The sequence below is a fragment of the Pseudomonas sp. genome, from assembly GCF_033723075.1.
GTDB lineage: Bacteria > Pseudomonadota > Gammaproteobacteria > Pseudomonadales > Pseudomonadaceae > Aquipseudomonas.
The window spans coordinates 172,405-227,613 of record NZ_JAWVXU010000008.1 but is presented as its reverse complement, the minus strand read 5'-3'; the positions used below and the strand labels follow the sequence as shown (position 1 = coordinate 227,613).

Annotated in this window: 45 protein-coding genes (1 of these 45 only partly in view); 23 read left to right on the top strand and 22 right to left on the bottom strand. The window is 63.1% G+C overall.

Going from position 1 to position 55,209, the window contains the following annotated elements; all coding sequences use genetic code 11:
* Nucleotides 1–2,785, top strand: a 2,785-nt coding sequence (locus tag R3355_RS12135; protein ID WP_318961407.1) for a choice-of-anchor K domain-containing protein, incomplete at its 5' end; no start/stop codon positions are given.
* A gap of 73 nt (nucleotides 2,786–2,858) precedes the next feature.
* Nucleotides 2,859–3,197: a tryptophan synthase subunit beta gene (locus R3355_RS12130; RefSeq protein ID WP_318961406.1), complete on the top strand. Its 339-nt coding sequence runs from the start codon at nucleotides 2,859–2,861 to the stop codon at nucleotides 3,195–3,197.
* Between the two features lie 279 nt (nucleotides 3,198–3,476).
* Here the strand turns inward: R3355_RS12130 and lapD are convergent, their stop codons facing one another.
* From lapD to R3355_RS12105, 5 genes are all read right to left on the bottom strand, one after another.
* Nucleotides 3,477–5,411, bottom strand: coding sequence for a cyclic di-GMP receptor LapD (gene lapD, locus R3355_RS12125; protein ID WP_318961405.1), 1,935 nt, complete (start codon nucleotides 5,409–5,411; stop codon nucleotides 3,477–3,479).
* A 22-nt stretch (nucleotides 5,412–5,433) separates the two neighbouring features.
* Nucleotides 5,434–6,141 carry a cysteine protease LapG gene (gene lapG, locus R3355_RS12120; RefSeq protein ID WP_413243504.1) on the bottom strand — a complete coding sequence of 236 codons (708 nt, stop codon included), beginning with the start codon at nucleotides 6,139–6,141 and terminating at the stop codon, nucleotides 5,434–5,436.
* A 150-nt stretch (nucleotides 6,142–6,291) separates the two neighbouring features.
* Entirely contained in the window at nucleotides 6,292–7,425 is a 1,134-nt protein-coding gene (locus R3355_RS12115; RefSeq protein ID WP_318961404.1) for an aminotransferase class V-fold PLP-dependent enzyme, read from the bottom strand.
* A 343-nt stretch (nucleotides 7,426–7,768) separates the two neighbouring features.
* A complete protein-coding gene (locus tag R3355_RS12110; protein ID WP_318961403.1) occupies nucleotides 7,769–8,248 on the bottom strand; it encodes a VOC family protein in 480 nt (159 codons plus the stop codon).
* A 148-nt stretch (nucleotides 8,249–8,396) separates the two neighbouring features.
* Nucleotides 8,397–9,323 carry a LysR family transcriptional regulator gene (locus R3355_RS12105; protein ID WP_318961402.1) on the bottom strand — a complete coding sequence of 309 codons (927 nt, stop codon included), beginning with the start codon at nucleotides 9,321–9,323 and terminating at the stop codon, nucleotides 8,397–8,399.
* A gap of 117 nt (nucleotides 9,324–9,440) precedes the next feature.
* On the opposite strand from R3355_RS12105, the gene R3355_RS12100 reads away from it, so the two are divergent.
* Both R3355_RS12100 and R3355_RS12095 read left to right on the top strand, forming a co-directional pair.
* Nucleotides 9,441–9,770 carry a nuclear transport factor 2 family protein gene (locus R3355_RS12100; protein WP_318961401.1) on the top strand — a complete coding sequence of 110 codons (330 nt, stop codon included), beginning with the start codon at nucleotides 9,441–9,443 and terminating at the stop codon, nucleotides 9,768–9,770.
* Nucleotides 9,767–10,540 (top strand): SDR family oxidoreductase, encoded by a 774-nt coding sequence (locus tag R3355_RS12095; RefSeq protein ID WP_318961400.1) that lies wholly within the window; start codon nucleotides 9,767–9,769, stop codon nucleotides 10,538–10,540. The genes R3355_RS12100 and R3355_RS12095 overlap by 4 nt, the downstream gene beginning before the upstream one ends.
* A gap of 28 nt (nucleotides 10,541–10,568) precedes the next feature.
* Here the strand turns inward: R3355_RS12095 and R3355_RS12090 are convergent, their stop codons facing one another.
* Nucleotides 10,569–11,264, bottom strand: coding sequence for a tRNA (adenine(22)-N(1))-methyltransferase (locus R3355_RS12090; RefSeq protein WP_318961399.1), 696 nt, complete (start codon nucleotides 11,262–11,264; stop codon nucleotides 10,569–10,571).
* Nucleotides 11,265–11,567: 303 nt separating this feature from the next.
* A complete protein-coding gene (gene tnpA / locus R3355_RS24350; RefSeq protein ID WP_413243503.1) occupies nucleotides 11,568–11,900 on the bottom strand; it encodes an IS66 family insertion sequence element accessory protein TnpA in 333 nt (110 codons plus the stop codon).
* Nucleotides 11,901–12,255: 355 nt separating this feature from the next.
* Between tnpA and R3355_RS12085 the strand changes: the two genes are divergently transcribed.
* The 14 genes from R3355_RS12085 (at nucleotide 12,256) to R3355_RS12020 (ending at nucleotide 31,133) form a co-directional block, all read left to right on the top strand.
* Nucleotides 12,256–13,230: a tripartite tricarboxylate transporter substrate binding protein gene (locus tag R3355_RS12085; protein ID WP_318961398.1), complete on the top strand. Its 975-nt coding sequence runs from the start codon at nucleotides 12,256–12,258 to the stop codon at nucleotides 13,228–13,230.
* A gap of 282 nt (nucleotides 13,231–13,512) precedes the next feature.
* Nucleotides 13,513–14,454, top strand: coding sequence for a LysR substrate-binding domain-containing protein (locus tag R3355_RS12080; protein ID WP_318961397.1), 942 nt, complete (start codon nucleotides 13,513–13,515; stop codon nucleotides 14,452–14,454).
* A 122-nt stretch (nucleotides 14,455–14,576) separates the two neighbouring features.
* On the top strand, nucleotides 14,577–16,031 hold the full coding sequence (gene tcuA, locus R3355_RS12075) for an FAD-dependent tricarballylate dehydrogenase TcuA (protein ID WP_318961396.1): 1,455 nt from the start codon (nucleotides 14,577–14,579) through the stop codon (nucleotides 16,029–16,031).
* Complete coding sequence (gene tcuB, locus R3355_RS12070; protein ID WP_318961395.1) at nucleotides 16,018–17,199, top strand: tricarballylate utilization 4Fe-4S protein TcuB; 1,182 nt, start codon at nucleotides 16,018–16,020, stop codon at nucleotides 17,197–17,199. The genes tcuA and tcuB overlap by 14 nt, the downstream gene beginning before the upstream one ends.
* Nucleotides 17,200–17,454: 255 nt before the next feature.
* Nucleotides 17,455–18,330, top strand: coding sequence for an AraC family transcriptional regulator (locus R3355_RS12065; RefSeq protein WP_318961394.1), 876 nt, complete (start codon nucleotides 17,455–17,457; stop codon nucleotides 18,328–18,330).
* Nucleotides 18,331–18,530: 200 nt separating this feature from the next.
* Nucleotides 18,531–21,164, top strand: a complete 2,634-nt coding sequence (locus tag R3355_RS12060) for a DEAD/DEAH box helicase (RefSeq protein ID WP_318961393.1) — start codon at nucleotides 18,531–18,533, stop codon at nucleotides 21,162–21,164.
* Nucleotides 21,165–21,504: 340 nt separating this feature from the next.
* Complete coding sequence (locus R3355_RS12055; RefSeq protein WP_318961392.1) at nucleotides 21,505–22,533, top strand: DUF4105 domain-containing protein; 1,029 nt, start codon at nucleotides 21,505–21,507, stop codon at nucleotides 22,531–22,533.
* Between the two features lie 65 nt (nucleotides 22,534–22,598).
* Nucleotides 22,599–24,848: a patatin-like phospholipase family protein gene (locus R3355_RS12050; RefSeq protein WP_318961391.1), complete on the top strand. Its 2,250-nt coding sequence runs from the start codon at nucleotides 22,599–22,601 to the stop codon at nucleotides 24,846–24,848.
* Nucleotides 24,849–25,220: 372 nt separating this feature from the next.
* The gene (locus R3355_RS12045; protein ID WP_318961390.1) at nucleotides 25,221–26,324 is read left to right on the top strand and encodes an AI-2E family transporter; all 1,104 of its coding nucleotides are present in this window, start codon (nucleotides 25,221–25,223) and stop codon (nucleotides 26,322–26,324) included.
* Nucleotides 26,325–26,331: 7 nt separating this feature from the next.
* Complete coding sequence (locus R3355_RS12040) at nucleotides 26,332–27,870, top strand: TolC family protein (protein WP_318961389.1); 1,539 nt, start codon at nucleotides 26,332–26,334, stop codon at nucleotides 27,868–27,870.
* Nucleotides 27,863–29,002 carry an HlyD family secretion protein gene (locus tag R3355_RS12035; RefSeq protein WP_318961388.1) on the top strand — a complete coding sequence of 380 codons (1,140 nt, stop codon included), beginning with the start codon at nucleotides 27,863–27,865 and terminating at the stop codon, nucleotides 29,000–29,002. Before R3355_RS12040 ends, R3355_RS12035 begins: the two co-directional genes overlap by 8 nt.
* An 8-nt stretch (nucleotides 29,003–29,010) precedes the next feature.
* Nucleotides 29,011–30,045: a DUF2955 domain-containing protein gene (locus R3355_RS12030; RefSeq protein WP_318961387.1), complete on the top strand. Its 1,035-nt coding sequence runs from the start codon at nucleotides 29,011–29,013 to the stop codon at nucleotides 30,043–30,045.
* Nucleotides 30,046–30,057: 12 nt separating this feature from the next.
* Entirely contained in the window at nucleotides 30,058–30,519 is a 462-nt protein-coding gene (locus R3355_RS12025; RefSeq protein WP_318961386.1) for a potassium channel family protein, read from the top strand.
* A 140-nt stretch (nucleotides 30,520–30,659) separates the two neighbouring features.
* Nucleotides 30,660–31,133, top strand: coding sequence for a hypothetical protein (locus tag R3355_RS12020; RefSeq protein ID WP_318961385.1), 474 nt, complete (start codon nucleotides 30,660–30,662; stop codon nucleotides 31,131–31,133).
* Nucleotides 31,134–31,265: 132 nt separating this feature from the next.
* On the opposite strand, the gene R3355_RS12015 is transcribed toward R3355_RS12020, so the two are convergent.
* The 7 genes from R3355_RS12015 to R3355_RS11985 all read right to left on the bottom strand — a co-directional run bounded on the left by R3355_RS12015 (nucleotide 31,266) and on the right by R3355_RS11985 (nucleotide 39,190).
* Entirely contained in the window at nucleotides 31,266–33,224 is a 1,959-nt protein-coding gene (locus tag R3355_RS12015) for a DUF3604 domain-containing protein (RefSeq protein ID WP_318961384.1), read from the bottom strand.
* 17 nt (nucleotides 33,225–33,241) lie between these two features.
* Nucleotides 33,242–34,285, bottom strand: coding sequence for a HupE/UreJ family protein (locus tag R3355_RS12010; protein ID WP_318961383.1), 1,044 nt, complete (start codon nucleotides 34,283–34,285; stop codon nucleotides 33,242–33,244).
* The gene (locus R3355_RS12005) at nucleotides 34,282–35,148 is read right to left on the bottom strand and encodes a peptidylprolyl isomerase (RefSeq protein WP_318961382.1); all 867 of its coding nucleotides are present in this window, start codon (nucleotides 35,146–35,148) and stop codon (nucleotides 34,282–34,284) included. Before R3355_RS12005 ends, R3355_RS12010 begins: the two co-directional genes overlap by 4 nt.
* Before the next feature lie 115 nt (nucleotides 35,149–35,263).
* A complete protein-coding gene (locus R3355_RS12000) occupies nucleotides 35,264–35,926 on the bottom strand; it encodes a DUF3313 domain-containing protein (protein ID WP_318961381.1) in 663 nt (220 codons plus the stop codon).
* A 17-nt stretch (nucleotides 35,927–35,943) separates the two neighbouring features.
* Nucleotides 35,944–37,167, bottom strand: a complete 1,224-nt coding sequence (locus R3355_RS11995) for an OmpP1/FadL family transporter (protein ID WP_318961380.1) — start codon at nucleotides 37,165–37,167, stop codon at nucleotides 35,944–35,946.
* A gap of 670 nt (nucleotides 37,168–37,837) precedes the next feature.
* Entirely contained in the window at nucleotides 37,838–38,341 is a 504-nt protein-coding gene (locus R3355_RS11990; protein WP_318948976.1) for a phosphate-starvation-inducible protein PsiE, read from the bottom strand.
* Nucleotides 38,342–38,722: 381 nt separating this feature from the next.
* Complete coding sequence (locus R3355_RS11985; protein WP_318961379.1) at nucleotides 38,723–39,190, bottom strand: YbaK/EbsC family protein; 468 nt, start codon at nucleotides 39,188–39,190, stop codon at nucleotides 38,723–38,725.
* Nucleotides 39,191–39,478: 288 nt separating this feature from the next.
* Between R3355_RS11985 and R3355_RS11980 the strand changes: the two genes are divergently transcribed.
* A complete protein-coding gene (locus R3355_RS11980; RefSeq protein WP_318948974.1) occupies nucleotides 39,479–39,742 on the top strand; it encodes a YebG family protein in 264 nt (87 codons plus the stop codon).
* A gap of 66 nt (nucleotides 39,743–39,808) precedes the next feature.
* On the opposite strand, the gene R3355_RS11975 is transcribed toward R3355_RS11980, so the two are convergent.
* The 5 genes from R3355_RS11975 to R3355_RS11955 form a co-directional block, all read right to left on the bottom strand.
* A complete protein-coding gene (locus tag R3355_RS11975; protein ID WP_318961378.1) occupies nucleotides 39,809–40,063 on the bottom strand; it encodes a hypothetical protein in 255 nt (84 codons plus the stop codon).
* A 19-nt stretch (nucleotides 40,064–40,082) separates the two neighbouring features.
* On the bottom strand, nucleotides 40,083–41,189 hold the full coding sequence (locus R3355_RS11970; RefSeq protein ID WP_318948972.1) for a dihydrolipoamide acetyltransferase family protein: 1,107 nt from the start codon (nucleotides 41,187–41,189) through the stop codon (nucleotides 40,083–40,085).
* Nucleotides 41,190–41,325: 136 nt separating this feature from the next.
* On the bottom strand, nucleotides 41,326–42,312 hold the full coding sequence (locus tag R3355_RS11965; RefSeq protein WP_318961377.1) for an alpha-ketoacid dehydrogenase subunit beta: 987 nt from the start codon (nucleotides 42,310–42,312) through the stop codon (nucleotides 41,326–41,328).
* Nucleotides 42,305–43,399: a pyruvate dehydrogenase (acetyl-transferring) E1 component subunit alpha gene (gene pdhA / locus R3355_RS11960; protein WP_318961376.1), complete on the bottom strand. Its 1,095-nt coding sequence runs from the start codon at nucleotides 43,397–43,399 to the stop codon at nucleotides 42,305–42,307. Before pdhA ends, R3355_RS11965 begins: the two co-directional genes overlap by 8 nt.
* A gap of 100 nt (nucleotides 43,400–43,499) precedes the next feature.
* Nucleotides 43,500–44,519: a Leu/Phe/Val dehydrogenase gene (locus R3355_RS11955; RefSeq protein ID WP_318961375.1), complete on the bottom strand. Its 1,020-nt coding sequence runs from the start codon at nucleotides 44,517–44,519 to the stop codon at nucleotides 43,500–43,502.
* 176 nt (nucleotides 44,520–44,695) lie between these two features.
* On the opposite strand from R3355_RS11955, the gene R3355_RS11950 reads away from it, so the two are divergent.
* Nucleotides 44,696–45,496: a SirB1 family protein gene (locus R3355_RS11950; RefSeq protein WP_318961374.1), complete on the top strand. Its 801-nt coding sequence runs from the start codon at nucleotides 44,696–44,698 to the stop codon at nucleotides 45,494–45,496.
* 120 nt (nucleotides 45,497–45,616) lie between these two features.
* Here R3355_RS11950 and R3355_RS11945 read toward each other — a convergent pair whose 3' ends face one another.
* The 3 genes from R3355_RS11945 to R3355_RS11935 all read right to left on the bottom strand — a co-directional run bounded on the left by R3355_RS11945 (nucleotide 45,617) and on the right by R3355_RS11935 (nucleotide 51,478).
* Entirely contained in the window at nucleotides 45,617–48,148 is a 2,532-nt protein-coding gene (locus R3355_RS11945; protein ID WP_318961373.1) for a LuxR C-terminal-related transcriptional regulator, read from the bottom strand.
* 164 nt (nucleotides 48,149–48,312) lie between these two features.
* The gene (locus tag R3355_RS11940) at nucleotides 48,313–49,683 is read right to left on the bottom strand and encodes a DUF1329 domain-containing protein (protein WP_318961372.1); all 1,371 of its coding nucleotides are present in this window, start codon (nucleotides 49,681–49,683) and stop codon (nucleotides 48,313–48,315) included.
* Between the two features lie 28 nt (nucleotides 49,684–49,711).
* Nucleotides 49,712–51,478: a DUF1302 domain-containing protein gene (locus tag R3355_RS11935; protein ID WP_318961371.1), complete on the bottom strand. Its 1,767-nt coding sequence runs from the start codon at nucleotides 51,476–51,478 to the stop codon at nucleotides 49,712–49,714.
* A gap of 378 nt (nucleotides 51,479–51,856) precedes the next feature.
* Here R3355_RS11935 and R3355_RS11930 point away from each other — a divergent pair, with 378 nt between their 5' ends.
* The 3 genes from R3355_RS11930 to gcvP all read left to right on the top strand — a co-directional run.
* Complete coding sequence (locus R3355_RS11930; RefSeq protein WP_318961370.1) at nucleotides 51,857–53,263, top strand: FAD-dependent oxidoreductase; 1,407 nt, start codon at nucleotides 51,857–51,859, stop codon at nucleotides 53,261–53,263.
* Nucleotides 53,264–53,626: 363 nt separating this feature from the next.
* Complete coding sequence (gcvH, locus tag R3355_RS11925) at nucleotides 53,627–54,010, top strand: glycine cleavage system protein GcvH (protein WP_318948711.1); 384 nt, start codon at nucleotides 53,627–53,629, stop codon at nucleotides 54,008–54,010.
* Between the two features lie 9 nt (nucleotides 54,011–54,019).
* Nucleotides 54,020–55,209, top strand: the start of a protein-coding gene (gcvP, locus tag R3355_RS11920; protein ID WP_318961369.1) for an aminomethyl-transferring glycine dehydrogenase. 1,666 nt of this gene lie beyond the right edge of the window; 1,190 of the gene's 2,856 nt are visible here — the first part of the coding sequence; it begins with the start codon at nucleotides 54,020–54,022; its stop codon lies beyond the right edge, outside the window.

Sequence of the window (55,209 nt, the reverse complement as noted above, 5' to 3'; positions counted from 1 at the left end):
CGCCAACGGCGGCTACAGCTACGTCACCAATGCCGCAGCGCAGGCGCTTGTCGCCGGCGCTAGCGAAACCGACACCTTCAGCTACACCCTTAAAGACAGCGATGGCAGCTTCTCCACCACCACCGTGACCTTCACCGTCAATGGCAACAACGATGCCCCAATCGTTTTGGCGAGCAATGCACGCGTATCCGAAGAAGGTCTTGCAGGTGGACGCCCTGACTCGAGTGGCACTTCTGATCAGACCAATGAGAAGACCTTCACGGGTCAAGTGATGATCCAAGACGCTGAAAACGACTTGCTTAGTGTCACCCTGAACGGACCAACGACGGCACTGACCTCAGGTGGTCAGCCTATTACATGGGTCGGTACTGGTACGGGGTTACTGATTGGCTATGCCGGCTCGGCAATCCCAGCCAATGAAGCCATTCGCGTCAGCATCGATAACAGTGGCAACTATACGGTCACGCTGTCCAAACCACTCGACCATGGCACTGCAAACGTCGAGGACGTACTGCAAATTGGCGTAGGCGTAATCGTTAGCGACGGCGCTCTTTCCACCTCAACCACGCTGACTGTGGTGGTAGAAGACGATATGCCGAGCAGTGCCATCGTCCGCACCCTGGAAGTGCCGGTCGACACCATAATCATCCAAAACCTGCAAGGTGGGTGGACGAATGCCGTGCTCGAATCTGGCAGCAGCCCAAGTTCAGGCCAGTTGATCAATACCGATACGGACAGCCTGGTAGATGCCATCTATTGGGGAGAGAACAACAACAGTGCCAGTTCTGCTTACACATTGAACGATAACTCTGCATTGATCAGCGGCCAGCAAATCAATGCAGGATCGCTGTTCAAGCTTGCAGACTTTTCGCACGTCAACAAACCGGTCAACGGCTCGCCGCTGGACAAAGTCACCATGACCATGTCCATGGATGTTTCTATCAACGGTACTGTAGTTAATGTACCGTTCACAGTACTGCTCGATCACACCGAGACCCCTAACAGCAGCGACGAAACCGCCTCGCGCGACATCATCACCCTGCCGAGCCAGAACGTGACTGTTATGCTGAATGGTCAGACTTACTCCTTCAGTCTTGAAGGCTTCAAGGATGGCAGCGGCAATATTGTCAACACCATTTATACCCATGAAAATGCGACCAGCACCTTTGAAATCTACGGAAGCCTAAACACCACGTTAACGATGCCAAATTTGGAAGGCAGCGTTGCCGGAACCGCTGGCGCCGACGGTTTCGGCAGCGTGACTTGGGGCAATTTGAGCAACGCCCACGGCACGCTCACCACCAGCGCCGATGGCGGTTATCGTTTTGTCCTGAACGAGGCAGGCTATGCCCTTATCCAGGCCGGCGGCTCGGTGCCAGCACCGACCTTTAACTACACGGTCACAGACAAAGATGGCGATGCATTCAACAGTACGCTGACCATCAACCTGCTGGCTGATAGAGACTCGACGCCGGTAGCGAACGACAACTTTGCACAAGCAGTTTTGACACAAATAAATAGTCAGCGAACCGATTTCGCAAGCTTCTCTGTGGCTGACAGCCGAAGCCGTGGTGGCGATAACGACCCAAACGAAGAGTCTTCTGTAGTATCCAGCGCAGTAATGACGGTCTCCGGAGGTACCGGTACGATTACCTTCAACGCTGCCTTTACAGGCAACAACAGTGACACCTTCCGATATGCCCTGGATCAACAGAACATTAATGGCTCTTGGAACCTAGGAAGTTATACGGACCTAATCAGTAGTAATAGCATCAGCAATCTGACCGACGGTTCATATAGAGTCCGTTTATATGTACTGGATGGTAGTAGTCGTAACGGTAATGCCTCCGTCACACTGACTAACATTGCGTTAGTCACCACATTGCTGACGCCAACCATCGAGGCTGCTGCGGCTAGCGGCAACGTACTAACAGATACCAATAACTATGTTGGCAGTTCCAACGCATGGGACTCGATAGACAGCCTTGGCCAGGAAGGTTCAGTAATCAGTGAGGTCAATGGTTACAACGTGTCGAGCAGCGGCAGCACCAGCGTCACTGGTCTGTATGGCACCCTGTCCGTTGCAGCAAATGGGTCGTATACCTACACACCGTTCACAAACGTCAGCAACGTTGGCAAGAGCGAGACCTTCACCTACACACTGAGCCAGCCTGACGGTGACAGCGATACAGCTAACCTGATCATCAATATTGGCAACACTGCCTACACAGCGCCGACGCCAATTACCGGCAGTGGCACGCTAAATGGCACCAGTGGCGACGACGTGATTCTCGGCAGCAGCGGTATCGATACACTGAATGGTGGCACCGGCAACGATCACCTTGAAGGCAAAGCAGGTAACGACACGCTTTATGGCAATGCCGGCAATGACATTCTTATCGGCGGCGAAGGTGACGACATCCTTTACGGTGGCGCAGGTGCTGACACCTTTGTCTGGCATGTCGGTCATACCGATAACGATACGATCAAGGACTTCAGCATCAGCGATACAGGTCACGACACCATTGACCTGCGCGACCTGCTGCAAGGCGAGAATGACGCCAATATTGACGACTTCATGCGAGTCGTGGCCACCGACAGCGTCACCACGCTGGAGATCAGCAGCAAAGGCGAGTTCGCCCACGGTGCAGCGGCGGATGTCACCATCAAGCTGGAAAACGGCGGTAACCCCGTGGACCTCTCCAGCTACGGCTCGACATCCTCGCAGATCGTCAGCTCGTTGATCGCCGGTGCCGATCCGACCATCAAGATCGACCACACCTGACAGCCAAAACCCCGCTAACATCGGTTAGCGGGGTTTTCGTTCAAAGGAAGCCGTTGGCGCTAAGGAGTGCTCGATGTTGTATGTGAAACGCGATACCTGGGGCAATCTGCAACAGGTTCAGGCATCACCGTTCGAAGGCATGGATGGTGAGCTTGCTGCTGATGATCAGGAGGCGCTGGCCTGGTTTGCCAATCAGACTGTGGAAAGCAGTCTGCTCCAGCTCCAGCAGAGCGACCTGGATATGATCCGGGTACTGGAAGATCTGATCACCGTGCTGATCCAGAAAGGGGTTGTGCGCATCACCGACTTGCCCGAAGCGGCGCAGAGCAAACTGGTCGGCCGCAGCAAGGCACGGGACGCCCTTGGCGGGTTGAATCGGCTGATCAATGACGATGAATCCGGGTTGATCTGAGCGTCTCCCCGGGTTACCGCCAGTATTCCTGAAGGATGGGGCGGATCCTTTCACGGACAAGTCCGCTCCTGCACGGCGGCAGTCCCGTAGCCCGGTTGAAATCCGGGAATATTTGTCGGCATCCCCATCGCCCCCGAATAGCACCCGGGTTACGGCGCTGCGCTCATGCCTTGTCGCCCAGCCTGGATTAGCCTTGGCGTAATCTGGTAAACGCTCCCCGGATTACGCTGGAACAGATCCAGGCTACGGTCTTGCGAGCAATCCCTGACGGGAGTCACCTCAAACCCAGGGCCCCGGCTCGCCGAACAAGCGGCCCTGTACGCCCTCGATCCCCATGTCGCGCAGCGCCTGCCACTCGCCGTCGGTTTCGACCCGCTCGGCTATCAGCGGCAGGTCGATGCTGTTGGCTGCCCGCTGCATGGCCTCGATGAACAGGCGCTTGTCGTTCTCGGCGTCGATGGCGCGGATATAACTGCCATCCACCTTGAGGTAGCTGAGGCCGAGCTTGGCCAGGTTGCCGATCATGCTGAAGCGTCCGCCGAAGTGCTGCAGCCCCAGGCTGAAGCCAAGGCTGCGCAGACGCACGGTCAGCGCCTCCAGGGCTGCGGCATCGGGCAGCTGATCTTCGTCCAGTTCAAGGGTCAGGCGCGGGCCGAGGTGCGCGTGCTGACGCAACCGCTCATAGAGTTGCTGCAGCGCCTGCGGGTCGCGAATGGTGCTGCCGGAGAGACTCAGGGCGACGCAACTGCTGTTGCTCTGCAGCTGGGCCAAGACCCAGTCGAGCATGGCCAGGTCGAGACGGGTGGCCCAACCGAAACGCTCGAGCCAGGGCAGAAAACGCCCCGCCGGCACCGGGTTGTTCTGCTCATCGAGCAGGCGCGCCAGCACCTTGAGGTGCAAGACCCGAGCGGGGTCAGCCGCACTCACAACCGGCTGTACATACAGCTGGAAACGCCCCTGATTGAGCGCCTGATCCAGCAGGCCGTGCCAGCTCTGCCGCTCATCGGCGGCAGGCCGCTGCGTGTCGTGATCGCTACAGGCCCAGTTCTGCAGGCTCTGACTGCTGGCCTGGGCCAACGCCGCATCCAGCGCTGCATATAGCGCAGTGAGCTGATCGCCCGGCGCGAAGGCCGTCATGCCGATATGCGCGACCGGCAAGCAGTCGCTGGCACCGGTCTGCTGCAGGCTGATCAGGGCACTGTCCAGGCTCTCTGCCAACTGCTCCGCTTCACTGCGATCGAGACCGGCGGCCAGCACGGCAAACTCGCCGCCCCGGTTGCGTGCCAGCAGGTAGCGGCCCTGGCTGATTTGTTGCAACTGCACGGCGATGGCCTTGAGCAACTGGTCGGTACGCTGGCCACCCAGACGCTGGTTGAGCCCGGCCAGATCATTGACCCGCAGCAGCAGCATGAAGCCGCTGCCGGCGTGTTCATCGACACCCACGCGCGCCTGCAGCTGCAGATCGAAGTAGCGTCGGTTGGCTAGCCCGGTGAGGCTGTCCTGATAGGCCTCGGCACGCAGTTTCTCGCTGCGCGCGGCTTCCTCGGCGAACAACGCCTTGAGCTTCTCGACCATCTGGTTCATGGCATTGACCACCCGACGAAACTCGGGAGTCTTGGGCAGCTCGGGCAGGCTGAGAAACTCACGTCGGGCAATGGCGTTGGACTGCTCGACCATGTAATCCAGCGGCCGCAACTGGCGTTTGAGCAGCAGTACGCCCAGACCGATGCAGAGCACGCCACTGAGCGCCAGCCACAGCAGGATCCCGAGGGCGCTTTGCCAGAGTTTGCCAACGGCGAACAGCGGATGGCTGACCACCTGCACCCGCGCCGCCTGGCGCCAGCCGTCGCTGACGATGGCATCACCGCTGGCGGGCGCCAGATCCACCAGGCTGGCGAACCATTGCGGCGCCTCCCCGCTGACCGGCACACCCGTGCGCTCGACTATCACCTGCCCATTCGCCGGGTCGAGCACCCTGATGCTCTCGAAGTAGCCACTGTCGAAAACCGAACTGACCATCAGCTCGATCATCGCCACATCCTTGACATGCGGGCTCAGCGACAACCCCAAAGCGGTCGCCGTATCCTGGGCATGGGCACGCAATTGGTTGACCTGCTGCTCCCGCGAACTCTCCACACTGATCAGAAAACTGCCGGTGAAACTCACCAGCATCAGCACACAGATGGCGATAAACAATTGCTTGAACAGTGACATCAACCACTCCTTCGGGTCGCTCTCAAGGAAAGCCTTCGGCCCGCATTTTTCTCAACAGATCCTGCCAGCGCGAGAGGCGCTTGCTGTCTCCGACTTGTTTGCCGCCGCCAGCACCGGGCAGCCACAGCCCCTCGGCGTTGAAGGCATAGACAGGCACCAGGTCTTTACGCTGGCTGGCAGGTTCGATGGCATCGATCAGGTTATCCAGCACCAGCGGTATGGCCTGGGGGTGCTGGTAATAGGTGAGCACCATGTGCGCCTGGTTCAACCGCACCGCCTTGACGTAGGTGATACGCAGCTTTTCACTCGGCACACCCAGCTGGCGCAGGCTGAAGTACTTGGCGAGGGCATAGTCCTCACAATCGGCGGCACCGCGAAACAGCGCCTCGACGGGCGTGGCCCAGTAATCGTTGACCTTCCATATCTGGATATCGTCACGAAAGCGCAGGCGCAGGTTGAAGAAGCGGTTGACCGCTTGCAGCTGCTCCATTTCGCTGACGCCTGCCTGCTCCTGCAGCAGTCGTTGCCAATCATCGATGCGCCCACGGCCCTGCCCAAGCGGCCCGTACAACTGCTCGGCACGCTTGCTGATCAGGTTGAAATCCCAGTCGGCCTGCAACGCGCCGCAGGCCAGCAACACGGCCACCAGCCAGGCCGCCACCCATGGCCAGCGACGATATGCGCGCACAACTTCGATACGACCAGTCTGCAAACTGAGGATTCCACACATCAGGCCCGCGCCATGTTGCGGGCGACACAGGCAAAACACAATTGCCAACTGCCATCATCTGGGACAGCGTACGGGGGAGGTAGTCCGGATCTGCCGCCAGCGGCGGCGATCCCGCGACCCGAACGCCAGCGACGGCACGCTCAAGATTGCTCAGGGCTGGCCGATCTTCTCCAGTGCCTGCTCCAGGGTGTCGACGCTGCGCTCGATGTTGTTCAGCTTGTCCAGACCGAACAGGCCGATGCGGAAAGTCTGGAAGTCCGCCGGTTCGTCGCACTGCAGCGGCACCCCGGCGGCGATCTGCAGGCCTTGCGCAGCGAACTTCTTGCCGCTCTTGATCTCCGCGTCGTCGGTGTAGCAGACCACCACCCCGGGCGCCTGGAAGCCGGCGGCGGCGACGCTCTTGAAGCCCTTGCGGGTCAACAGCGCGCGCACCCGGTCGCCCAGCTCCTGCTGGCTCGCACGCACCTTGGCGAAGCCCAGGCTTTCGGTTTCCTGCATCACCTCGCGAAAGCGCGCCAGGGCGTCGCACGGCATGGTGGCGTGGTAGGCATGGCCGCCCTGTTCGTAGGCCTGCATGATCTGCAGCCACTTCTTCAGGTCGCAGGCGAAGCTGCTACTCTGGGTCGCCTCGACGCGCTGCTGGGCCGCCGCACTGAGCATCACCAGGGCGCAGCAGGGCGAACCGCTCCAGCCTTTCTGCGGCGCGCTGATCAGCACATCGATGGCGCAAGCCTGCATGTCGACCCAGAGCGCACCCGAGGCGATGCAGTCGAGGACGAACAGGCCACCCACCCCGTGCACGGCGTCGGCGACGGCGCGCAGGTAGTCATCCGGCAGGATCATCCCCGACGAAGTCTCGACATGCGGGGCGAACACCAGTTGCGGCTTTTCCGCCAGGATGGTCGCGACCACTTCGGCGATCGGCGGTGGGGCGAAGGCGGCCTGGGGCCCGGTCTCGATCGGCCGGGCCTTGAGCACCTGGGCCTCGGCCGGAATGTCGCCCATCTCGAAAATCTGCGTCCAGCGGTAGCTGAACCAGCCGTTGCGGATCACCAGGCACTTCTGCCCGGTGGCCAGCTGACGCGCCACCGCCTCCATGCCGAAGGTGCCACTGCCGGGCACTATCGCCACGGCGTGGGCGTGGTAGACCTGCTTGAGCGTGCGCGAGATGTCGCGCATCACCTGCTGGAACGCTTGCGACATATGGTTGAGAGAGCGGTCGGTGTAGACGACCGAGTATTCGATCAGGCCATCGGGATCGATATCCGGGTAGCGGTCAGACATGAGTGACTCCTGTGGCTGGGATGTCCATATCGCTCGACCCTGCCCGAAGCCTGGATGAATGACAAGACTGTCGAGCGTGCGAGTTGCGGCACTGGCCTGAACTTGCGCTTTCTCGGCGGCATGACTGACAGATCACCGGGGGCGCGGTGGCGTGGCGGAGGGAGTGTCCATGTCACCGCTCGAGCAAAGCCAGATCTTTCAGGCCATGGCCAAGTCGCCCAATTCCAGGCTGTTGCACAGCGTGTAAAACTTAAGACAATAAGTCCGCGGTGGGTCAGTTTCAGTCGTATGTGACCGGCAGAAACCGACCCAAGCGGACGTTAATAACGTCCGGCAGTGCTGGTTAAGCCTTCAACGCAGCTTCGATCGTGGCTATGTCGATCTTTCTCATGTTCATCATGGCTTCAAACGCGCGCTTGGCCGCCGCCCGATCAGGATTGGCTATCGCGGCCGTCAATGCGCGTGGCGTGATCTGCCACGATAGTCCCCATTTGTCCTTGCACCAACCACATGCGCTTTCCTCACCGCCGTTTTCGACAATCGCACTCCACAAGCGGTCCGTTTCGGCTTGGTCGTCAGTGGCAACCTGGAACGAGAAAGCCTCGTTATGCTTGAAGACTGGCCCCCCGTTCAGTCCGAGACAGGGAATGCCCATCACCGTGAACTCAACCGTCAGGACATCGCCCTGCTTGCCCGCAGGATAGTCGCCAGGCGCGCGATGGACTGCGCCTACCGCGCTGTCCGGGAACGTCTTGGCGTAGAAGGTCGCAGCATCCAACGCAGTGCCGTCGTACCAGAGGCAAATCGTATTTTTGCTGTTCATCCTGGTTCTCCAAGATTGGGATTGATCCGTGGATTCTAGCCCCGAAGGTAGCCTGGAGCGGCAGCAGAGCATTCTTGCTGCGTGCTATCGACCCAATATGGCTGCCGTTGGCGAAAGGCAGAAACCGGCCAGGAGTGGCCCATCAGCATCAATACCGTGGTCTGTCCCTGTTTGTTCTCGGCAGACTGGCCCGGGCCAACGCGGTGAATGCCTTGAGCGCAGCGGAGGGGTTGCGCCGGTTCGGGTAGTACAGGCACAGGTTGTCCCGGGCCGGCGTCCACGCTTCCAGCACCCGCTCGAACTGCCCGGCGTCGAGTTCAGCCTGAACGTCCTGCTGCATAAAAAAGCCCAGCCCTACACCTTCCTGCACCACCGCCTTGGCGACACTTGGCTCGTCCAGGGTGAGTTGGCCGGTCACATCAAGTCGGGTCACCTCACCCGCACGCTCGAAATGCCAGGGGTAGATCGCCCCATTGGGCAGACGGATGCGGATGCACTGATGCTTGAGCAGGTCCGCCGGACTACGCGGCCGGCCGTACTGGGCGAAGTACGCGGGCGAACCGACCACGGCGTAGCGTTGCGGCTGGCCAAGCGGGATCACGATCATATCGCTGGGCACAAGACTCGCAGAACGTACGCCGAGGTCGAAACCGTCCGCGACGATGTCCACCAGGCGGCCTTCGGTCACCAGATCGATATGCACTTTCGGATAACGTCGCAGAAACTCCAGCACCAGCGGCAGCAGGGCTGCGCGGGCGGCACTGGCGAACGCATTGATGCGCAACACACCCGACGGCCCGGCATTGTGCGAGCGCACCGCTTCGAGCGCCGCACGTACATCCTGCAACGCCGGGCCGACCTGCTCCAGGTACATCGCGCCCGCCTCGGTCAGCGACACGCTGCGGGTGGTGCGATTGAACAGCCGCGTTTCGAGGCTCGCCTCCAGTTTGGCAATGGTGTTGCTCAATGCCGTGGTTGAAACATCGAGGTCGATGGCCGCCTGCCGAAACGACGCACGGCGTGCCACGGCCAGCACAGCTTCCAGCTCATTGAGACCAAGGCGCGAATCTGCCATGCAATTGTCCTGATATTCGGGATAGGTCGTTAACCTCTATCCCAGTTGAGCAAACTATCAAGCGAGCGGCAAGATCACAGTCGTAAACCCCAACCCACTGTGAGAGGAGATCAGGCCATGAACCTGCACCTGCCTGACGCCGTACAGACCTACTTCGATGTCAGCAATGGCGGCGACATCTCGCGCCTTGCCGCCTGCTTCTGCGCGGACGCCAGGGTGACCGACGAAAACCGCACGCACCAGGGCATTGCCGCCATCGAAGCCTGGCAACAGGAGGCCCGCCAGGCATTCACCTACAGCGTCGAGCCGCTGGCGGCGACGCAGAAAGACGACACGCTGAACGTCACGGCGCGCCTGGTCGGTAACTTCCCTGGCAGTCCGCTGCAGCTGAATCATCTGTTCCTGCTGCAGGACGGCCAGATTCGCTCACTGGAGATTGCGCCATGAACCTCGATCTGAGCGGTAAGCGAGTACTGGTCACCGGCGGCACCAAAGGCGTCGGCCGCGCGGTGGTCGAGCTGTTCCTCGCCGAGGGCGCCAAGGTGCTGACCTCGGCTCGGCAGGCCAGCAGCGATCTGCCGGCTGAGCTGTTCGTGCAGGCCGACCTCTCGACCCCGGAAGGCTGCGAAACCCTGGTAGCCGCAGCTACGCAACGGCTGGGCGATGTGGACATCATCGTCCACGTTCTGGGTGGCTCATCGGCCCCCAGCGGCGGCTTTGCGGTATTGGACGACGCGCAGTGGCAACGCGAACTCGATCTCAACCTGCTGCCGGCCGTGCGCCTGGATCGCGCCCTGCTCCCGGCGATGCTGCAGCGCCAGAGCGGCGTGATCATCCATGTAACCTCGATTCAGAACCGCCTGCCCTTGCCCGAAGCCACTACGGCCTACGCAGCGGCCAAGGCGGCGCTGTCGACCTACAGCAAAAGCCTGTCGAAAGAAGTCTCGCCACAAGGTGTGCGTGTTGTGCGGGTGTCGCCAGGCTGGATCGAGACCGAAGCGTCGGTGGCCTTGGCCGAGCGGCTGGCGCAGGAAGCCGGTACGGACTACGCAGGCGGCAAACGCATCATCATGGATGCCCTCGGCGGTATTCCGCTCGGCCGGCCTGCCAAGCCGTCAGAGGTTGCTGAGCTGATTGCCTTTCTGGCCTCGCCCCGCGCGGCCGCCATCACCGGCAGTGAATTTGTGATCGATGGCGGAACAGTGCCGACCGCCTAGCGCTGCACGCTCGCCGCCGGGGCCCGGCTTACGCCAGCAGTTCGATAATCCACTGCGTCTGCCGGGCAACCTTCTGCACCTTCTCCTCACACACCGCCTGCCGCGCGTGAGCGAAGTCGGCCAGGGTCTGTTGCTTCAGACGCAGCATGCGTTGCCACTTGGCCAGGAACGCCGGGCTGCGCGTTTGCATCTGCAGCGGACCAAAGTACAGCTCCTCAGCGCTGTACAGCACCGGGCCAGAACGTTCGGCCACGATAATTTCGTAGGCAAAGCGATTCTCCCGCAGCACCTCCTCACAGAGGATGCGGTAGCCATTTTCCATCAGCCATTGCCGCAGTGGCTGCTCGCCGCCGTTGGGCTGCAGGATCAAACGCTCCTGACCGCTAACGCGAGCCTTACCGCTGTCGAGAATGTCGCGAATCCGCTCGCCGCCCATCCCGCAGATGCTGATTGCCGTGATTGCATCGCCCGCCTCAATCGCCGCCAAACCATCTGCCAGGCGCACGCTGATGCGTTGGCTCAGGTCGCTTTCACGCACGCTACGTTCAGCCGCGTGAAACGGCGTCAAAGCCACCTCCCCCGCCACGGCTACCTCGATAACCCCACGGCGCATCAATGCCACCGGCAGATAGGCGTGATCCGAGCCAATATCAGCCAGCCGCGCCCCTACCGGCACATGCGCCGCCACACGTTCCAGGCGCATGGACAATGTCTGCTCGTTCAACTCCAGCCCCTTCTCAGCATCGACGTTCGGCCGTTGGGCCGAATCGGGGCACGATTCTGTCGAGCAACGCAGTGCATGGCAAATCCCGGCGACCAGCGCTATGAATCTCCCCGAACCTAAGGCTTAGGGAGCACCGGTAACGAAACTTAGTGATGGGCTGTTATCGGCCGATTCTGTTGAAAAAGTAGCTCCCCTGCCTGGCCTGCGGCAAAATCGCTTCATTGGCCGGAGGGGGATCACCAGCATGATGGGACAGTTATCGAGTGGGCAGGAGCGACTGTTTTACTCGTTCAACCTTGAAGATCACATCCTCCGCAGCAACCCAGCCAGCCAGATTGCATCGACGCCATCCGGCAATGCCAACTGCCAGTCGCTGGCATGTTGCAGCAGCAACTCGCTGTTGACGGATGCCCTTTGCACCGCCAACGGCACCAGGCTCAGCGGTGTGGCCGCCTGCCTGCCGCGCCTGATCCAGTAGGCCAACGCCTTGGGCTTGAGCCCATGCTGCCGACAGTAAGCGACCTGAGTCAGCCCGCTGTCGCGCGAGGCCAGAACATGCCTCGCGCCGCGCGTGCATCGTTTCCATGTGAATCCCCCTGCTGGAAAATGCAGAGGATGCGGGCCGGGGGTATTCAAGGAAAAGGTGGGCGGGCTGGGCGCTTACTGTGCGATTCCATCCAGCCGCTAAGACATGGGCGTGCGCGGCAGCGATCCGTTAACAGAGTTTGGTCTTTAGCAAAAATAAACACCCCATGTCGCATGTGGGCTTTCGGTGCGACTACAGGCTCCCTATCGTTTGTATCGACGCAGAGAGCCGCTAACCAGCGGTGTCATTAGCATCTGCTCATTAACATCTGCTCATTGCCTGGGGTCTGGCTCGTGTTTCCACTAGCAGCATGCGAAAACTTATTCTGCGCTACCGACACGCCAGATTCGCCATGATTGGGTAGTGCCATGCTTCAAAACAAAAAGACTCCTGAAGGAGACCTAAATGAAGGCTGTACTGTCCTCACTTACACTTGCCATGTCCGCGTTGTTGCTTTCCTCGCAGTTGCAGGCCGAACCCAAGCGACCAGAGTGTATCGCCCCAGCGAAACCGGGGGGTGGTTTCGACATTACCTGCAAACTCGCACAGGTCGGTTTGAAGGACGCGGGCCTGCTCAAGCAACCGATGCGAGTGACCTATATGCCGGGTGGTATTGGAGCTGTTGCCTATAACGCGGTGGTCGCACAACGTCCCGATGATCCTGGCACCGTTACCGCATGGTCGAGCGGCTCCCTGCTCAACCTAGCCCAGGGTAAATTTGGTCGATATGACGAAAAGGCGGTTAGGTGGCTAGCGGCCATAGGCACCGACTACGGTGCCATTACCGTGCGTGAAGATTCGCCGTTGCGCACTTTCGACGACTTGGTTCAGGCGTTGAAGCAAGATCCCTCGAGCCTAGTGATTGGGGCTGGGGGCACGATTGGTAGCCAGGACTGGATGCAAGCTGCACTGATCGCCCGTTGTGCCAACGTCAATCCTCAGAAGCTGCGCTACGTTGCCTTTGAAGGAGGTGGCGAGCCAGTTACCGCATTGCTTGGCGGGCACGTGCAACTTATAACCAGCGGAATTGGTGAGTCAACTGCGCAACTTGAAGCGGGCAAGGTGCGGGTTCTGGCAGTAATGTCAGATCAGCGCTTGCCGGGTAAATTGGCCGACATCCCGACGGTCAAAGAATCGAGCTGTGATGCGAGCTGGCCCATTGTCCGTGGTTTCTATATGGGGCCGGAAGTTAGCGATGAGGATTACAACTGGTGGAAACAGCAGTTTGATGTGCTGTTGGCTAGCGAAGCCTTCACCCAGCAGCGCGAGCAACGCGACTTGCTGCCGATGGCGATGACGGGCGAAGAATTACAAACGTTTGTCTATAAGCAGGTTGGTCAATTCAAGTCCTTGGCGGGTGAGTTTGGGCTGATCGAATAGCGCCAGCACCCTCCAGGCTCTCGGCAAGCGGCACAACGTTTTCAGCAAACGTTGTGCCGCTTTCGGCTGTCCGCGAGTTGATCGCTCGTGTCTGGAATGCATAGGCCACTTCGCTGAGTCTTTGGTCGTGCGGGACTCTCAGCTCACGCATACTGATGAGGCACATGGGCTGCAAGTTCGAGCCGCAACTGGCCCATTGCATTCCTTCTGGCGTCGCCGCCTCGTAATTTCGACTGAGATCTCGGCGGTCGCCTCACGTCAGCAGTAAGGCGGTATGAGCTTATGGAACTCAGGCAGTTACGCTATTTCTTGGCTGTTCTGGAGCACAAAAGCCTGGGGCGCGCCGCGCTCGAACTGGGCATCGGAACCTCGGCTTTGAGTCAGCAAATCAGCAAGCTGGAAAGTGAGTTGAGCACGCGTCTTCTTAGCCGTACTACGACAGGTGTCGTGCCGACTAATGCAGGTGTTGCTTTTCAGCATCACGCCCAACTCACTCTACGGCAGGCCGAAAATGCCGTGCAAGCGGCGCAGCGGGGTCGCATGAGCGGATACGTCAGTGTCGGTCTGCCGCCTACTACCGCATCGGTGCTGGCCCTGCCGCTGATCAGCGCGATGCGCGAGAAGTATCCGGATATCCAGTTGCATCTGGTGGAGAGTCTTTCAGGCCACCTAGCGACCCAGCTGAATGCCCGCCAGCTCGATCTCGCCGTACTGTTTCAAACCGATACCGGCAAGCGCTGGAGCGTTATGCCCTTGCTCGATGAGACCTTGTTCGTCATCGCGGCTCCCACACTCAAGGGAGCCCCCACCGGCGAAAGCGTACAGTTGCAGCAACTGGGTAACCTGCCTTTGGTTATGCCCAGCCTGCAGCATGGTTTGCGCAGTACCTTAATGAGCGCCTTCGAGCGAACGGGTATAGAGCCTAATGTCATCATGGAAATCGATGGTCTGGCCGTGCTGATGGACACGGTCAAGGCTGGCTATGCGGCGACCATTCAGCCCGGCGCAGCGGCGGCTCGCTCAGGCGAGTCCGGCTTGCGGGTGGTGCAGATCAGTGATGCCCATGTAGGGCGACGCAATCTTCTGGCCAGCCTGTCCGACGATGAGCTTTCTCCTGCGGCACTGGCCGCGCGCGTAGTGATCGTGGACGTCGCCCGCGAGCTAGTACGCAGCGGCTGCTGGCCCGGATCGAGCTTGCTGAACGAGCCACCGAAGACTCGCTGATAAGTCTTTAATAAAACTAAAGCCCTCTCGCTGGAATGGGCCTTTCGAGCATTTCGGGCACACTCTACATTCGCCTCACAGTGGGGGGCGGAAGTATCGACTCCTTGCAAACAGGAGGCGATATGTTTGATGTTTTAGTGATCGGTGGCGGTAATGCCGCCTTGTGCGCAGCGCTCATGGCCCGTGAGGCTGGTGCGAGCGTACTGTTGCTTGAGGCCTCGCCGCGGGAATGGCGCGGAGGCAATTCGCAGCACACACGCAACCTGCGCTGCATGCATGATGCGCCGCAAGACGTGCTCGTCGAGGCCTATCCGGAGGAGGAGTACTGGCAGGATCTGCTCAAGGTCACCTCCGGTATCACCAATGAGAAGCTTGCACGCCTGACCATCCGGGCATCCTCGTCATGCAGAGACTGGATGCGCAGTCATGGCGTGCATTTCCAGCCACCGCTGTCAGGAGCCTTGCATGTTGCGCGTACTAACGCGTTCTTCATGGGGGGCGGTAAAGCTCTGGTCAATGCTTACTACCGCAGTGCGCAGAACTTGGGCGTGCAAATTCGCTATGACTCCCCGGTTGATACGTTGGAATTAGTGGATGGCCGCTTTGTGGCTGCGCAAATCCCTGAGCGCATAGTGAATGGCGTGCGCTTACCCTCAGAGCGGATCGAGGCGCGCACCTGCGTGCTGGCTGCCGGTGGGTTCGAATCCAACCGAGAATGGTTGCGCGAAGCATGGGGCCAGAACGAGAGAGGTGAGTGGCCGGCCGACAACTTCCTGATTCGTGGAACCCGTTTCAATAAGGGCGTCCTGCTGCAGCACATGATCGCAGCCGGGGCAGACAGCATTGGCGACCCAACGCAGGCGCATATGGTGGCCATCGACGCCCGTGCGCCGCTGTATGACGGCGGCATCTGCACCCGTATCGACTGCGTCTCGCTCGGGGTTGTGGTCAATCGCGAAGGACAGCGCTTCTACGATGAGGGCGAAGACTTCTGGCCTAAGCGCTACGCCATCTGGGGTCGTCTGGTGGCGCAGCAGCCAGGCCAGGTCGGCTTTTCGATCATTGATCAGAAGGCCGTTGGCAACTTCATGCCACCTGTATTTCCCGACATCACGGGCAACAGCTTGGGGGAACTCGCCCGTAAACTGGATATTCCAGAGGCCGTCTTCATCAAGACTGTCGAGGATTACAACCTGGCCTGCCGCGTGGGCCGCTTCGATCATACCCAGCTCGATGACTGCCATACCGAAGGGCTCAGTCCGGCGAAAACCCACTGGGCTCGACCGATTGATACCCCCCCCTTTTACGGCTATGCCCTCAAGCCCGGAGTCACCTTCACCTACCTGGGCCTGAAAACCGACGAGACCGCCGCCGTCCATTTTGCAGGCAAGTCCAGCCCGAACCTGTTTGTTGCCGGTGAAATGATGGCCGGCAATGTGCTGGGCAAAGGCTATACGGCTGGCGTCGGCATGAGTATTGGCACTGCTTTCGGGCGTATTGCCGGCACCCAGGCTGCGGCGGCGGCCGGCTACTCCTCCCAAGTGACTCCTGAAGGACAAGAACATGCAGTTGTCTGATCCGCATATCCCTGAAAAAAGTGACTGCGCCGAAGGCTATAATTTGATTTCGGTGCTCAACCTAGATGAAGCGGAAGTCGAGCGGCAGATGAATATCTGCAATGCCTGTCGCTACTGCGAGGGTTTCTGTGCCGTATTCCCAGCGATGACCAAACGCCTTGAGTTCAAAAAGGCTGACATCCATTACCTAGCGAACCTGTGTCACAACTGCGGCGCCTGCCTGCATGCCTGTCAGTATGCGGCCCCCCATGAGTTCGCGGTCAATGTGCCCCAGGCCATGGCCAAGGTCCGGCTCGATACCTATACCGAGTACGCTTGGCCGGCTCGCTTCGGCACGCTCTACAAGCACAATGGCCTGACCCTGGCGTTGGCCTCAGCGGCCGGTCTGGCGTTGTTTCTAGTGCTGACCCTTCTGGCTCGCGGGACCTTGTTTCCCGGGCCACTGGCAGGCGACTTCTATGCGATCTTTCCGCATAACACCTTGGCTCTGATGTTTGGCGGTGTCTTCGGTTTTGCCGTTCTGGCGCTGCTGGTCGGGGTGACGCGCTTCTGGCGGCGGATCTCACCGGCCGAGACGCAAGCCATCGTCAGCGGAGCCGCAGTGGCAGAAGCCTCGGGGGCAGTGCTCAAGCTCAAATACCTCGACGGTGGTCATGGCCTGGGTTGCAACAACGCCAATGATCGCTTCACCCTGTGGCGGCGTCGCTTTCACCATTTGACCTTCTACGGCTTCATGTTGTGCTTTGCCGCCACCAGCGTTGCCACTCTGTATCATTACCTGCTGGGCTTGGAGGCGCCTTACCCGGTGCTCAGTTTGCCGGTGATGCTGGGAATAGTTGGTGGTATCGGCTTGATCATTGGCCCTGTGGGTTTACTGGTGCTGAACTATCGTCGAGATCCAGCCCATGGAGATGCTGCTCAGCGCCCGATGGATCGCGGCTTCATTGTTCTGCTGCTTCTGATCAGCCTGACGGGGCTGGCCTTACTTGCCTGGCGCGATGCTGGGGCAATGGCCTTGCTTCTAGCAATACACCTGGGGGTGGTGATGGCGTTCTTTCTGACCATGCCCTACAGCAAGTTTGCTCATGGTTTCTTCCGCAGCGCGGCGCTGCTCAAGTACTCCATCGAGAAGCGCCAGCCAAACAACTTGAAGCTAGGAAGCGACTGACATTCGACGATCCGGCTCCAGGCTGGCAACAATCGCAGTTTCAAATTACCGGAATGGGTCGGAAGCGGAGCAAGTTCAGTGACCACTTTTGGCCGAACACAGACTTCCGTGATCGACCGTTCCTTGGCCCATCCCTGTCATCCAAGCAAAACAGGCCACTGGCACAAACCCTCTTGCCTAAACTTGCGCTTTTCTCACCCCTGAGGGCTGGCAGATGCTCGGGGCCGGCGTAGCATGGCGGCTAGAGGGGTCTCCATGTCACAGCTCGATCACAGCCAGGTCTTTCAGTCCATGGCCAGTTCGCCCAACTCCAGGCTGTTGCACAGCGCCGAGCTGGGCGATGGCTTGGCCGCGGCGTTGTGGAGCAATTGCCACGATACCCGCGACTACCAGGCGCCGAGCCACCACACCCTGTCCTGCTACCTGGCCGGCGGCACCGGCACCTTTCGCCGCGAGCGCCCGGACAGCAAGGGCGCGCCGGACAAGTTGTGCATCCTGCCGGCCGGCCATCAATCGGCCTGGGTGATCAACGGAGAGATCGACCTGGTGCACCTGTATGTCAGTCAGGAGCAATTCGCCCTCGGCGCCGTGCGCCTGCTCGACCGCGAACCGCGCGAGCTGCAGCTGCGCGAAGCCACCTTCCTCGACGACCCGCAGCAGGCCCAACGCTTTCGCCAGCTGAGCCGACTGAACTGGCTGGAGCCCGGCGAGCGTCTGCTGACCAGCAGCCTGGCCCACGCCCTGCTCGACCATGCCCTGCTGTCCCAGGTGGGCCGGCGCGATGGCCTGCGCCTGACCGGCGGCCTGGCGCCGGTACAACGACGACGGCTGCGCGAATACATCGACGCGAACCTGGCCGAGCCGCTGAGCCTGGGCCAGTTGGCCGGGCTCTGTGCGTTGTCCGAGTACCACTTCGCACGCATGTTCCACCTGAGCTTCGGCCTGCCGCCCCATCGTTATCTGCTGGCGCGCCGCCTCGAACGCGCCCGCCAGCTGCTGCACAGCAGCCGCCTGCCGTTGGGTGAGATCGCCCTGGCCTGCGGCTTCGCCAGCGCCAGCCACTTCAGCAACCGTTTTCGCCAGGCCTTTGCCGCGACGCCTGGGCAGTACCGCATGGCGCTCGGCGGCTGACCGGCCGCCGTTTGCCGGGATACGGGGCATTGCTGCGCGAGTCGGCGCCTGACGCCCAGCGGCGCCGCTGGCCCGAACGACGCCCGGCAGATTGCTCAACGGCCTGCTAATCCACCGCCAGCTGTGCCAGAATCATCGGCTTTGCACTCACCCGGCACTGCCATGTCCAGACTCGCCCCCACCCCCGCTGGATTGCCATGATGGCCCTGGATGTTCTGCATCTGCGCCAGGCCGACTGGCGCCCGGCCTTTCGCGCCGGGGACTTCAGTCGCGGGCTCGGCTATGCCGAACAGGGCCGCAGCACCCTGCTCAGCCTCAAGGGCGAGACCCTGCTGGCCAGCTGTCGCGGTTCGGGTGCGCAGACCTACCAGCAACGCATCAGCCTGCAGTCCTTCCCCCAGGGCTGGAGCGTCAACGGCCATTGCAGCTGCCCGGTGGGATTCAACTGCAAGCACGTGGTCGCCGCCCTGCTGACCCTGGAGCGCCAGCAACTGGCCGGGATCGACCTCAGCCCGCTGATAGAGACACCTGCGGATGTCGTCGAGCAGCGCCTGGAGGGTGTCCAGCCCCGACCCGTGCTGATGCTCGGCAGCCATGTGCGGGTGCATTTCGATGCGCGCAAGGGCCGCATGCTCGAGCAGACCCAGCACCGCGCCGCCCTGGCCTTCGATTACCAGGGCGAGCTGGCCTACGGCAAACCGGCGAAAGACCTGCTGGTGCGCCAGAGCCCGAGCCTGACCCTGCGCATTATCCGCGACGCCGCTGCCGAGGCCGCGCTGCGCCAGCGCCTGGAAGATGCCGGCCTGCAGGTCGCCCTGCGCCAGAGCGAAGCGCTCGCCGAGCATCCCGGCGAACACTTCGATATGCCCGGCGAGGCGGCCTGGCTGAGCTTCGTCCAGCAGCAATTGCCGTTGCTGCGCGAGCAGGGCTGGCGGATCGAGCTGCAGCCGGAATTTCGCTACAACCTGGCGCAGGTCGACGACTGGTACGCCGCGATCGAAGAAACGCCCGAGCACGACTGGTTCGACCTGGAACTGGGCATCGAGGTCGAGGGCCGGCGCATCAGCCTGCTGCCGATCCTGCTGCAGGCGATCCGCTACAAACCCTGGCTGCTCAATGGCGAAGCCCTGGCCCAACGCCAGGACGAGGAAATGCTGCTGGTCAGCCTGCCGAACAGCAACAAGCACATCGCCCTGCCCTTCGCGCGCCTCAAGCCCTTGCTGGCGACCCTCGGCGAGCTGTTTTTCCGCGAGCCGGGCGAGTCCAGCCAGCGCTTGCGCCTGCCCCGCGCCGACGCCGCACGGCTGATAGAACTGGATCAAGGCCCGGCGCTGAACTGGCAAGGTGGCGAGCAGCTGCGCGGTTTTGCCCAGCGCCTGCAGGCGCACAGCGCGCAGGAGGTCAAACCGCCGGCAGACTTGCAGGCCACCCTGCGCCCTTACCAACTGCATGGCCTGGCCTGGATGCAGGCACTTGCCGAGCTGGAGATCGGTGGCGTGCTGGCCGACGACATGGGCCTGGGCAAGACCCTGCAAACCCTGGCGCATATCCTCAGCGAGAAGCAGGCCGGGCGCCTGGATCGACCGGCGCTGATCGTCATGCCCACCAGCCTGATCCCCAACTGGCAGGACGAAGCCGCGCACTTCACCCCGCAGCTCAGGGTGCTGGCCCTGTACGGAGCGAAACGCCGTCCGCTGTTCAAGCTGATCGACCAACACGATATCGTCCTGACCACCTACGCCCTGCTGCCGCGCGACCTCAAGGCGCTGGCGGCGCAGTCCTATCACCTGCTGATTCTCGACGAAGCGCAGAACATCAAGAATCCGCGCAGCAAGGCCGCACAGGCCGCCGGGCAATTGCAGGCACGGCAACGCCTGTGTCTGACCGGTACGCCGCTGGAAAACCACCTGGGCGAACTCTGGTCGTTGTTCAACTTCCTCATGCCCGGCTGGCTCGGCGACGCCAAGAGCTTCACCCGCGACTACCGCACCCCGATCGAGAAACAGGGCAACCAGCAGCGCCTAGCACACCTGCGCGGACGGATCAAACCCTTCGTGCTGCGCCGCACCAAGGAACAGGTGGCGCGCGAGCTGCCGCCCAAGACCGAGGTCACTCACTGGGTCGAACTGACCGCCGCCCAGCGCGACCGCTACGAAACCCTGCGCCTGGCGATGGACAAGAAAGTGCGCGATGAGGTCTCCCGCCAGGGCCTGGCGCGCAGCCAGATCGTCATCCTCGAAGCGCTGTTGCGCCTGCGCCAGGCCTGCTGCGACCTGCGCCTGCTCGGCGATGACGACGCGCAGCTGAAAAGCAGCGACTCGGGCAAACTCAGCGCCTTGCTGGAGATGCTCGAGGAGCTGGTCGAGGAAGGCCGCAAGGTGCTGCTGTTTTCCCAGTTCACCTCGATGTTGACGCTGATCGAAAGCGAGCTGAAAGCGCGCCGGATCGGCTACACCAAGCTCACCGGCAGCACCCAGGACCGGCGCACCCCGGTGCAGCAGTTCCAGGCCGGGCAGTTTCCGGTGTTCCTGATCAGCCTGAAAGCCGGCGGCGCCGGCCTCAACCTCACCGCCGCCGACACCGTGATCCACTTCGACCCCTGGTGGAACCCGGCCGCCGAGGCCCAGGCCAGCGACCGTGCCTACCGCATCGGCCAGGACAAGCCGGTGTTCGTCTACAAGCTGATCGCCCGCGGCAGCGTAGAAGAGAAGATCCAGCACCTGCAGCAGGCCAAGGCCAACCTGGCGCGCGGCCTGCTGGAAGGTGGCAGCCAGGCGCAGTGGCAGATGAGCGAGGACGACCTGGCGGCACTGTTCGCGCCTCTGAGCGATTGATAGCTTGTGAAAACAACTCTCGCCTGCTGCGCAATGTTGTTCACTTAAGCCAAGTGAGCAGCATTTTTGTAGCCTGGATGAAATCCGGGGGAAATCTGGAGCCTGAAAAACCGCTCCCGGATTGCATCCGGGCTACGCACTGGGCGCCAATATTTCAGCCACCAGCGCGACGGATCCATCAATCAGGACGTCGCAGTTTGCCAAGCCTGCCTACACTGAGACCACGGCCATCTATCCTGGCGCGGCAGGCATTCGAGGATTGGATTGTCATATACATCCGTCATACCTACCGCACTTGGTGGTGCCTCCATTAACACCACCACACGCAGGAACGCCCGCAATGAGAAAACTCATGCGCCGCTACGCCTTTGCTCTCGCCCTACTGCTGCTCGGTTTGCTGATTGTGATAGCGGGTGGCTGGGGCGTGCTGGCCATCACGTTTACCGGGCCAGCAGACACCACGCTACGCAATAGCCTGGCCGGCGCAGTTGCCATCGCCTCGCTGACAGCGTTGGTCGGCCTGGGCTTGCGCCGCTGGCGCGGTCGCTCCCTGGTGGCCTATCTCATCCTGTTCGCCGGGCTGCTGGCCTGGTGGTGGCGCGTCGAACCGTCCAACCAGCGCGATTGGCAAACCGACGTGGCGGTGCTGCCCTACGCCACTATCGATGGTGATCGGGTCACCGTGCACAACATCCGCAACTTCGACTACCGCAGCGAAACCGACTACACCCCGGCCTGGTACGACAAAACCTTCGACCTGAACAAACTGGAAGGCGTCGACCTGATCGCCTCCTATTGGATGGGGCCGGCGATTGCCCATACGTTCCTTAGCTTTGCCTTCGAGGGCGGCGACCATCTGGCCGTATCCATCGAGACGCGCAAGGAGAAAGGCGAAGCCTATTCGACGATCAAGGGCTTCTTCCGCCAGTACGAACTGTTCTACGTGGTCGCCGATGAACGCGACGTCATTCGCCTGCGTACCAACTTCCGCCAGGACCCGCCCGAACAGGTCTATCTCTATCGACTCAAGGGATCTCTGGAAAATGGCCGGCGCCTGTTTCTCGAGTACCTGCGCGGCATGAATGCGCTCAGGGACAAGCCGGAGTTCTACAACACCCTCACCACCAACTGCACGACGCAGATCTGGCTGAGTGCCAGGGTCAACACCGAGCACATTCCCTTCAGCTGGAAGATTCTGGCGAGCGGCTATGTGCCGCAATACCTCTATGAAAACGGTCGATTGGGGGAGCCCGGGCTGTCATTCGACGAAGTCCAGCGCAGGGCACTGATCAACACCCGCGCCAATGCCGTGGATAGCCCACTGGATTTCTCCGCGCGCATCCGCGACCTCTCGCTACTCGATAACTGAAGTCTGGTGCCACCGCCAATCCATAACCGCTCGCAAGCTGCAAACAAACGCCACGGGGAATGACGATGAAACAGCTGACTCTTTATGTCTCTGCGGCGCTGCTTGGCTGCTGCACACCGAGCATCCTGTCCACCGCCGTGGCGGCCGAAGCGCTGGCCGTCAGCGAACGCCCGGCAACCAACCTGAAACGCCAGAAGATCTGCCTGGTGCTTTCCGGCGGGGGTGCGCGCGGCGCGGCGCATGTCGGCGTACTCAGGGTACTCGAGGAGTATCGGGTGCCAATCGACTGCATAGCCGGTACCAGCATGGGGTCCCTGGTCGGTGCAGCGTTCGCCACCGGCACCTCGATCGAGGAAATGCAGCGGCTACTCGGCGGCATCTCGACCGAGTTGCTGTTCAAGGAAAAACCGCCGCGCCAGGAACTGGCGATGCGCCGCAAGCAGGACGACTACAGCATCCTGTTCACCCCCGAGGTCGGCCTGGGGGACGGTCAGGTCAAACTCAGCAAGGGCCTGGTGTCGGGTGTGCAACTGGAAACCGTGTTGCGCAAGCTGTCCAAGGTCAAGGGCTTTCACGATTTCGATGAACTGCCGATCCCCTTCCGCGCGGTGGCCACCGACCTGGTGACCGGCAAGGCCGTGGTGTTCCGCGAAGGCGAACTGGCCAACGTGATGCGCGCCAGCATGTCGGTGCCTGGCGCGGTGGCTCCGGCCGAGTTCGATGGCATGATCCTGGTCGACGGCATGCTCACCAGCAACCTGCCGATCCAGACCGCGCGCAACGAGATGGGCGCGGACATCATCATCGCGGTCAATGTCGGCACGCCCTTGCTCAAGCGCGAAGACCTGAATGGCATACTCGGCGTCACCAACCAGATGCTGAGTATTCTGACCGAGCAGAATGTGCAGGCCTCGCTGGCGACCCTGCAGCCGGGCGATATCCTGATCTCTCCGGAACTGGGTAATTTCTCCACCGGGGATTTCGACCACCTGCCGCAGATCGCCCCGCTCGGCGAGGTGGCTGCGCGTGAAGTGGCGGCGCAGCTCAAGCACCTGTCCCTGCCGCCTGCCGAATACGCTGCGCTGCGCCAACACCAGACGGTTCAGGTGGTTGCCGACCTGCGGCCGGTCGACGAGGTTCGCTTCGATAACCTGACTCGGGTCAATCCTGAAACCCTGCAAAGCCTGATGCAAACCAAAGCCGGCCAGCCGATCGACCAGGATGAACTCGACCGGGACATGCGCCGCCTGTATGGCACCGACGATATCGAGCACGTGAACTACCGCCTCCTCGAGGAAGAGGGCAAGCGGGTGCTCGCGGTGAAGGCTGTCGAGAAGAACTGGGGGCCGGACTACCTGCGCCTCGGCCTGGGCCTGTCCAGCGACTTCAGTGGCGATGCCTTCTTCAACCTGCTCGGCAGCTATCGCCAGACCTGGCTCAATTCGCTCGGTGCGGAGTGGCGCAACGACGTGCAACTCGGCCACACCAGTGGCCTGTATACCGAGTTCTACCAGCCGCTCAGCGCCAAGGGCACCTTCTTCGTCGCGCCACACGCCGCAATCGAGCGGCGCACGGCGGACCTGTACCAGGATGATGATCGCATCGCCAGCTACGAGGTGACCTCCACCCTCGCAGGCGTCGACATCGGCAGCAATTTCAAACGCTATGGTGAGCTGCGCGTCGGCATGCTGGGCGGCAAACTCAAACCGCAACTGGACACAGGGCCGCAAAGCCTGTCCCCAGGCGAAGGCAGCATCACCCAGGGCGCCTTTACCAGCCGACTGATTCTCGACCAGCTCGACAGCGTGCACTTCCCGCGCTCAGGCTGGCGCGCCGGCAGCACGCTATTCAACTCGAACAGCGGCCTCGGTGCGGACGACGAGTACACCAAGTGGGATGCCGAAGCCAACGCGGTCTATTCGTTCGGCAATCACACCTTCAACTTCGCGCTGAAGGCCGGCGGCAAGCTCGGCAACGACCCCTTGCCGCGCTACGACCAGTTCCAGTGGGGTGGTTTCCTGAAACAGTCCGGCTACTCCACCGGCCAGTTGCTCGGCGAGGAGCTGCAGTTCGGCAGGATGATGTACTACCACCGCATCCTGCCGGGCAGCATGTTCGAGGGCGCCTACAGCGGCTTCTCGCTGGAAGCCGGCAGGATCGGCAATCCGCTGGTGCCGGGCAACTCCGAGGACTGGCTCAAGTCCGCCAGCGTGTTCATCGCCGCCGACAGCCCGCTTGGCCCGGTTTATCTGGGTTACGGCCGCGCCCAGGACGGCAACAGCAGCTTTTATTTCTATCTGGGTAGACCGTTCTAGTGTCACGCCAGCGTTGAAATGCCGGTTCAATGCCAGGCCTTAGTGGGGAGTGGCCGGAAAACTGGGCCGCTACAAACTGACCGTGGGAGGCGCTTTAGCGGCGCTGACGCGCAGCGCCCTTGAGCGCGGCTGTCGCGGCTAAAACGGAACACCGCCCGGCCCCTCCCACCAGTGTTTTGCCAGCGTTGAAATGTCGGTCAAATTCGAACGTTGCGGACGCTGTGCCAGGTTCTGTACAAAAAATCGCCGGGCGAAGGTCCGGCCCGGCAAAAAGTGGCGAGATGCCGTGTTTGCACCCGCCGTCGCCCGCCGAGCGACTACGCTGGGCTTATCGGTTTCATAGCGTTGCAGCGACCTGCAGGGAGATAACCCATGTTGCCCACACCTACCGCCGAGAAACTGCTGTCCCGAGGCCTGCTCGATGTCCTGATTCGTGCTGGCCTGATCGCCGTGCTGGTGATCTTCTGCTTCCGGATCTTCCGCCCGTTCCTCGACCTGATGCTCTGGTCGCTGATTCTGGCGGTCACCCTCTACCCGCTGCACCTGAAGATCAGGGGCAAGCTGGGCAACAACGAGGGGCGCAGCGCGACGCTGATCGCGCTGATTGCCATCGGCGTCCTCATGGTGCCGATCTACCTGTTGGGTTCATCCTTGGCCGAGTCGGTGGAGAATGCACTGGCCGTGGTCAAGAGCGGCAATGTCCATATTCGTCCTCCCGCCGAGTCGGTCGCCGACTGGCCGCTGCTGGGTAAGCCGCTGTATACCTTCTGGCTGCAAGCCTCCACCGACCTCACCAGTGCGGCGCAGAAATTCACCCCGCAGATCAAGGAAATCGTGCTCACCGTGCTGGGCAAGCTCGCCGGCCTCGGCATGGGCCTGCTGGTGTTCATCGTCGCCCTGATGATCGCGGGCATCTTCATGGCCTACGGCGAGAGCGGCAGTCGTAGCGCGGTGGAAATTGCCTCGCGCCTGTCCGGCCCGGACAAGGGACCGCAGATCACCCAGCTGTGCACCGCCACCATCCGCGCGGTGGCTCAGGGCGTGGTCGGCATCGCCTTCATCCAGATGCTCCTGATCGGCGTTGCCTTCGTCCTCAAGGGCATCCCCGGTGCCGGGCTGCTGGCCCTGGCGGTGCTGCTGCTCGGCATCATGCAGTTGCCGGCGACCCTGATCACCATCCCGGTGATTGCCTTCGTCTTCACCACCGAGGGGGCCAGCACGGCGACCATCGTCTTTGCCATCTACGTCTTCGTCGCCGGGCTGGCCGATAACGTGCTCAAGCCATTGTTGCTCGGTCGGGGTGTCGATGTGCCGATGCCGGTGGTGCTGATTGGCGCCCTGGGCGGCATGGTCACCAATGGCGTAATTGGCCTGTTCATCGGCCCGGTGGTACTGGCGGTCGGTTACCAGTTGTTCTGGCAATGGGTCAGGGACAGACCCACGGATGGCGGACCGGACAGCCAGCAACAGACCTGACTGCGCCATGTCGCCTTCACGTCTCCCAGGCCTGTTCCTGCTGCTCGGCGCCCTCGGCCTGAGCGGCTGCGTGCGCCTGGGACCGGACTTCCAACCGCCCGGCGAGGCCTGGCTCGAGCAGTGGCGCAGTGCGGCCATCGAGCAGGCCAGCCAGCCGGGGGCACAACCCGATATCCGCGAGTGGTGGCGGGTGTTCGACGACCCGGCCCTCGACCGCCTGATCAGCGAAGCCGACGCCCACAACGCCAGCCTGAAGATTGCCGGCCTGCGGGTGATGGAAGCCCGCGCCCAGCTGGGCATCGCCCAGAGTGGACGCTACCCGCAACTGCAGCAGGCCAGCGCCGACAGTTTCTACCTCAAGCGTAACCAGTCCGGCGGGCGCAACCCGCAGGACAGTCAATTCTGGCAGCACAGCCTGGGCTTCGACATCGGCTGGGAGCTGGATTTCTGGGGCCGTTTCAGCCGGGCCATCGAGTCGGCCGATGCCGCCTACTTCTCCGCCGAGGCCAATTACGAAGACGTGCAGGTGCTGCTGCGCGCCCAGGTGGCGGAAACCTACTACGCCCTGCGCACCACCGAGGCCCGTCTGCGCGTGGCCCGCGAGAACGCCGAGCATCAGCGGCGCAGTTTCGAGATTACCGAGCGCCTGTTCCGCAGTGGCGAGAGCGACGAACTCGACCTGCAACAGGCCAAGACCCAGTACCTGGGCACCCTGAGCAGCCTCCCGGAATTCGAGGACCAGGTAGCGCGCACCCGCAACGCCCTGGCCGTGCTGGTCGGCCGCCCGCCCGGCCCGCTGCCGGAGCTGGTCGAACGCGAAGGACTAATCCCGCTGATCGACCGCGCCGTGCTGCAGGATGTGCCGGCCGAGCTGCTGCGTCGCCGTCCCGACATCCGCGCCGCCGAACTCAATGTCGCCGCCCAGTCGGCGCTGATCGGCGTAGCCAGGGCCGATCTCTACCCGTCGCTGAGCCTGCTCGGCAGCATCGTCTGGTCCACCAGCTCGCTGGACGGCGCCCCCGATACCCTGGATCTGGTCGGCGGCCCCAGCCTGCGCTGGAACCTGTTCGACTACGGCCGCATCGGCAACAACGTACGCGTGCAGGACGCCCGTCTGCAGCAGCTGATCGAGGTCTACCGCGACAGCGTGCGCCAGGCGGCGCGCGAGGCCGACGACGCCGCCCGCGGCCTGAGCAAGGCACTGGAGCGCGAGCGCATCCTGCGCGAGGCGTCGATAGCCGCCGAGCGTTCGCTGACCCTGGCCAGCGCCCAGTACCGCGAAGGCTACGCCGACTTCCAGCGCGTACTGGATGCCCAGCGTGCGCTGCTGGTGCAACAGGACAACTACCTGGTGACGCGCAACAGTGCGGTGAGCAACCTGATCGCCCTGTACAAGGCACTCGGCGGTGGCTGGCACAGCGCCCAACCCAGGGTCGACCGGGTCAGCCGCGCGCAGATGCAGCAACGCACCGACTGGGGCGAGCTGCTGGACGAGCCAACGGCCAACGCAGCCCCGTTGCCCAACAAGGACAGCCAAGATGAGTGACGCCACCCAACCCGCCCCTCCGGTTCCGCCCACGCCTGCGCCAAAGCCGACCGCCGACCCGGTGAACAATGGAGTGAAGTGGGTACTCGGGCTGATCGTCCTGAGCCTGCTCTGGTACCTGCTGGCCGACCGTTTCACCCCTTACACGCAACAGGCACGGGTACAGGCCCTGGTCGTACCGGTGGCCGCCGAAGTAGCGGGCCGGGTGACCCGGGTGCTGGCGCGCAACAACCAGATGGTCGAGGCCGGCGCAGTGCTCTTCGAGGTGGATCCCGAGCAGTATCAGATCGCCGTCGAGCGGGCGCGCGCCGAGCTCGAGTCGACCCGTCGGCAGATTGCTGCCAGCACCGCCGGCATCGACTCGGCGCAGGCCTCCCTGCGGGCCGCCCAGGCCAACGAACTGAAGTCGCAGCAGGACCGCGAGCGTCTCGAGCGGCTGTACCGCGAAGATCCGGGCACCATCTCCCTGCGCCGCCTCGAGGTGTCGCGGGCCAGCCATGTGCAAGCCATCAGTCAGGTCGCCGCGGCCAGCGCCGAAGTGCAGCGTGCGCGCGAACAGCAAGGCGGCAGCGACGAACATAACGCCTTGCTGCGCAGCGCCACCACCGCCCTGAAGAAGGCCGAGCTGGACCTCGCCAATACCCAGGTGCGGGCACGCTCGGCTGGTCTGATCACCGACCTGCGCACCGATGTCGGCCAGTTCGCCGCGGCGGGCAACCCGCTGATGACCCTGATCACCATCCAGGACGTGTGGATCAGTGCGGAAATGACCGAGAACAACCTCGGCCGACTCAAGCCCGACACCCCGGTGGCCATAGTGTTGGACGCCCTGCCCGGTCGGGTGTTCGAAGGCCGGGTGCGCAGTGTCGGCTACGGCGTCAATGTCGGCCAGAGCACTGCTCCCGGTACCCTGCCCAACGTGGAGAACAGCCGTGACTGGCTGCGCCCGGCCCAGCGCTTCCCGGTGATCGTCGAGTTCGCTCCGGGCGAAGCGCGCCAATTGGCCAAGCTGCGCGGCATCCGCGTAGGCGGCCAGGCCGACGTCATGGCGTTCCCCACCGAGGGCAATCCGCTTAACCCGCTCGGTCGCCTGTTCCTCTACCTGATGAGCTGGCTGTCCTATGCCTACTGAGTGCGCGCATGCCGACCCGGCGTGACCCTCGCGCCCAACGTGCGCTGCGTCTGGCCAGCGGCACTGCGCTGTGCCTGGCGGTCAGCTTCGGCCTGGCGCTGCCGTTGCCATTCATTGCTCCGATCTTCGCCTTGCTCCTGCTGGCCCAGCTCAATCACCCGCTGCCGTTCAAGGCCGGGCTGGGCCTGACCCTGATGCTGATGCTGGCCACCGGCAGCGGCCTGCTGCTGATCCCGTTGCTGCGCTATTACCCCTTCAGCGGCGTACTGCTGATCGGTCTGTGCCTGTTCCTCGCCTTCCGCCATGGTCTGAGTGGTGGCAACGGCCTGGTCACGACCTTCCTAGTGATCGGCCTGACCATGATTTCAGCCGCCGGCACCGCCGATTTCACGCTGGCCCTGCTGGTCATCAACGCCCTGGTGCAGAACCTGCTGCTCGCCGTGCTGATCCTGCCCCTCAGCCACTGGCTGTTTCCCGAGCCGGCCGGTACCCCGGCGTTGCCAGCCGAGCCGCTCCTGCCCGCGGAAGAGGTCAACTGGGTGGCGTTGCGGGCTACGCTGGTGGTGCTGCCGGCCTACCTGCTGGCGCTGATCGATCCAGCCACCTACATGGCGATCATCCTCAAGTCGGTGAGCCTCGGCCAACAGAGCTGCACCACCACGACTCGCGGTGCCGCTCGCGAGCTGCTCGGTTCGACCCTGCTCGGCGGCCTGCTGGCCATCCTGTTCTGGTGGGCCCTCGGTCTGTTCGTGCACCTGTGGATGTTCTTCCTGTGGATGCTGCTGGTCGGCCTGCTGCTGGCGCGCAAGCTCTACCGCCTCAGCCCGACCCGGCAAAGCCCGGGCTTCTGGCTGAACAGCCTGGTGACCATGATTATCCTGCTCGGCCTGTCGGTGCAGGACAGCGCCAATGGCGACGATGTCTACAGCGCCTTCGCCTTGCGCATGGGCCTGTTCATCGCCATCAGCCTGTATGCCTGGCTGATGGTCTACCTGCTGGATCGATACCGCCAACGTCGCACCATGCGCCAGCCCGACTGCTGAGGAGATTTGCCCATGCTGCTCAACCTGCTGGTCGGCCTGCCCGTGATGCTGCTGTGCCTGGTCATGGAGGCCATCTTCGTGACCCTGTGCCTGCGCTACTACGCCAGCCACTACAAGCGGTTCAAGACTTCCGGACGGCGCCACAAAACGCTGGCACTGGATATCCTGCTGCTGGGGATGGTGATGCTGCTGATGCTGCTCGGCAATTTCGCCCAGATGCTGATCTGGGCCGCGTTGTTCATGCTGATTGGCGAGTTCGAGGTATTTGCCAGCGCGCTGTATCACTCGGCGGTCAACTTCGCCACCCTGGGCTACGGCGATATCGTCATGTCCGAACGCTGGCGTCTGCTCGGGCCGCTGGAGGCAGCCAACGGCATCCTGATGTTCGGCGTCTCCACCGCGGTGATGACCGCTGCGGTGATGGATGTGATCAAGCACAACATCGCCCGGCTGCAGCAGAGCCAGCAACCGTGAGTCAAGGTCTGGTCCTGCTGACGGGCGGAGCACTGCGTCCGCCGAAATTGCGCGGCGCCATGGCCGGTAAAAGCTAGGCTATGAAGTGACGGTCAGAAGCTGACCTTGCCAAACCACTTGGAACGGGAGTAGTGCCCGCCATGAACAAATCCTCCCCCCTCTATATAGCCACGCTCTGCTCGATAGTGAGCCTCGGCGTTACCGCCGAGACGGTCATTCCGCTCCAGGGCCAATCCCCCCAGACCGTTCAGCAGGACATCAGCGCATGCCAGGCCCAGGCCCAGGCCGCCAACACGAGTAGCACCAGCACCGCCGGTTCACAGACCGGCGGGCGGGCCCGTGGCGCGGTTGCCGGCGCAGCGGCTGGAGCAACGGTCGCCGGAGTACGCGGTCGGCAGCATGAGGAGGTGTACGACCGCCTCGACGATGACCTCAAGCAAGAGTACCGGCAGAACCGAGCCAGGGATGCAGCGGTGGCCGGCGCGGTAGTGGGTGGAGCCCGGCAACGCCAGGAGCGCCGCCAGGATCGCAAAACTGCCGAGCAAAACACTGCGGCCAGTTCTTCCGCCTATACCAATTGCCTGCAGCAGCGCGGCTACCAGGTGACGCCCTGAGCCTGCGACGCCCGCTTCGACGCTAGCGAGCACGTTCGGGACAAGGCTCAACCAGGCGCCCCCCCTCCGACGGTACTGATCGTTATTTCCGAGACAATCCTCCAGGGCCGGGACAACCGTCGCTGTTGGCCGCTATTGCTTGGGCGTGTACCAGATAGGCGAGGTATAGGCACGTTCCTGCAGCGTCATGCTCGTCTCGGGCAGCGGTTTACTGCCGAAACGCTTGGCGTCGTAGGCGGTCCAGCGTGGGGTCGGGATCTCGAGCACGCGCCCGTAGTAAAAGGCAGATTCGCCCGGATCGAAATCGGGATCCTGCCAGACGGCGATCAGCTCGGGCGCACCGATGCTGTTGGTCCAGGTGGCATTCTCGATATCCACCGTGTTGCCCACTGCCGGCAACTTGCCGTCGGCACCGGGTTTGCGCTCATCGCTCCAGACAACGTCATACACCTGCTCGTGAAGCTCGCCCTCGGCATCCAGCCAGCCCTTGACGATCTGGTAGCGATCCAGATTGGCACCAAGCGGATCCTTGAGCGCGGCGACGAGGAAGGTGGGCGACTTGCCATCGGGCGCGGCACTGAGATCCCCACCCATGGGCACGCCCTTGCTGTAGCCGATCTGCGCCGGTAAGCGGTTGTGAGCGTCCTTGTCCTCGAATTCCCAACCGCCAAAGAAACGCACCGCCATGCGCGGACCAGTGGTGGCATAGGTCTCCTTACGCTGCATGGCATCCCACAGGGAGGCCCGGGAATTGTCCCTGGCCCACACGGCGGCGTAACCGGAGGCGGAAACCTCCCAGTCCATGATCGTCACCCCAGTGCTTGCGTTGGCGAAAAATGTGTTGCTCATGCGCTCTGCGCTGGGTTCCTGCGGGGTGGTCTTGCCAAAAAAATTCTCTTCCTCCATGGCTGCCAGACCGGTGTGTGCATCGCTGCTGCCGATCAGGCCGAACTTGTAGGGATTGGTGCCGAGCTTGCGCTCGAGCTTGAGGCCATTCTTCAACGCCGAGCGGACGTATTCGAATTCAAGCATCTGCTTCTGCTTGGCGACCGAGCCATCGAGGTTGCCCTTGTCCCAGGTCTCGAACGCAGCAAACTCATCGTTGGGCGACAGGAACGGATGCGCCTCGCCATCGCCTTTGGTCTGGGTGGCCTCGTAGAGCCGTTCCCACTTCGCGCGCTGTTCAACGTAGTCGCGGTCGACCTCTTTGCCCGTGAATGACTCGATGATCGGGAACATCTGGCCGTTGCTGAGGTTGCCGTTGTGGGCAATGGCCAGCACCTGGCCGCCGGTCTTTTCCTGGTAGGCGGCCATCCATTTCCACAGGTCGCGCGGGTTGTCGCTACCCAGTGGTTTTTGTGTGGTGAACGGCTCAACCCGGCTGGCCTTGTCGGCGTTATCGCGGAAGATGATGTTGCGGTGCAGGTTGTTGCCGCCCGTATTCGAGGTCCACTCATAACCGATGAACGCGGTGAAGCGCCCCGGGTCGTTGTACTCTTCCGCCGCCGCGATGGTCTCGTCCCAGGCGCGGCGGTAAGCCACTGTGCCGGGTACGGGCATGATGGCTTTGGAAATTGTTCCTTTGCCGAAGTTGGTGATGATATCGATCGCCGCCGCCGCGCCCTGGCCGGAAAGGATCATCTCGTTCCATTTGCGCCCCTGCGGATCAGCCATGACGCTGGGATCGCCACCGAGGAGCATCGGGAAGAGGCCAAAGCCATCCGAGTGATCCGCCACCACCAGGAAATCGAGCGGGCGCGCGAGCTTGACCGGTTGCCCGCTGGACGCGACGACTTCCTCGCCGCGCGCCAGGCGGTAGGCCTCTTTCGGTCCCAGTCGCGCGCCGAACGCACCGGCATCCATCGAGTACGAGGTATGCAGGTGGGTATCGCCGAAGTATGGCCGCGTCGGGTAATTGCGCCCGACATAGGGCGAGTAAGTCGGTTTGCTGGGGTGCGCCCTTTCCGCCGTGGCCTGGTCGGGAACAGCAAGGCCGGGAGAGTTGAGCGATTCGGCGGCCAGCGCCGTAAACGGCAGGCACGCCAAGATCAATCCGGTAAAACCGATACGTTGAACAATGCTTCTCTCCATGCTCCCAGTCTCCTGTTTCAGAATGCAGCGATGCGTTGAATAACCCAGAACATGGCGACCCCGCCGATGGCATAGGGCGGGCCCAGTGCCAACCAGGCAGGGAAAGGCACTGGTCGTCGGCGAACCGCGCCAATAAAGACAAGCGCCGCGGCGATGAACAGCAGCTGGCCAAGCTCGACGCCAAGATTGAAGAACAGCAACGCCAGCGGAATATGCCGCGGCGGTAGGCCGACCTCGCTCAGCGCGCTGGCAAAGCCGAAACCGTGCAGCAGTCCAAAAACGAAAGCCACGACCCAGGGCGACTGCGCCGTCAGGCTGGTCTTTCCGTCTCGCAGGCGCACGCTCTCACTGGCAACGAAGACGATACTCAGGGCGATGACGGCCTCGACCGGCGCAATCGGTACCTGCACCAGGCCGAGCGACGCCATGGCCAGGGTGATGGAGTGGGCAACAGTGAACGCCGTTACCGTGGCAACCAGGCGCCGTCCCCCCCTGACGATGAGCAGTAAGGCGAGCACGAACAACAGATGATCCACGCCCAGCAGAATGTGCTCGACGCCGAGCGTCAGATAACTGATGGCGACCTGCAGTGCACCCGGCGCAGCCAAGACGACCAGCGCCGGCCCGGCGCTGGTGAGCCGCTCGACCTGACTGCTGCCATCCAGGTAGGCGAGGCGCACCAGGACATCGGCTGCCGCAGCGGCCAATCCATCGACCCGAATGACACCACCAGCCAGACCGCCCGCACAGCGTATCTGCCAACGTTCGAGGTAGCCGTCGGCGGCAAGCTCAGCGCGTGGTTGCGCCAGAGTCTCGCAGCCCTGGGGCAGCTGCACCGACACAGCCAGGCGCGCGGTGTCCCCCTGCGCCGGGAGTTTCCACAGCACCGAGTAGGTATCGGCTTCAAGCTCGTCGAGCTGGAGATAGGCCAGGCGCAGCTGATGGGCATAGCTCGACGACAGCAATGCGAACACCAGCAGGAGGCAGGCCATGGCCTTGCACAGCGCAGGGAGCAGCGCCTGTGCTGCCGGGTTTGGCGATGCCATTGCGCCAGGGTTCATGGGCGCAGATCCGCGAGTTTGTCAGCGCCGATGGCAGGTTCCGGCCTGTCGATGGACACCCGGTAGCGCTGCTGGAGCTGCAGATAGAATTGGTCGATGGCGGCCTTGCGCCGGGCATTCACCCATTCGCGCCGCACCACCTCGCGCACCTGCTGCAGAGCCGGATCCGCGCCGGGTTCACTGGCGCTGACGTACACCAGATGAGTTCCGTAGGCCGAGGCAATCGGCGCCGACCAGCGACCCGTATCCACGGCGAGTAGCGCCGCGGCGAATGGCTCGCCGAATATCTGCGCAATCGCGCTGGGCGGCACAGCCGTGAATTCAGCCTCCAGCGAGGTAACATCCCCCGCCGTGGACACCTCGACCGTGGCGCTATTGAGCTGCTCACGCAACTGCGCGGCATCGCTCGCCAATGCCTCGCCCCGCCGCTGCGGGTCGAGATAGACATGCATGAAGCTGATGCTCGGCTCGCTGCGAAAACGTTCGGCATGCTCGCGCAGATAGCGCTGCAACTGTTCCTCGCTGGGCTCTGTCTGGGCAACCAGATTGTCCGCGACGAACTCCAGCTTTTGTCGCAGCAAACGTCGAATCACGCTGTCGTCGCGATCCAGCGCCAGGGCGGTGGCTTCGCGCACCGCAATCTCTTCGCGAACGTAGTCGTCAATAAGCCCATCCAACTCCTGCGCGGTGGCCGGTCGCCGCCAGGCGCGGGCAAAGTTGAGGGCCAGATTTTCAATCCGCCCCTGGGTCACCACGATGGCGTCGCGCCCCTCGTCGTCAGCAGAAACGGCGGCAAATACCGCAAAGATTGCCGCCCCCAACAGCAGGAAGTGCAACAAGGGTTCCCTCAGCAAACGCTTCATCAGCTGGCTCCAGAGAGGGTGATGACGGCCTGGCAGCGGTCATGCCAACGCCTTCGCGGCAGAAGGTACCGCCAAGGCGTTGGTCCATCCCACACTTGCTGTAATGCTGGCTCTACTAGAACCGCTCGATATCGCGCACGATGCCGTCGATCACGCCCTTGAGGGTGTCCAGGGTGACCTGCGCCTCGCGGTTCTCCAGCTCCTTGCCATAGCCCTTGCGCACCACCTGCAGGACTGGCTGGTCGGTACTGGCGTCGAGCAGTTCGGCTTCGACGAACAGCTCGGTGGTACGGTCGCGGGCGCCGCTGGCACTGCTGGCAGCGGCGGCCACCAGCGCGATCGGGATCACCTCGTAGGGTTTGAGCCCTTCGGCCTTGGTGTCCACACCAGTAATGGCGGCACGCAGGATCAGGGTGTTCGGCCCGGGCTGCGCACCGGCCTCGTGCACCTGGAAGCGCTGGCCAAAGGCAGCCTTGACCTGCTGGGAGGTGTACGCCTGCAAGTCTGCCAAAGCCGGGGCGCCGATCTGCTCGGACGGACTCGGGGCGGGATGGAAGCCTATCGACTGCACAATCACATGCTGGTAGTTGGCCAGACTGACGCCGGGTGCCATCCAGCGCAGGACCGGTTGGCCAGTGGCGGAAGTGGCCGGTTGCAGGCGCGAGTAGTCGGAGAGGAAGCCGGAATACTGCTCCGGCTCGGTGACCTTCGAGGCGCAGCCCGCAAGCAGCAGCGCGCAAAACAGTGACCCGGTGACGGCAAGGCTGGAACGCTTCATGGTGTTGCTCCTGTGGATCAGTAACGCCAGGTGATGGAACTGCTGAGGACATGAATGCCGGCATCGGCGAATTCGCCGGAAGTGCTGATGCGCCCATTCAGCCCCTTGCTCTGCGAAACGGGCATATCGCCCATCCAGATGAAGGCATAGCTGAGGTTCAGCTCGGCGCCCCGATCGAAGGCATAGCTGACACCGGTAGCCAGGCGCCAGGATTCGGCCATGGGTGTGTCGAAGGTGCGCTCGCTGTCGGAAACCGCCGAGCTGTCATACGCCAGGCCGGCTTGCCAGAGCAGCGCGGGCGTCGCCTGGTACTGACCGCCGACAGCCAGATGCCAGGTGTCGCGGTACTGGCGATCGACCGTTGCCGAAGTCGGGTTGTCAGAATCCAGTTCGATGCCGACCCGGCCGAACTCCGACCAGTCCTGCCAGCCGACACTGGCCAGCAGCGCCCACTGTGCGTCGAGGGCCTGGTAGAGGCTGAGGGTGGCGGTCTGCGGAATGCTCATGTCGATGCGCAGCGGCGCGCCGAGGATGCCGCGCGCTTCCAGCAGGCTGGAAAGTGCCGGGCGCAGGTTGTCGATGCTCAAACGATCCTCGAATTCGAGATCGACCGCCGTGGTGTAACTCAGGCCAATGCGGGTGCCGTCGCACGGCTGGTAGATCACCCCGAGGTTGGCGCCATAGCCCCAATCGTCGCCCTTGTAATGCAGTTGCCCGTCGGCGAAATTGCCGATGCCCAGCGGGTTGTTATCCACCGCCACGTGGTTTTCCAGCACGCCGTAAACCGCACGCAGGCCGAGGCCGATGGACCACTGCTCATTCAGCCGGTAGGCCAGGCTGGGTGCCAGCGAAACGCCCACGACGCTGGCATCCTGGACGAAATAACGGCCACTCCACTCTTCGTCGTAATCACCCGCCAGGCCGAAGTCGCCATACAGGCCAAAGCCGACGCTGAGGGCCTGGTTGACTGCATGGCTGACGAAGAAGCTGCCGCCCGGCATCCACTCGACAATGTTGCCGCTGTCATCACCGGGGATGCTGCCGACATCGGTATCCACGGAAAGATGGCCCTGTACCAGCTGCAAGCCGCCGCTGACCTGGGTGCCCGGCAAGAAGACCAGGCCGGCGGGATTGCTGGCCAGAGTCGACGGCCCCTGGGCACGTGCGGCGGCGCCGGCGTTGGCCAGGCTGACGTTATCGCTGGCGTACTCATACAGCAGGATGCCGCCAGCATGGAGCATGCTGGGACTCACGAGGCAAAGGAGACTGCTCAACCAGGCAAGGGACGGGCTCGCGATGCGCATTTCGACATCCTTTCCTTAAACAAAACAGCCGTTATGCCTCACGCTCCAGAAGAGCAGACGACGAGCTCGGTTGGACCTCTGAGCTAGAAGCGTAGTCAACACCCGGCGAAAAGTTCAATTAAATGGCACCTTGCCCCTTGCGCTTAGCCTGGATACCGACAAGCGTCAATTTCCCAGCAAAAGCCAGCCGCAGTCGTCCGGCCGCTAGGTCAAAGTGGCGGAGGGCTGTGGCCTATCGGCTGAAACCATGGGCTGGCGGTCGCGCATGCTCCGCTCGAGGCGCCGCCCCAAGTGACAGCGACAAAGGAGAAGCCGCAAGGCACCCCGGCCAGCGCTGGCGAAGCGAGGGCAAGGGTTTCATGCGGGGTATCCGGTCCGGCAATGAGAATGAATAGCCGAGGTCAGCCGCAGACAATCCGCCAGCGCCATACCGTGGCACGTCTGATCGGCACGCTGTGACCACTCAATTGCGCCGAAGCGGGCTCAGTCAGCAGCGCGGCACCGGTCGGGGAGATTGCGGGCCGCAGGCTCGGTGGTTGTGAAAATATCGAGCGCCGTCGCGAGACCGTCTCCAGGTGTTCGCAGTTGACGGGAGTTTTTCACAGACTCAGTCGTCGCCCTCGGTGTCGTCCTTCTCCGCCGCGTTGTCGGCCGGGTTGCGGCGCATGCGCGGGCCATCGGTTTGCACCGAAGGGAAGCGTGCGGAGGCGTAGCGCACCACCAGAATAGCCACGGCCAGCAACAGAATTGCCCCGGAAATCATCACCACGCCCATATCCGGGCGATGGTGGTGCGACACGTCGGAGATCAGCAAACGGGTCAGCGCGGTGATCGCCACATAGATCAGGAAGCGGATCGGCATATGGTTGGTCTTGAAGTAGATCCCGACCATTGCCCCCAGTTCGAGGTAGATGAACAGCAGCAGAATATCGTCGACCGTGGTGTGGCCCTTCTCGACCATACCGCTGAACGCCATCACCGCCGCCCAGGCGGTGGCCCCACCAATGGCGAACAACGCCAGGTAGTGAAAGCTCTCGACCAGCAAGTTGCCGAGCGATTCGGCCAGTCCATGCAGGTTCTCACGCAGCGTTTCGGCCCAATTCAATTTCAAGATGCAACTCCTCGGTAGTGGGCTCTGCGCCATGATCGACCCCGTAGGTGACGGTTGGATTATGCAGGATGAGAGCCAGCCAGACGGCTGAGAAGAGCGCTGTGCGGCAATAAGACACGCCCCTCGCAACACGGGAGCGCTGAGAGGCTGTGAAAAAACGCCCGTCTACTGCGGTAACGCTGTTCACCCAAGCCAGGTGAGCAGCATTCTTTTGTAGCCCTGAAGCAATCCGGGGAAGTCTGGCCCTGAAAAACCGCTCCCGGATTACATCCGGGCTACGCGTTGGGCGCCTGGAGGTGGCCTCGCGACGGCGCTCGATTTTTCACAGGCGCTGAATGGAGTCGGGCGGCGCCACACACCGCGGCGCCGCCCCGGGTCAGGCTATTCGCTGATTGGTCCGCACTGGGCGGTCGGCATGAGCTGGAGAAACTGCTCCGCACTCATATGCACCAGACCTTCATGATCGCCCGACTCGAAATACAGGTCCTTGAGCAGCATCAGCGACTCGTCGATCAGAGTTTCCATCTCGAAGGCGCTGCCCACCGGCGGAATCGCTCCGTTCGCGCAGTCGCTGAAACGCGGGCCGAACTCGTTTTCCCGCGCCAGCCGCCAGTGGCGCTTGGTCAATTTGTGCACCTTGTTGAGGTCGACCTGGTGGGTCGCCGGGACCACCGCCATCAGCCAATGGCCCTGAAAGTCGTCGAGAATCACCGACTTGGCCATCAGATGCGGTGGTATGCCGGCGCGCCGCGCCGCTTCACGGGCCGTTATCGAGGGATCGTGCTGCAGCATGTCGTAATGGGAGTGCTGCTGTGACAGGTAGTTTTGCAAACGGTTGGCCATGCTCATGGCGCACCTCCTAACGTTGGCTGAGAATCGACGCCAGCCTCGCCTCCCGCCGGAACCCACGACAACCGGAATGCTGTCGCGACGGGAGTATTGCGAGCCGTCCGGGCATCTCCCTGCCCCGTCTTGAGCAGCGCACAACAAGCGACTGTTCAACGTGTAAGTCTAGCGCATGGACAAGCCTGTGACCGATGCACTAGCCAGCCTCGGCCGACTGCTTTACACTGCGCCAGCACTGTATATATAAACAGTTTATTGCAACCCATCAGCGTGAAGGCGTAGAGGTGATGAATGGCCGTCGAAGTGGTGTACCGCAGCAGCCGGGATCTGGAGCGTTTATTTATGGATAAAGCCGAAGCCGACCGTCATGACAAGATGCTCGAACTGGCCGAGCTGCTCACCGACGTATTGCAAAAGGCCGTGCCTTCGCTGAACGAGCAACAAGGCGAAGAACTGGGCATCTTCATGGCCAAGAACCGCGAGATCTTCGCCAAGGCCTTCAAGAACCAACCGGATGCCCTCAGCGAACTGGCCCAGGATGACGCGGTTGAATAACCGCTGCGCTCGGCGGCCCGAAAAGATCTTTCGGCGGAGCTGAGCAGCGCTCTGGATAAGCAGCGCTCATGCCGGGCGTGCCGCCAACAGCCCCGGCAATGAGCCCCAGTTCAGGCTGGCACCGGCCAGCCCCATCAGTACGTAGACCCGCCAGCGCACGCTGCGCAGGGGCAACGTAGACAGGCAACGGCGCACCAGCCTGCTGGTCAGCAGCGGCAAGGCTTCAGCACTCAGCGGCGGTGAAAATATCGCGCGTCGTCGCGAGGCCGCCTCCAGGCGTTCGCGGCAAGGCGTCTGGAGATGGTCGCAGTCGCCGGGCATTTTTTCACAACCTCTGAGGTTATTCCGGGGCCTCCAGCGCCTGCACCAGCGCCTTGAGAAACCGCGCGGCCTCACCGCCGGTGACCGCGCGGTGATCGAAGGTCAGCGACAGCGGCAGGATCGGATGCACCACTACCTTGCCATCGCGCGCCACCGGCTCGTCGCGGATACCCCCGGCGCCGATGATCGCCACCTGCGGCGGCATAACCACCGGGTTGGCATAGCGGCCGAACAGGGTGCCGAAATTGGACAGGGTGATGGTCGCCCCCATCATTTCCTGGGGCGGGATCGAGCGCGCCTTGACGTCGGCGCGCAGGCGCGCAACCCCGTCTTTCAAGTCCTCGGCCGTGCGTTCGCCGACATTGCGCAACACCGGAACGAACAGACCGTCCGCAGTATCCACGGCGATGCCCAGATCGAGTTGCGCATGGCGCTTGAGCGACAGGCTCTTGCCGTCGAACCAGCTGTTCAGTAACGGCTCCACCTGGCAGGCGGCGGCGATCGCCTGGGCGATGCGCACCAGTGGATCGCGCGCCTGCGGCCAACGATGCAGATCGGCGTCGCCGACAATGAACACCGGCACCACCTCGGCATGCGCACGCGCCATGTTGATCGCCATGCTGCGCCGTACTCCGCGCAGCTTGTCGCCGCCGAACTTGTCACGGGCGTTCTGGGTCGCGGCTTCGACATCGCCACGGGTGATCAGGCCAGCAGCTCCAGAGCCGCTCAGACCACTCAGGTCGACGCCAAGCTGGCGGGCCAGCTGGCGTACTGCAGGGGTCGCGCGCGGCGCCAGATGCTCGCGGGTCGAAGGCGCGGCGCCGACGAAGAAGCTGTCTGCCTGCGCCTCGCCACCGCCTTCCAGACGACCGACCACCGTGCCGGCATCGGCCTCGCCCTCGTAGGCCAGCAGCGGCTCGCCGACATGCAGGATGTCGCCCTCGGCGCCGAAGGTCTTGGCCACCACGCCGTCGTAGGGCGCGGGGATTTCGACGATAGCCTTGGCGGTTTCCACCGCAACCAGCAGTTGGTCGGTCTTTACCTCGTCGCCGGCCTGCACATGCCACTCGACGATTTCGGCCTCCTGCAGGCCTTCGCCGAGGTCGGGCAGTTTGAAGTATTTCATTTCTCGTCCTCCCGAAGGATGCACCCTGCACCCCCCCATATCGGTTGTCGCAGATCGGCTCAACGGCTTGGTGCGCACGGCGCACCCTACGTCGGGCATCCCGTAGAGTGCGCCGTGCGCAGCATTGCCCCAAGGATCAGGCGTAATCCAGCACCGCATCGCAGGCCGCGAGGATGTCCTCGACGCCGGGTATGTAGAGTTGCTCCAGGCGGTACAGCGGCGGCGGGATATCCGGCGCGGTGACCCGCTGGATCGGCGCCTGCAAATCCAGCAAGGCGCGCTCGTACAGGCTGGCGGCGATTTCAGCGCCGACCCCACAACTCTTCGGCGCCTCGTGCACGATCACGCAACGTCCGGTCTTGCGCACCGAGGCCTCGAGGGTATCCAGATCCAGCGGCTTGATGCAGGCGACGTCGATCACCTCGGCAGACACCCCGCGCTCCTGCAGCTGCGCGGCCGCCTGCAGAGTCTCATGGACGCTGGCGCCCCAACTGATCAGGGTCAGGTCACTGCCCTCGCGCAGGGTGAAGCAGCTGTCCAGCGGCAGGCGTTTGCCATCGTCATGCAGCACCTGCGGATTCATCCGGTACAACCGCGTGGGCTCGAGAAAGATCACCGGATCGGGATCGTCGATGGCCGCCAGCAGCAGGCCATAGGCGCGCGCCGGCGAGGACGGGATGACCACACGCAGACCGGGAATATGGGCGAACATCGCCTCGGTGCTTTCACTGTGGTGTTCCGGCGCACGGATCCCCGCCCCCATCGGTGTGCGCAACACCATGGGGCAGCTCAACCGGCCGCGGGTGCGATTGCGCAGGCGACTGGCATGGGAGACCAACTGGTCCAGCGCCGGGTAGATGAAGCCCATGAACTGGATTTCCATCACCGGCTTCAAGCCTTGCGCAGCCATGCCGACCGCCAGGCCGGCGATCATGGTCTCGGCCAGTGGCGTGTCGATCACCCGCTTGAAACCGAAGGTGTCGCGCAGGCCTGCAGTGGCGCGGAATACGCCGCCATTGACGCCAACATCCTCGCCCAGCACCACCACATCCGGGTCCTCGTACATGGCCCGGTGCAGGGCCAGGTTGACCGCCTCTAATAATGTCAGCTTGGCCTCACTCATGACTGGCCTCCTCCCGGCGGGCGACGCGCTCCCGGAGCATGTCGCGCTGCTCGGCCAACACTGCCGGCCACTGCGCGTAGACATAGTCGAATACCGTCTCGGCGGGCGGATTGCCGACGGCTTCGAAGGCCTCCACCGCCTGTTGCACCAGGCCCTGACACTCGCCGATCAGCGCCTGCTCGCGACCTTCGTCCCACACGCCCTGGGCGGCGAGATAAGCCTGCAGGCGCTTGACCGGCTCTTCCTGCCAGGCCTGCTTGACCTCTTCGGCACTGCGGTAGCGGGTGGCATCGTCGGCGGTGGTGTGGTCGCCGAGGCGGTAGCTGATGCACTCCAGCAACACCGGCCCCTTGCCGTGGCGGGCACGCTCCAGGGCGACCTGCATGCGCTCGTAAACGGCGAGGATGTCGTTGCCGTCGACCTGCTCGCCGGGGAAGCCGGCGCCTATGGCCTTCTGCGCCAGAGTCGCGGCGCCGCACTGGATGCGCCTGGGCACCGAGATCGCCCACTGGTTGTTGTTGACCACGAACACCACCGGCAATTGCCAGGCGCCTGCGACATTGAGCGCTTCGAGAAAGTCGCCCTTGCTGGTCGCGCCATCGCCGCAGGTGGTGACGGCGACCCGATGCTCGCCGCGAATCTTCATCGCCGTGGCCACGCCGCAGGCATGCAGGGCCTGGGTGGCGATCGGCACGCAGAGCGGAAAGTCCTGGGCCACCGCCGGGTCGACGTAGGCGCTGCCGCGCTCGTCGCCGCCCCAATAGAGGAGGATCTCCTCCATCTTCACCCCGCGCATCACCTGCACCGCGGTGTCGCGGTAATAGGGCACCAGCACGTCCTCGGGCTTCATCAAGGCGCCGATGGCCACGCCTATGGCTTCCTGGCCGATGGTCGGCGCGTAGGTGCCGATGCGCCCGGTGCGCTGCAGGGCCACGGCCTTCTGGTCGAACAGTCGGGTCAGGACCATCTGCCGGTACAGGCGGACCAGCAAGTCGAAGTCGTCGGCCCACGCCGGCAAGGCGCCCAGCAGACGGCCCTGCGGATCGAGGTAGCGGATATAGGGTATGTCGGGATTGAGCGGGTTCATGGACGTTTCCTCGGCACTTTGTGAGTGTGCTGACAACGGCCGACGCTTGTGGCATCGGCTGAGGCTGGCCGGCTGGCCAGAAGCAAAAGAACAAGCAGGGTCAGCCGTACAGCAAACGCTCGGCCAGGGCATCGGCAACCCGCGCGGGTGAGCGCTTGTCGGCCTGGGCGTGGGCGTAGATCTCGGTCAGGCGCAGACTGATCTGCTTCAGGTGCGTAGTGATCGCCTCCGGGCTCTCGCCACGGTGCCTGAGGGCGACGTAGATCAGCCCGCCGGCATTGATCACATAATCCGGGGCATAGAGAATCCCGCGCGCTTGCAGGGTGTCGGCGATGTCGGCGCTGGCCAGTTGGTTGTTCGCCGCACCGGCCACTGCCGAGCAACGCAGCTGGCCAACTGTTTCGCCATTCAGCACGCCACCGAGGCCGCAGGGCGCGAGGATGTCGCAAGGTGTGGCGAGCAAGGCATCGCTGGCCACCGGGTGCGCGCCCAGTTGTTCCACCGCCAGTTGCACCCGGCCGCCATCCAGGTCGCTGACCAATAACTCGACACCGGCCGCGTGCAGTTGCTCGGCGAGCGCATAGCCGACGTGACCAAGCCCCTGGATGGCCACGCGCAAGCCTTGCAGATCATCGCCGCCCAGGCGCTCCTGAGCCGTGGTGCGAATCCCGGCGAATACGCCCATGGCCGTGTGCGGCGAAGGATCGCCCTCGCTCATGGTGCTGGTAACGTGCTGGGTGTGCTGGGCGATGCAGTCCATATCGACGCTGGAGGTGCCACTGTCCACCGCGGTGATATAGCGACCATTGAGTGTCTCGATAAAGCGACCGAACGCCTCGAACAGCGCCCCGCGATTGTCGACATGTGCCGGTCGGATGATCACCGCCTTGCCGCCGCCCTGGGCAAGACCCGCCAAGGCGGCCTTGTAGCTCATGCTCTGGGCCAGGCGCACGGCATCGCGGATGGCACTCTGTTCGTCGGGATAAGCCAGGTAGCGGCAGCCACCCAGGGCCGGGCCGAGACGTGTGTTGTGGATGGCGATTATGGCCTTGAGGCCCGTGACTGGATCCTGCGTGAGGTGCAATTCCTCAAGCCGGGCGGCTTCCATCATGGCGAACATGCTGTGGCTCCCTTGCTTCTGGTTACAGCCAGTATAGGTGCAGCCCCCGAAAGCGCCCGGTCAGGCCGGCATAAGTGCAGCCGCGGGCAAAGCCAAGTCGCATAAACAAAATCCAGGTGCAACACTGGACGCCGCCCAGCAAGGCGGTTACAACCGAGTCTTGTGCGGAGGTAACCATGAGCCCACGCCAGACCTGTCTTGCCTGCCTTGAGCGAGAACCGCCCGCGGTCTTCGAGGCGGCGCTATGGATTGCCGCCGAACACGATCCAACCCTGCAACCGGCCGAGGTGCTGCGTGAGTTCAGCACGCTGCAGCAGCAAATCAGCCTCGGTTTGCCCGCCTTGCCACCGCGGGAGCTGGCGCAACCGCTGCTGCGCCGCCTGAGCGAGCTGGACTTCCGCGAAGACGACAGCCCGCCACGCCCACAGGTCGCCCTGTTGCACAAGGTTATCCAGCGCCGCCGCGGACAACCGCTGGCGCTGGCATTGATCGCCCTGGAGCTGGCGCGACGCCTGGAGATTCCGTTGCAAGGGGTGAACTTTCCCGGACATTTCCTGCTGCGGGTAACGGGCGCCGATCACCTGCTCGACCCCTGCGGCGGACGGCGCCTGTACACCCGTGACTGCCGCGAACTGCTGATCCGCTACCAGGGCGCCCAGGCCGAACTCGGTGCCAGTCACATGCGCGCCTGCGATGGCCGCAGCATGCTGCAACGGCTCTCACGCAACCTGCATCACCTGCACCTGCTGGAAGAGGACTACCTGGCGGCATTGAAAGATGCCGAACGCGTGTTGCTGCTGGGCGCGCCCACGGTGGCCGACCACCTGGCCCGCGCCGAGCTGTACCAACGCCTGGAGTGCCCCCGGGCCGAGCGCTTCGATGTGCAGCACGCCCTGCTGCTGTGCGAGGACCCGGCACAACGCATGCTGCTCGCCGAGCGCCTGCGTCAGCTCGGCACGCCCCCGCCCCTGCATTGACTCACCCGGGCGGCGATCCGCTCGGAGCGCAGCGACAGCCCTTTGCGCCACCCGGTGAGCCATGGCGTACTGCCTGCGGCGAGTAGTGCCCTACGGTGTGACAACGAGACATTCCCCTGCCTACAACACCCCCAATGCCTTGGCCCGCGCCACTGCCTGGGTGCGCCGGGCGACGCCGAGCTTGCCGTTGATCCGCCGGGCATGGGTCTTCACCGTATGCAGGGAAATAAACAGCTGTTCGGCGACTTCCTGATTGGACAGGCCCTGGGCAATCAGGCGTAGCACGGTCAGCTCGCGGCTACTGAGGCAGGCATCTGCTGCCGCCGGCATTTCGCCGACTGCCGCCAGGGGCGGTTCGTCGGCGGCGAACCACAGCCCCTGATAATTCAGGCGCTGACGCAGGCTTTGCGCGGTCTGACGGGCCTGGTTTGCCGCCGGCAGATCGGCGCAGGCACTGCAGGCCTCGGCATAGCTTGACCAGAGCTCACTGGCGAACGCCTGACGACCCTGCGCCACGGCCTGGTCGAGCAGCCGCTGCAGCGCCTCGCGGACATCGATGCCATGCGCCATGTCGAGGCACAGCAGCAAATGCTCCAGGCGCAGGAACAGCTCGGGAAAATTCGGCGGCGGCACGCTGGTCTCTAGTCGGTGGCCCAGCACCCGGGTCATGGCTTCGCGAGCACGCTCGTGATGCCCCTGGTAGATCCACAGGCGGCTGCTGGCCAGCAACAGCACGCCGCGATAAAGGGCATCGCTGATCCGGTGGCGCTGCATCCAGCGCTCGGCTTCGCCCAGGTGGGCGAATGCGGCGGGAATATCGCGGCGGCAGGTGGCCAACTCGGCCAGGCCCAGATAGCCATGAAAGGCACCCGGATCGCCACCGACCCGAGCATCCTCGAGCCCGGCTTGCAGCTGGCTGGCCGCATGCTCGATGCAACCTTGACGCAGCGCCAGGCGCCCCAGGCGCAGGAGAATCCTGCCGCGTACCGGCGTCTGCCGTAGCGACTGCGCGTCCATCTGTTCGAGCACCCGCTGCAGCAGTGCCTCGGCGCGGGCAAACTCGCCGCGCGCCTCCAGCAGCAGCGCATGATCGAGTTCCAGCAAGGCCTCGAATACCGCACTGCCGCAACGCCGCGCCTGCTTCAGCACCTCATAGCTGAGCTGCTGCGCCTGTTCCAGCTGGCCTTCGCCGATGGCGATCTGGGTCAGCACCGAACGGCACAACAGGGACTGGGCCCAGGCGGTATCCGGCAACGTCGACAGCGCCTCGAGCAGGTGCGTGCGCGCCTCGACCGCATGACCGCGGCCATAGGCGGCAATCCCGCGAATCGCCTGCCACTGGGCGAACAGCTCGGCCAGACGCTCGGCATCGCCACGCGGCTGAAAGCGCGCCAACTGATCGACGCAGGCCTGCGCCTCCTCCAGGCGCCCGACCAGCAACAAGGCCCAGGCGTTCAGCAGAATCAGGCGTGGCGTGCTGGTCAGCAGGCTGTCGGGCAGCGAACTGCGCCAGTGCAGAATCAGTGCCAGATCCTGGCCCTGGAGCAGTCGTTCCTCGGCGAAGCGCTCGAGAAAACTGGCCGCGACTTCTGGCTGGCCACCCTTGAGCGCATGCTCCACCGCCTCGCGCACGTCGCCGCGGGCTGCAAACCACTGGCTGGCATGCAGGTGCAGGCTGGTACAGGGCGCGGCCTTGGCCCGCTGCTGCAGCAGATGGGCCAGCGGCGGGAAGACTTCGAGCCAGTCTGGCGCGCCCTCCACTTCATTGATGAACAGGCCGCGTGCGCGCAACGCCTGCAACCAGGCCGCGCCCTCACCCACGCCCAGCAGGTGTTCGCAGAGTTCATCGTTGAAGCGTGGAATCAGCGCCAACTGGCAGAGTGCATGGCTCAGTTCGGCAGGCAGGCCCTGCAGCACCTCATGCTCGATATAGTCGCGCAGCAGTTCATTATGTTCCTCGCACAGCGGCGGCCCCGAGCCCTCGCGTTCACCCTGGGCGGCCAGCAGACGCAAAGCCGCCGGCCAGCCGCGGGTCAGGGCGAACAGGTTGTTTGCGCGACTCGAGCGTAGCGCATCCACCTGCTGCAACCAGGCGGCGACCTCGTCCTGGGTGAAGGCCAGCTCCGCGCTGCCCAGCTCGAACAACTCTCCCTCCAGCAGCAGGCGTGGCAGATTACAGGCCGGGCGCCGCCGGCTGCCAAGCCACCAGACGAGGTTGGCCGGCGAAGCGCAGAGCAGACGATCGAGACAGGCATCGAGTTCGCCATCGGGCTCGCGCGGATAGTCGTTGAGCATGATCCACAGCGTGCGTTGCTCCTGCTGCACGGCAGCCAGGAGTTCGGCTTCGCTCAAACTCGGTGGGTAACCCAGGGCGACGGCCAGTTGTCGACAGAACTCCACCGGCGAGACGGGCTGCCCTGCGCAGTTGAGCCACAGCGGCGAGTATTCGGGCGGACATTCGCGGGCGCAGTCGGCGAGCAGCACCGACTTGCCGAACCCCGCCGGGGCGATCAACAAACGCAGGCGACAGTCCTGGACGAGCAAGCGGCGCTGCAACTGTGCGCGCTGAACATGCCCTGGCGGTTGACGCGGTAGCACGCTCTTGGCGCAGGACGGCAGTGCGATGGACAGCGATGGCGCGTAGGCGGTCATGACGGCTCGTATTGATTTTGTAAGGGGAGCAGTGCTCATGAGACTAGACCCGAACCTGGGTACACAGTAGCTGTATTAGCATAGTTAATATTCGACGATAAAAAAAAGGCGGCCCTAAGGCCGCCCAATTAAGGAGGAGCAGTGACAACAGTGACGCTGTCGCCCTACCGCACGCCGGAACTGCGCAAGGCTGCCGGGGTGTAGTCGGCGGCACTGGCCTTGAAGCCGAAGGCGTAGGCGGATTTCTCTTCGTTCTTCATGCCCAGAGCCAGGTAGCGGCCGGCGACGATGTCGTAGAGGGCCTCCAGAGTGTAGGCCGGCACCTTTTGGTGGTAGTAGTTCTGCGCATGCCCCTCGGCGACGCGCCACAGCTGGCCGCGACCGTCGTAATGGTCGACCAGGGCCAGCTGCCAGCTGTCCTCGTCGAAGTACATGTGGCGCTTGGCGTAGATGTGTCGCTCGCCGGACTTCAGCGTAGCCTCCACTTCCCAGACCCGGTGCAGCTCGTAACGGGTCAGGTCCTGGTTGATATGCCCGGCCTTGATCACGTCGTCGTACTTCAGGTTGGGCGAATCCAGCTTGTAGCTGTTGTAGGGGATGTACATCTCCTTCTTGCCCACCAGTTTCCAGTCGTAACGATCGGGCGCGCCAGAGAACAGGTCGAAGTTGTCCGCCGTACGCATGCCGTCGGCCGCGGTGCCTGGTCCGTCGTAGGCGACCTGCGGGGCGCGGCGCACACGGCGCTGACCGGCGTTGTAGATCCACGCCAGACGCGGTTCCTTGACCTGATCGATGGTCTCGTGGACCAGCAGCACGTTGCCGGCCAGGCGCGAAGGCGCAGTCACCCGCTGTTTGAAGTAGAGCAGGATATTGCTCGCCTTGGCCGGGTCGACATCGGGCATGTCAGAGGGGAAGGCAATTTCGTCCTCGAATTTGACAATGCTGTAGGAACCACCGGTCTGCGGCGTGGCCTGGGTGATGTAGCGCTTGACGTTACCGCCGCGGTAGCGGGTGATGTGGTTCCACACCACCTCGACCCCACTCTTGGGAATCGGGAAGGCGTAGTAGCGGCTGTCACTGAAGTTCTGCAGCCCGTTACCGCCGTCCACCGGAATGGTGTTCAGGGCGCTCTGCTTGGCCGCGGCGTAGATCTCATCGGGCAGCGCAGCGCTGCGATGGGTCGGGTAGACCGGGATCTTGTAGGTGTCGGCATAGCGCGTGAACATCGCCATTTGCCCAGGGGACAGCTTGTCCTTGTACTGCGCGGCATTGGCTGCGGTGATGGTGAACAACGGCTGTTCGTTGGCGAACGGGTCGGCGAGGAAGCCCTTGCCATCGACCGCGCCGGCATTGGTCGGCAGACCGCCGGTCCAGGCCGGGATGCTGCCATCGGCGTTGCCGGCCATTTCCGCGCCTATCGGGGTCAGGGTTGTACCCAGTTGCGCCGCCTCTTGCTCGGAGACGGCGGCCATCACACTGGTCGCCAGCAGCGTCAGGGCCAGCGCACCGGTTTGCAGGATTCTTGTCGTTTTCATCATGTACGGATCCTTTGCGCGTGGTTGATCAGAAGTTCGCACCGAAACTCAGGGCAACGAAGTCTCGGTCGGTGATGGTGTTGTACTCGCCGCCAAAGAAATCGGTGTAGCTGAGGCTGGCATTATAGGTGTTCTGGTAATCGGCACTCAGACCGAGGCTGATGGCCTTGCTGCCCTCATTGAAGTTTGGCCCATAACCGTCGACGTCGTGCGACCAGGCGACACTCGGGGTCAGGTTGATCCCGGCGATCACGTTGCTGTAGTCGGCGCTGGCACGCACGCGGTAGCCCCAGGAACTGCTGGTGTAGAAGCCGTCGCCCTGGCACTCGTCCGGGTTGGCGGCATTGAACGCGGCGCACACGCCCGGCGCGCTGAACTCGCCGGCGCCGAAGATCGGGTCGCGACCGAAACGCAGTTCGCTGGGGTCGTCCTTGATGCCGCCGATGTGGTTGTAGCCGACCTCACCGATCAGGGTCAGACGGCTGGCGCCGAGCACCCGGTCGATGAACTGGATCGCGGTGACCTGGGCCTGGGTAAAGGGTTTGCGCTCGTAGCCGTGGATGTCACCGCTGGCGACGTTCTGCGCGTGACCGCTCTCGAATATCGGGTTGAACGGCAGGCCGAGGGCAGCGAAGGAGACATCGGTGGAGTTGATCTGCATCGGCATGTTCGGCCGGTAGCTGACTTCACCGGACAACGCGGTACCGCCGACGTTGGTCTGGAAGCTCAAGCCATAGAGGCGGATATCCTCCGGGTACTCGATGAAGTAACGGGCGTTCGGCGCACCGGGAATGAAGGTGGCAAAGTTCGGCGTGGTGGTGCGAATGGAGCTGAATACCGGGCCGCGGCTGTGGTAGTTCAATGCATAGAGGCCGAACTCGGTGTCGTTCAGCTGCTCGGAAAACCAGCGCAAGGCCAGCCCGTACTGGCCACTGTCCCGCGCATCGCGGTCGCCGGCACGCGGAATGTAGGCGTTGTCGACGAACGAGTTGGTCGACTCGCCCGGCGGCAGGTCCGGGCCGAACACGGTCAGGCGATCATCGCAGCCGTCGGCCACCACATCGGTGGTGGAGAAGAAGGTGCCGCAGTTATCCACCACGGTCTGATCCCATTCCAGCTGATAGAAGGCTTCCATGCTCAGCGAGTCGTTCAGAGCCTGCGAGACATAGAGCATGTTGACCGGAATCAGCCCTTCCTTGATCTCTGCGCCGGGACGACGGAAGGCGGCCACATCGACCGGGTTGATCGAGTTGATCGAGTTCTGGATGAAGGTGCTCTCGCCCCAGCTAACCACCTGCTTGCCGACCCGCACACTGCCCGGCAGGTCGCCGATGCTGTAGTTGTGGTAGATGAAGGCATCGAGAATTTGCGCGCCGGAAGACTGCGCCGCCTCCTTGCGATTGTGGTCCTGGATGTCATAGAACAAGCGACTCTCGTCCTTGGTCTCGAAGTCGTACCAGTACTTGCCGCGGATAAACACGCCGGTATCGCCGTATGTCAGCTGGAGGTCGTGGATGCCCTTGAAGATTTTCGAGAAGGTCTCGCCTTTCTTGAAGTTCAGCCGGCCGTCGTCCGAGGTCCGCGAAGAGGCCTCGCCGCCGCTGGCAGTGGAGATGAAATCCGGATCGGCGCTACGCACCGACCAACTGGCACCGACCGACAGCGCCGAGTCGAACTGCCCCTCAACCTCGCCGACATTAAAAGTAATCGCTTGGACCGGCGCGACACAGCCCAGAGCGACGGCAATTGCCAGCGCGCACGGCTGGAAGCTTGCATGCCTTGTTTTTGTTGTCATGCGGCTCTCCTGGAAAGCATGGTTACGTGTTGAGGCCCCAAGTTACCCAGCGCCACCCGTGTGGATAAGCGCCCGAAAGAGGTATTTGCCCTGTCAACCGAAAGAGTGAATGCCCCCTCTAGCACGCCCTATAGACACAACCCCATGAGTCAGCTCGATGGGCTGCCATAGCGCCGATGAATAGCGCCTGCAAACGGGGGAAGCCTCTCCACGGACACCACGCCCAAGACCGTACGCGGAGCCCGGCTTTTGTAACAGAGCCGCCCTGGCGCGATGCTTTGGGCCTACAGGGCAGACCTGCCCATGAGGCTGCCAATGCTCGGCAAGCGCCCGCCACCGGGTAAACTGGTCCGCGCGCAGACCCTGAGGAGAAAATCGATGTCACCACACCCGCCCATCAGCCTGTGGATGGATCAACTCGACCCGCCCCTGACGCCACGCCCGGCCCTGCAGGGACGCCTGGAGGTCGACGTGGCGATCATCGGCGCCGGTTACACCGGTTTGTGGACCGCCTACTACCTCAAACGCCAGACCCCCGAGCTGCGCATCGCCGTGGTCGAGGCCGAGTACGCCGGCTATGGCGCCTCGGGGCGCAATGGCGGCTGGCTGATGGGCAACCTGCTCGGCGAAGACCGCCTGCTCGCCGGCTTGCCTGCCGAACAGCGACTGGCCGCCTTCGACCTGCTGCACGGCATCCCCGACGAGGTGGCAGACGTGCTGCAGCGCGAGGACATCGCCTGCGACTATCGCAAGGGCGGCGTGCTCTATTGCGCAGCGCGTTACCCGGAGCAGGAGCACCGCCTGCGCACCTGGCTCGACTCGCTGTACGGCGAAGGCCTCAGCGAAGCCGACTACCGCTGGCTGGCGCCGGGCGAACTGAACCAACAGCTGCGCATCAACGGCCCGCTCGGCGCCATCCACAGCCCGCACTGCGCCACCATCCAGCCGGCCAGACTGGTGCGCGGCCTGGCCCAGACGGTCGAACGCCTGGGCGTGCAACTGTTCGAGCAGAGCCGCGTGACGCATTGGCAGCCGGGCCTGCTGCGCACCGCCCAGGGCGAGCTGCGCGCCGAATGGGTGGTACCGGCGGTGGAAGGGTACGCCGCCGAACTGCCGCTGCTGCGTCGCTATCAGCTGCCGGTGCAGAGCCTGCTGCTGGCCACCGAACCGCTGTCGAGCAGCCAGTGGGACGAAATCGGCCTCGATCGCGGCCAGGCCTTCAGCGAGTTCAGCCGCCAGGTCACCTATGGCCAGCGCAGCGCCGACGACCGTCTGGTGTTCGGCGCCCGTGGCGGTTACCGCTTCGCCGGCAAACTACGGCAGAACTTTGACCTGAATGCCGAGGAAATCGGCCTGCGCCGCTACCTGTTCGGCGAGCTGTTCCCGCAGTTGCGCAACGTCGAGATCAGCCATGGCTGGGGCGGCAACCTCGGTATGGCGCGGCGCTTCCAGCCGCACATGCTGCTCGATCGCAGCAACCGCATCGCCCTCTCCGGCGGTTACGGCGGTGAAGGTGTCGGCGCCAGCAACCTCGGCGGGCGCACCCTGGCGGAGTTGATTCTCGGCAAGGCTACGCCTCTTACCGAGCAACCCTGGGTACTCGGCGAGCGACCTTTGACGGCGCTCAAAGCCTGGGAACCGGAGCCCAGCCGCTGGCTCGCTTACAACGCCATCATCCACAGTTTCACTCATGAGGATCGCGTACTGGCCAACCCGCACAGCCCAGCCTGGCGTCGCGCCCTGGCCGCCAAGCTGGCGGACTTCATGGAAGGCCTGATGCGCTGAGCGGCGGGGTCCGCGTCAACGCAGGGTGGGCTTCAGCCCACCCTGCGGACTCAATCCCCACCCGTATCTAAATCAATACAGCGTAACGAAAGCAACACAAGAGCGACATAAACCTGCCAACCCGCGACATACAGGGCCTTCCCTCGCCGTTTCTGCACCACCCCACCAGCCCCGTATCGAATTCGCTACAGTCGATTTACCCACAGTCATTCTCAACAACACATAAGTAATTGAATTTATTGATAAAAATAACAATGGCATCGCACTTGCTAGAGTCTCTACCCAAAGCGCTCGCCCCGTTGCGAGCGCCTTGTTCATCGCCCGCATGAGAAAGGGCGAACCTGACCATTTTGAGGAATCCCCATGAGCGAGTTGCGTTTTACCGTCGAACACGAATGGCTGCGTCAGGACGCCGATGGTCTGGTCACCGTGGGCATCACCGCCTACGCTCAGGAAGCCTTGGGTGATGTGGTGTTCGTGCAACTGCCGGACCTGCAGAGCTACGCCGAAGGCGCAGAAGTCGCGGTTCTCGAGTCGGTAAAAGCAGCCAGCAACATCGCCATGCCGCTGGACGGTGAAGTGCTCGAAGTCAACGCCGAGCTGGAAGCCAGCCCGGAGCTGGTCAACGAAGACCCGCTGGGCAAAGGCTGGTTCTTCCGCTTCCGTCCGGCCAATGCCAGTGCCGTGGCTGACCTGCTCGACCAGGCCGCTTACGAGCGCCTGCTCAACGCCAACGCCGACGCCTGAGAGAGCAAAATGACCGATCTGACCACCCAGAACGAATTCATCGCCCGCCATATCGGCCCGCGCGACGCCGACACGGCGGCCATGCTTGACACCCTCGGTTTCGATTCCCTCGACGCCCTGACCGCCAGCGTGATCCCCGAGAGCATCAAGGGCACCAGCGTCCTCGGTCTGACCCCGGGCCTCAGCGAAGCCGATGCCCTGGCCAAGATCAAGGCGATTGCCGGCCACAATCAGCAACTCAAGACTTACATCGGCCAGGGTTACTACGGCACCCACACGCCGAGCGCGATCCTGCGTAACCTGCTGGAAAACCCGGCCTGGTACACCGCCTACACCCCCTACCAGCCGGAGATTTCCCAGGGCCGCCTGGAAGCGCTGCTGAATTTCCAGACCCTGATCATCGACCTCACCGGTCTGTCGATCGCCAACGCATCCTTGCTCGACGAAGCCACCGCCGCCGCCGAGGCCATGACCTTCTGCAAGCGCCTGTCGAAGAACAAGGCCAGCAACGCCTTCTTCGCCTCCCAGCATTGCCACCCGCAGACCCTCGACGTGCTGCGCACCCGCGCCGAACCGCTGGGCATCGAGGTGGTGGTCGGCGACGAAAGCACCATCACCGATGCCAGCGTCTATTTCGGTGCCCTGCTGCAGTACCCGGCGAGCAATGGCGACATCTTCGATTACCGCGCGCTGGTCGAGCGTTTCCACGCCGCCAATGCCCTGGTCGCCGTAGCCGCCGACCTGCTGGCCCTGACTCTGCTCACACCGCCGGGCGAGTTCGGCGCCGACGTAGCCCTGGGCAGCGCCCAGCGTTTCGGCGTACCGCTGGGTTTCGGCGGCCCGCACGCCGCCTACTTCGCCACCCGTGACGCGTTCAAGCGCGACATGCCGGGCCGCCTGGTCGGCATGTCGGTCGACCGTTTCGGCAAGCCGGCCCTGCGCCTGGCCATGCAGACCCGCGAGCAACATATCCGCCGCGAGAAGGCCACCAGCAACATCTGCACCGCCCAGGTATTGCTGGCCAATATCGCCAGCATGTACGCCGTGTACCACGGCCCCAAAGGCCTGACCCAGATCGCCCAGCGCATTCATCAGCTGACCGCGATCTTCGCCCAGGGCCTGGCCAAACTCGGCCTGGCCGTGGAGCAAGCGCACTTCTTCGACACCCTCACCGTCGCCACCGGCGAGCGCACCGCGCA

What these genes read in the sequence shown, in the direction of transcription:
- R3355_RS12060 (WP_318961393.1), top strand. Translation starts at nt 18,531, where the DNA reads ATGGCCCTGGATGTTCTGCATCTGCGCCAGGCCGACTGGCGCCCGGCC.
- R3355_RS12030 (WP_318961387.1), top strand. Translation starts at nt 29,011, where the DNA reads ATGCCGACCCGGCGTGACCCTCGCGCCCAACGTGCGCTGCGTCTGGCC.
- R3355_RS12020 (WP_318961385.1), top strand. Translation starts at nt 30,660, where the DNA reads ATGAACAAATCCTCCCCCCTCTATATAGCCACGCTCTGCTCGATAGTG.
- R3355_RS11940 (WP_318961372.1), bottom strand. Translation starts at nt 49,683, where the DNA reads ATGAAAACGACAAGAATCCTGCAAACCGGTGCGCTGGCCCTGACGCTG.
- R3355_RS11985 (WP_318961379.1), bottom strand. Translation starts at nt 39,190, where the DNA reads ATGAGCATGGCCAACCGTTTGCAAAACTACCTGTCACAGCAGCACTCC.
- R3355_RS12100 (WP_318961401.1), top strand. Translation starts at nt 9,441, where the DNA reads ATGAACCTGCACCTGCCTGACGCCGTACAGACCTACTTCGATGTCAGC.
- lapG (WP_413243504.1), bottom strand. Translation starts at nt 6,141, where the DNA reads ATGTGTGGAATCCTCAGTTTGCAGACTGGTCGTATCGAAGTTGTGCGC.
- R3355_RS12035 (WP_318961388.1), top strand. Translation starts at nt 27,863, where the DNA reads ATGAGTGACGCCACCCAACCCGCCCCTCCGGTTCCGCCCACGCCTGCG.
- R3355_RS12065 (WP_318961394.1), top strand. Translation starts at nt 17,455, where the DNA reads ATGTCACAGCTCGATCACAGCCAGGTCTTTCAGTCCATGGCCAGTTCG.
- R3355_RS11930 (WP_318961370.1), top strand. Translation starts at nt 51,857, where the DNA reads ATGTCACCACACCCGCCCATCAGCCTGTGGATGGATCAACTCGACCCG.
- R3355_RS12115 (WP_318961404.1), bottom strand. Translation starts at nt 7,425, where the DNA reads ATGTCTGACCGCTACCCGGATATCGATCCCGATGGCCTGATCGAATAC.
- R3355_RS11950 (WP_318961374.1), top strand. Translation starts at nt 44,696, where the DNA reads ATGAGCCCACGCCAGACCTGTCTTGCCTGCCTTGAGCGAGAACCGCCC.
- R3355_RS11995 (WP_318961380.1), bottom strand. Translation starts at nt 37,167, where the DNA reads ATGCTCCATGCTGGCGGCATCCTGCTGTATGAGTACGCCAGCGATAAC.
- lapD (WP_318961405.1), bottom strand. Translation starts at nt 5,411, where the DNA reads ATGTCACTGTTCAAGCAATTGTTTATCGCCATCTGTGTGCTGATGCTG.
- R3355_RS12050 (WP_318961391.1), top strand. Translation starts at nt 22,599, where the DNA reads ATGAAACAGCTGACTCTTTATGTCTCTGCGGCGCTGCTTGGCTGCTGC.
- tcuA (WP_318961396.1), top strand. Translation starts at nt 14,577, where the DNA reads ATGTTTGATGTTTTAGTGATCGGTGGCGGTAATGCCGCCTTGTGCGCA.
- R3355_RS11935 (WP_318961371.1), bottom strand. Translation starts at nt 51,478, where the DNA reads ATGACAACAAAAACAAGGCATGCAAGCTTCCAGCCGTGCGCGCTGGCA.
- R3355_RS11965 (WP_318961377.1), bottom strand. Translation starts at nt 42,312, where the DNA reads ATGAGTGAGGCCAAGCTGACATTATTAGAGGCGGTCAACCTGGCCCTG.
- R3355_RS12045 (WP_318961390.1), top strand. Translation starts at nt 25,221, where the DNA reads ATGTTGCCCACACCTACCGCCGAGAAACTGCTGTCCCGAGGCCTGCTC.
- R3355_RS12095 (WP_318961400.1), top strand. Translation starts at nt 9,767, where the DNA reads ATGAACCTCGATCTGAGCGGTAAGCGAGTACTGGTCACCGGCGGCACC.
- R3355_RS12010 (WP_318961383.1), bottom strand. Translation starts at nt 34,285, where the DNA reads ATGAACCCTGGCGCAATGGCATCGCCAAACCCGGCAGCACAGGCGCTG.
- R3355_RS11970 (WP_318948972.1), bottom strand. Translation starts at nt 41,189, where the DNA reads ATGAAATACTTCAAACTGCCCGACCTCGGCGAAGGCCTGCAGGAGGCC.
- R3355_RS12085 (WP_318961398.1), top strand. Translation starts at nt 12,256, where the DNA reads ATGAAGGCTGTACTGTCCTCACTTACACTTGCCATGTCCGCGTTGTTG.
- R3355_RS11945 (WP_318961373.1), bottom strand. Translation starts at nt 48,148, where the DNA reads ATGACCGCCTACGCGCCATCGCTGTCCATCGCACTGCCGTCCTGCGCC.
- R3355_RS12040 (WP_318961389.1), top strand. Translation starts at nt 26,332, where the DNA reads ATGTCGCCTTCACGTCTCCCAGGCCTGTTCCTGCTGCTCGGCGCCCTC.
- R3355_RS11955 (WP_318961375.1), bottom strand. Translation starts at nt 44,519, where the DNA reads ATGTTCGCCATGATGGAAGCCGCCCGGCTTGAGGAATTGCACCTCACG.
- gcvH (WP_318948711.1), top strand. Translation starts at nt 53,627, where the DNA reads ATGAGCGAGTTGCGTTTTACCGTCGAACACGAATGGCTGCGTCAGGAC.
- tcuB (WP_318961395.1), top strand. Translation starts at nt 16,018, where the DNA reads ATGCAGTTGTCTGATCCGCATATCCCTGAAAAAAGTGACTGCGCCGAA.
- R3355_RS11980 (WP_318948974.1), top strand. Translation starts at nt 39,479, where the DNA reads ATGGCCGTCGAAGTGGTGTACCGCAGCAGCCGGGATCTGGAGCGTTTA.
- R3355_RS12105 (WP_318961402.1), bottom strand. Translation starts at nt 9,323, where the DNA reads ATGGCAGATTCGCGCCTTGGTCTCAATGAGCTGGAAGCTGTGCTGGCC.
- R3355_RS12015 (WP_318961384.1), bottom strand. Translation starts at nt 33,224, where the DNA reads ATGGAGAGAAGCATTGTTCAACGTATCGGTTTTACCGGATTGATCTTG.
- R3355_RS12080 (WP_318961397.1), top strand. Translation starts at nt 13,513, where the DNA reads ATGGAACTCAGGCAGTTACGCTATTTCTTGGCTGTTCTGGAGCACAAA.
- R3355_RS12110 (WP_318961403.1), bottom strand. Translation starts at nt 8,248, where the DNA reads ATGAACAGCAAAAATACGATTTGCCTCTGGTACGACGGCACTGCGTTG.
- pdhA (WP_318961376.1), bottom strand. Translation starts at nt 43,399, where the DNA reads ATGAACCCGCTCAATCCCGACATACCCTATATCCGCTACCTCGATCCG.
- R3355_RS12000 (WP_318961381.1), bottom strand. Translation starts at nt 35,926, where the DNA reads ATGAAGCGTTCCAGCCTTGCCGTCACCGGGTCACTGTTTTGCGCGCTG.
- R3355_RS11975 (WP_318961378.1), bottom strand. Translation starts at nt 40,063, where the DNA reads ATGCCCGGCGACTGCGACCATCTCCAGACGCCTTGCCGCGAACGCCTG.
- R3355_RS12130 (WP_318961406.1), top strand. Translation starts at nt 2,859, where the DNA reads ATGTTGTATGTGAAACGCGATACCTGGGGCAATCTGCAACAGGTTCAG.
- R3355_RS12055 (WP_318961392.1), top strand. Translation starts at nt 21,505, where the DNA reads ATGAGAAAACTCATGCGCCGCTACGCCTTTGCTCTCGCCCTACTGCTG.
- R3355_RS12025 (WP_318961386.1), top strand. Translation starts at nt 30,058, where the DNA reads ATGCTGCTCAACCTGCTGGTCGGCCTGCCCGTGATGCTGCTGTGCCTG.
- R3355_RS12005 (WP_318961382.1), bottom strand. Translation starts at nt 35,148, where the DNA reads ATGAAGCGTTTGCTGAGGGAACCCTTGTTGCACTTCCTGCTGTTGGGG.